This is a genomic window from Streptomyces sp. NPDC093094, from assembly GCF_044754345.1.
Lineage (GTDB): Bacteria > Actinomycetota > Actinomycetes > Streptomycetales > Streptomycetaceae > Streptomyces.
Map to the genome: position 1 here is coordinate 171,775 of NZ_JBIVOX010000008.1, position 56,451 is coordinate 228,225.

Below are 56,451 nucleotides of genomic sequence, written 5' to 3' on the forward strand. Positions count from 1 at the left end.
GCGCACCAGGCGGACCTTCGCTGACCGGCCACGTCCCTGTCGTTGTCCATCGCGATGCCCCTTCCGTCGCGAGGGATGCCTGCTAGCGCTGCCCGTCGGCTCGGGTGCGGGTGACCCCGGCGGTTTCCTCGTACGCGGTGTTCTCCTGATCGGCGCTCAGCAGCTCCTCCAGGATGTGGATCGCGCCGCTGACGCGCAGCAGTGATTCCCTGAGCACCGTCTCCTGCTGAACCAGCCCCTGCAGCTGGTGCTCGCCCTTCTCGAAGTCCTGCCTGAGACCGGCGAGCCGCTCCTGCATCTGTACCTGCATGGTCGTCTCCCTCTCCGGAGTCATCCGGCTGCCGTGACGACAGCGAAAACACTCTTGTCGGCCGGCTGTCCGTGGACCTCGGGGCACAGGTAACGGTCCCGCTCGGCTTCCGGCTTCTCCACCTCGGGGATGATCGGGTGCGCCTTGGCCCACGCGTCCTGCCGCACGCCGGTCACCTGCCAGCACACCCTGACTCCCGGCTTGTCCGTGCGGATGGTGAAGCTGTTGTCGCGGATCTCGCCGGTCACCGCGGCCAGTGCGGGCTCGCCCATCGGCGTCAGCTGGTAGCGGAAGTCGCGATTGAGCGCCTCGAAGTAGTCGGGGAGAACGACGGTCGCGTCGCCGTTCTCGTCGGTGACGACGGTCCCGTCGTACAAGTTGGTCATCCCGGGTGACTCGACGAAGGAGTGCGACAGATACTTGCCGGCCGGGTCCAGGGGGTGATCGATCTTGAAGCCGCCGCTGGGTTTGCTGAGGTGGCCGACGAACGTCGTCGCGCCGGTGTCCACGTGCATCTGCATGCCCCATTGCACGGCGCCGACTCCGAAGAAGCCCACGGTGTCGTCGCCGGACATCCCGACGAACGCCCGGTCGCCCTTGCCGTCCTGGTGGAACCAGATTCCCGCTGAGCCGTCGTTGCCCTTCCGGACGCGCATGCGGCGGGCCACGTCCAGACCGCCGCCCTCCCCGGAGTGGACCGACAGCCGGTCGGTGCCCGACCACAGCCGCGCGCTGCCCTCGAACGCGTACCACACCCAACGACTGCCCTGGTTACCGGGGTTCCCGACGAACTGGGTGGCCTTGCGGTCCGTGAACGAGAACCCTGCCAGAGGTCCCGCACTGGTTATCGAGCCCATGACGTGGAGATGTTCCCGCGGGGATGCGGTCCCGATGCCGATCATGCCGTTGGGGTCGATCACCATCCGGTCGGAGTCCGCGAGCACATCGGTGAAGTGCCATCTTCCGTCGGTCCCGGCGAACATCCCGAAGTGGCAGTCCTGGGATGCCGTGTTGCTCAGTTCCATCCTCGATCCCAGCGACGATTCGGAGGACGACAGCAGCAGGGCCACCTCGTCGAACGCGCCGCCGTCTATCTCCAGCACGGCCGACGGACTGTCGGTGCCGATCCCGACCGCACCGGTGAAGTGCGCCGCTGTCCGGGTGCCGGAGGCGACGATGCCGATGTCGCCTTCCGCGCGGAGCGCGACGCCTTCGGGGCTGGAGGCGACCACACCGGTGGCCCCTTCCGCACGGAGCGCGACGCCACCCGCGCTGGAGGCGACCACGCCCGTGTCACCCTCCGCACGAAGCCCGATGCCACCCGCGCTGGACGCGACCACGCCCGTGTCACCCTCCGCACGGAGGCCGACTCCCCCGGCACCGGACGCGAACACGCCGGTGGCGCCTTCCGCACGAAGCCCGACGCCTTCGGGGCTGGAGGCTTTGACGGCCGTACCGCTGGTGCTGGTGCCCGAGACGCCCGTACCACTGGTGCTGACGCCCGAGACGCCTGTACCACTGGCACTGGTGCCCGAGACGCCCGTACCCGTGGGTCCGATGCCCGCGACCCCGGCCGCTTTGTCGCCGTTGACCTGACCCAGCACCCCGAAGCCGCTGGTGGTGACGTTCACACCGAACACGCCTGCGCCGGTGTCGGGTTTGCCGCTGCTGCCGATGACGGCATGGCCTTTGGAAGTGTCTCCCCATACGCCGAACTTCAGCGCGGGGCTCTCCCCCGTCGGGTCGAAGCCGCTGACACCGTCCTGGGTGCCGGGGGGACCGATGGGCGCCATCGTGATCTCCTCCTTCAGTTCGTCCGGGTCCGGTACATGATCTGGAAACAGAACAACGTCACCACGTCGTTGGGCGCCTCGGCGATGTCGGCCGTGATGAAGTGCCGGTGCGTCCGGTTCCTGACGACATGCTCGTCCGTCGGCAGGAACTCCTGGCCGAAGGCGGGTGCGACAACGATCTCGTCAGCCGTGTTGCCGTCCAGTGCGCGTCGCTGCAGGCGGACCGTGGGCAGGGCCCCGGAGGTCGATCCCGCCTCGCCCAGGACCTTCAGCGACTTGATCTCCGCCCCGTCGGGCAGCACCACGTTCATGATGCCGTGGGCCTCCCGTGGGCCCGCCGGCTTCTGCGCACTGTCGCCGACGAGCTTCCAGCCGCCCTCCGTGTCCGCTGCCCCGAGGGGAAGGCGGCGAGGGGCGAGGACCGGCATCAGGGTGAGGAAGGACTCGGCGGGAGACAGCGCCTCGATCAGCGGGTTGATGACGTCCGCCAGCGAGGTGAACTCCGCTGTGAGGTCGTGGAACCGTGCGTTGAAGCCGCTCGGGCCGCCGGCCTGGACCCGGTCCTGGTTGTCGATCCAGTCGGTGTGGGAGAAGTTAGGGACGTATGGAGAAGTCATCGCCCTCGTCCTTGTCCGGGTGGGTGTGTCGGGAGGGGTGGCGGTCAGCCGTGCGGTAGGTGGGGAAGGTGTAGGCGGGCATGGAGTCGGCGTCCGCTCCGGACAGTTCCGGCACATGCCGGCGCAGATTCCGGGTCCGCATCTCCACCCCCACCGGGTGGAACCAGTTGAGGATGTTCAGCAGCAGGTCATAGCGGTCCTTGCTGATCCGTAGGTCGGGCAGCGCCTCCAGCCCGGGGTTGAGCCGCACCTCGCACTGATGGGGTCGCAGCCTGTTCACGTCGAAGTAGCCGGCCCGGACCGGGACGAGGCCCGGTGCCAGGCCCTCGACGCGGACGAGGGGGCGGTGAGTCGAGGGGAGTTCGACCAGTCCCGGGCCCTCCGACGCCGTCCACCAGGCCAGTTCCTGCTCGCCCCCGGGCCCCAGAGGCCGCCGGGAGACCAGGCGGGGCGGCCGTGCAGGGGTCTCGGTGACGGGCGCGGGGTCGGCGAGCAGCACGGCCGCCTCCTGCCGCGGTGCTGCCAGCAGGCTCGGCCGGTACCGTGCCGCGCCCGGACTGGGCGCGAGCGCCGGGCAGTCCCCGCCCGGGGCGAACACGGTGGGCAGCAGGGTGCCGGTCGCCGCGTCGATCAGGTGGACGCGCCCGGCCGCGAAGCCGGTGCCGGCGGTGGCCACGTACACGAAGGCGGCGTCCGGGACGGTCCGCAGCGCGACGGGCAGCGTGCCGCGCGGGAAGCGGTCGATGGTCGCCTCGGGGGCCCTGGCGTCGACCTCGTACCGTTGGACGGCGCCGGTACGTCCCGTCGCCGGGGCCTCGAGGACGCAGGCGACGTAGAGCCGCGTGCCGTCCGGCGAGAAGACCGCGGCGGGCGTGTCGACGGCACCGGTGTCGACCGGCTCGTTCCGCGGGGCGAGTCCCTGCGGGTCGAGCCACTGGATCCGGCCGCCTTCGAGCACGGCCACGAGGTGTTGGCCGTTCGGCGCGACCGCGAGCGCACGGGGGACCGCCGCCAGGGACACGTCGGCGGTCTGCGCGCCGGACTGCGGGTCGTACGCGCGCACGGTGCTGTCGTCGGCATAGGCGACGTACAGCCGTTCGCCGTCCGTGCCCAGTGCGACGGGGCGCGGCCCGGTGAGGGCGACGGCTGCCGGGGCGAGCGTCACCGGGTCGAGGGCCTGGACCGTGCCGGACCGCTCGTGGGCCACATAAAGCCGTCCGCCGGCGAAAGCGAGCGGGCCGGGAAACGGTATGACCGGTTCCGATCGTGTCAGGGAGAGAACCGGTACGTCTTCGTCGCGTTCGGCCTCGACGGCGAAGGACGTCACGCGGTGGCTGCCCCGGAGGGAGAGGTAGAGCCGAGCGCCCTCGTCGTCGAAGCAGGCGTCGACGGGCTCGGCGTGACCGAGGGCGGTGAGCGCCGTCGTCTCCTCGACACGGATCTCGGTGGGACCGCTCAGCTCCACCTGGTCGTCGCCCGCCACCGTGGCCTCTATGCGGTTCCCGGTGAGTTCCGGGGACGTGCCGGCGGCCGGTACGGCGACGTGGTCGAACCCGGCCGCGAAGGCGTGAGCCGCCAGGACCGGTCCGGTCACGGAGGAGCCGGCCAGTTCCAGGGTCCTGCCCTCACGGAAGGGACCGGGGCCCTCGGGGTCGAAAGCCCTGAGGACACGGACGGTGACGGGGGTGCCCTCGAACTGGTCGAGCAGCCGGTCCAGGGCTCGGGACGCCGCGGGCTGCATCCGCCGGTTGCCTGTCCCGGTGCCGTAGTCGACCGCCCGCGGTGGGGTCGACAGGTCGTCGGTGCGTGTGAGGAGGTGACTCGGGTCGAAGCCGTCCGCGGACCGTCCTTCGGCGGCCTCCGCACCGGCGCCGGCGAAACCCTCGCGGCTGATCGACTGCCCGGCGGCGAGGCCGGTGCCGGAGAGGCCGATGCGCACGACCCGGCCGGCCCCTGCGGTGTGGCCGGCGTGTGTCACCTCGGCCTGGACCGTCACCTCTCCCGCGGCGTGGGCGTCCAGCCGGGCCGGGACGCCCTGGCTCACTGTCGCGTCCCCCGCGCCGGAGCGGGTGACCGTCCAGGTGACCTGTGCGCCGGCCGACCGGGCAGGCCGCGGCTCCAGGGTGAGGGCCAGTCGGCCCCCGGCCGGTACGTCCGTGCCCGGCAGGGGATCGGGCGCGGCCTTGCCGGTGACGACACGGAAGGCCGGACCGGTCGGCTGGGCGACATGGACGAGGCCGTCCAGCGTGTGGTGCACCCAGCCGAAACCGGCGGCGTGGGCCTCCACGGCGAGTTCGCCGGGAGGGAGGATGTCGTGGCGCAGGAGCAGCGCCCGCCCGACTCTGTACAGGTCGGTGGCGGCCGGGTCATGGGCACGCAGGACGTGCAGTGTGCCGGGCCGCTCCGCCCGGAGCGGCTCGACCCGCCGCACAAGGGAATCCAGGGCCTCCTTGACGCCGATCTGCATCAGCCGGTCGCGGTCGCCGGGACCGAACGTCAGACGGGCCCGGTCCTCGCCTGTGTACCGGCACAGCCAGACGTCGTCGAAGTCGCCCTCCTCGTCCACGGTCCCGACCGCCTGTGCCTCGTCGCCGCCGAGGTCACCGTCCGCGGCGATGCCCTGGCCCCGCCGCAGGGGGGCCGGCAGGACGCGCAGCGTCAGCGAGCCGTCCGTCGGGCCGCCTTCCGCTTCGTGCACCTCGAACGGTGCCGGGTCGGCGGTCAGGCGCGGGTCGTCCGTGAGGGGTCCCGCATCCTTGACCGTCTCGTTGAGGGCCTGTTCGAGGCCGTCCCTGGTGGGTACGAGCCAGCGCTGGAACAGGCGCAGGCGCGCCCGGTAGTGCTCGTCGCCCTCCCCCGTCACCGGCGCGAACGAGGTGCGTGCGGTGCGCGAGACGCGCACTTCCTCCAGCAGGCCGGTGAACTGGGCGAGGGTGGTGGTCCCGTCGGGCGCCGCTTCCTGGCCCTGGCCGAAGGTGAGCGGTTGGGGGCTGGTGAGGTCGCCCAGCTGTGTCACGCGCCGTCTGACCACCTCGTCGCCGTCGAGGTGCAGTCTGATCAGGGCGGGCGGTGGCCCCGAGGACACTCCGCCGGGGGACGGCAGCCGCTCGACGACCGCGGCCACGTGGTGAAAGGCACCGTCGCCCAGGGCCCGGTCCACGTACAGCTCCACCGTCCGGCCCTCGCCGTCGGCCAGTGAGAAGCGCATGTTGCGGTCGATCTCCCTGAACAGGCCGATGGTCAGGGCCCAGCCGGGTGAGGCCGCCGCGTTCAGCACGGCACGTTTGGCGACGACCGCGCCGGTCCTGGTGGCTCCGGTCTCCGGGCGGACGACCGCCTCGACGGTGAGAGAGACGTCCGGCCCCGCGGCGAAGTCCGGGGAATCGGTGTCGAGGGTGACGCGGGCGGAGCCGGTGAAGGCGAAGGCCCGTGAGAAGCGGCCCGTACGCCCGCCGCGCGCACCCGTGTTGGTGCAACGGTGGGCGGGGGCGCCGAACCGCTCGCCGGCACTGACCACGGCGGCGTCCTGTCCGGCCTTCTCGTCCAGGTGGTAGAGGGCCACGGTGTCCTCGTCCCAGGTGTGCGGCCGGGGCGGGAAGCGGGGAGCCCCCAGGTCCAGACCCAGCAGGTCCAGGCTGGCGCCGTGTGCGGTGCGGGCACTGCGCTGCTCGGTGACCTCGGTGAGGCGTCCGGTCAGGTCCTCGTAGTCGTGCCCGATGACCCACAGGACCTTGACGAGGTTGCCGAGCAGCGCGGTGAGGTGCCAGGCGTCCGCCGACGGCGGGGCCGGGGCCAGCGGCTCCACGCGGGTGAGTGTCCACTGGTGGGTCCGCTCTCCTGCCCGGGCGGGGAGAGGCACGGCGATGGTCCGGTCCGCGGGCCAGCCGGCGGGGACCGCCACGTCGACGGACTCCTCGGGCGTCCCGGCCCGGGGCGTGCTCCGGGTGAAGAACACGCGGACCGCGAGCGGCTCGGCGGGCTCCTGCCGGGGGGCCAGGAGGTAACGGGGCGAGTCCGGGAGCCTCCCGTACCGGTTCAGGTACTCCTGGAAGCTGTACGCGGCGAGCAGTGTCCGCGTCCCGGGGACCGGTTCGAGCGCGATGTCGAGCCGTTCCAGTCCCCGGCCGTAGGCCGGGGTGAGGCCGCGTTGCATGATGTCGAGGAAGTCGGTGGTCATGGCTTCGAGACCTGGATGTCGATCAGTGGGCTGTCTATCGCGAAGCGGGCGACCTCGTCGGCCTCCAGCCGCAGGTTCTCTCCGACGGAGAGCTCCTGCGCGCTGCCGAACACCGCCCCGCGGTGGATGACGCCGCCGAACGCCGGGGCCTTGCGGCGCAGTCGGAGGTTCTGCACGTCGACCACTCCCGGAGTGGACCGGGCGGTCAGGACGACGTCCGAGTGCAGTACGGCACGGCCCAGCCGAAGCCGGTCCACACCTTCGTGCAGGGCGGCCAGGAGCTGGCCCCTGATGGCGTCCGCGTCGTGTCCGGCATCGGTCACCAGAGTGGCCCGGATGCCGACGTCGACCTGGTTGGCCGGCTTGACGCGGGGGAAGACCGACACCGGCCGCCACTGGCGCACGACGTCCGTCACGGCGTCGTGCACGGCCGGGATGGCGCCCTCCGCCCTGAACCACGGCCAGCCCGGCTCGACGGCCACCACGACGTCGAAATGGTACGGGGATCCGGTCTGGCGGCTGGGCGAGAAGACGCGCTGTCCGAAGCGGTAGCTGCTGAACCGGCCGTCCGAGGGATCCACGCCGCCGAGCGGGTCGAAGACCGCCGCGTCGCGGACGCCCGGAAGGTCCAGGATCCGGGCCACCAGAGCGTCCTGGGTCCACAGGGTGCGGGGGACGCCGAGCAGCCGCGCGCGGTAGACGTCGTCGGGTTCGAACAGTTCCCCGCCGGCGATGGCCTCGGGGTTGGTCACCTCGACACGGGCAGGTCCGAGGTTGAGGTGTGTACGGGCCCAGACGGGCTCGATCCGCAGTTTCCGGGCGGCCGGCAGATCGCCGTCGGGGCCGCGCTCGACAGCACGGACACCCGCGCGCACCGGCTGCGTGCCGGTCCTCAGCACGACTGGGGTGAGGAGCCGCACATGCTTCCTGGGTGGTTCCTCCGTCTCGATGACGGTGCCCGGGGGCAGCGTCATCGGCCGGTCGGGCGGGGCATCGGTGAGGGAGAGTTCCACCTCGCCGGTGGCTTGGAGCCGGCGGCGCGGCACTCCGAGGTCGGTACCGAGGAGATCGAGCGCCGCGCCCTGGGCGGTGGTGCCGAAGTTGGCGTAGAACTGGCTCTCCAGGCCCTGCCACAGTTCGTGCACGTGTACGGCGGCGGCGTCGAGAATCTTGCGCAGCGGGCTGCCCGACGTGAGGTCCACGTCGTCGCCGAACATGGCCCGGGCGCGGCTCTGCTGGTCGGCGACGATGCGGTCGATGCCCTTGAGCACGAAACCGTCCGCGGTCACGCCATAGGGGTCGTGGTCACTCAAGGCGTCCTCCTGACCGGAGTGTCAGCGTGTCACCGGCGACGGTTTCGATGATCACGTAGGCCGTGTGGGACCGGCTGGACCGGACATCGTCCACGGGGCGCGAGCCGGCCGTCCTGTCGGCCCGGGGCCGGAGTTCGAAGAAGCGCGGGTCGTCCTCGAAGAACACCTCGCGGATGTCGGTGACGCGCCGATCGGTGGCCAGGCAGCGCACGAGTTCCAGCCGGATGTACTCCTTGCGCGCGAGGCGGCTCATCGGGTATCGGCCCACCGCGAGACGGTCGAAACCGAACGTGGTGTGGAGCCGGTCGCTGCCCAGCTGGGTCTCCACGGTCAGCGTCAGGGCCTGTGTCAGGGCGTCCGGGCCCTCGACGGTCGCCGGACCGCCGGTGCCGGCGTCGATGACGAGATCCCCGTCGTCGACGGCGAGGCTGTGCCCCAGGCCGGGTGCGCCCGCCGGGTCGGGGAGGGCCGCTCCGGGCAGGGTGAACCCGAGGCCGCCGAGATCGAGACCGAAGTCCTGGCCGAGGCCGGGGACAGCACCCCGGACCGGGCCGGTGCCGGGGATGCTCATCAGATCGCCTCCAGGAGCTTCTGTCCCGGATCGGCGACGCTCCAGGTGCCCGGCGGGGCCCCCGGCGGGACGGTGATTCCTTGTGCGCCGGCCAGCAGCACCGGTCGGCCGCCGACCGACAGCTTGAGCGACAGGCCGGGCGGCAGGGTGGCCGTCGTGACGCACGGGGCCGGGCGGCCGCTGGGGTCGACGCAGGCGCAGGGAGCGATCATGCCGGGTACCGGTTGTGCGGCGGATCCGAAGACGGCTCCGGCCTCCGCTCCGGCGGTGAGCACGCCCTTGCCGCTCACCGTCAGGTGCGGGTCGGCGCCGGTCAGCCGGAGCCGGCCCTGGTGGGAGCACATGAGGACGGCGCCTTCCACGAGAACGAGTGCCATCAGCTGATCTCCACCTTTCCCTTCTTTCCCACGGTGAGGGTCGCGCCGCCTGCGCTGAGCGAGATCTCGCCGCCGCTCGCCGAGACTTCGACGTTCTTGCCGGGCCCCGCGGACAGGGTGATGTTGCCGTCCTTGTCGAACCGGACCTGGGCTCCCGAGCTGTGGCTCAGCAGAAGTTCCTCGGCGGGTCCGGGCGTGGGCCGCTCGCCGACCGCGGAGCACTTGCCGGCCCCGACGGAGATCTTCAGCCCGATCGCCTCCACCACCCGGTGCCCGTCGGCGGTGGTGAGGTCGTTCACGCCCTTGTTGACGGGCCGGGGATCCGGACCGGCCGACAGCTCGGTGGGAAGGCAGAGCCACCAGTCTCCGGATTCGGCCGCCGGGCGGTCCATCGCCGCGTCATTGGCCCACAGGAAACCGGTGATCACGGTGTCCTCGCGGTCGTCGTGCACCTGGTTGAGCAGCGTGCGCATGCCCTCGTAGACCGGAACGGACAGGCCCACCTTGTGCCAGGCGAACGGTGCGGCGAGCGGCTTGTCGTACAGCGCCGGGCCGCCCGGCTCGATCGGCAGGTCGACGCTCGGGGCGGGCACGGCCTTGCCCGGTTCCTGGCCGTAGAGCACGGTGGCCACCCGTCCCGCGGGCTCGGCGGCCCGGATCTGGCCGACGTCGACGGACGGGGTGACGGTGTGGGTGTCGCGGATCTTGGCGGAGATGGCGTCGGCGATGGCCAGGGGACTGCCCTTGCGCACGGTCTCGGTGGTACGCCGGTTGCCGCCGCTCTTGGTGAAGGGTGCGGCCCGGCCGGTGCACACGTAGCCGGTGCGGGGCGAGAAGGAGTGTGTGAGCTGGATGATGCGGTAGCCCTCGAGCGGGTTCTGGTAGCCCTCGACGCTCGCCGCGACGAGTTCCCCGGCCCTCAGCCCGGGAGCGCCCAGGGCCGTGAAGTCGAAGGCCGGCACGGCGCGCTCCGGCGGGTCGACGGTCACCCGCTGCCTTGCGGTGGCTCCGATGGACACCGGCTGGAACTCCGCGAGGCGGGTGCTGGTGCCGGGGGTGACCAGGCTGTCCTCCCGCATGATCAGGGACAGCAGGGCCGGCAGGTCGGGCAGCGTCGGCGGTCCGCTGGTCTTCGGATGGGTGACGGCCGTCCCGAACTGGACCTCGCCGTCCTGCACCAGGAGTTCCGCGCCGTACCGGTCGGCGATCCGTTCCAGCAGCCCGAAGGCGTGCGGCTCGTCGGCGCTGATGCTCGGTTCCAGGGGGCTGGTGGGGGTCACGTCCCCGACGAGCTTCACGTCGGCGTCCGCCGCGATGGCCTCGGCGGCTTGGGCGGGTGTGCACTGCGCCTTGGAGAAGTGGACCGGCTCGCGCTTGCCGCTCTTCTCGTCGACCCTGACGGTGATCAGGCGGAACGACGCCTCCTCGTACCCTGTGAGTCTCGTGCCCAGGGGCGGGAATCGCTTGGAAGCGGTGATGGCGTCCACCCGTCCGACGAGTACGGGCTTGCGCGACAACGGATTCTCCAGGTAGCCGAGAGTGATCTCGATGGGGATGCCGCCCGCGGTGCCGCGCTCGCCGGTGAGCGCTCCGGTCAGCTTCTCGTGGGCGGAACGCGGCAGGGCGGACAGATGGGCTTCGAAGTCGGCCGGCTGCCCGAGGCCGAAGTTCACCGTGATCTCCGCGTCGGACAGGATCATGCCGCCGGAGACGTCGTTGGACACTTTCAGCCCCAGGGTGGGGAAGTCGATCCGGTACCAGAGGATCACGCCCATCGTTGCGCCACCCCCACGACGATGCTGCTGCCGTAGTGTCCGCGGCCGTTCAGGTTGCCCCGGGCCAGCTTCGCCTCGAGAAGACGGATCGCCAGCCGGCCGGCGTGGTGCACGAGCTCCGGCTCGGGGACCAGTTTGCGCAGGAAGACCACGCGGGGGCCGTCGGGTCCGCGGTGTGCCACCCGGAGCACCAGGTACCCCGGAGGTGAGACCGGGACGGTGACGGCGGCCGGCGGCGCCAGGTCGTACAGGGTTCCCGGGGGGTCGTCGCCGGTGTCGTCCAGGACGGCGTACAGGGCGAAGTCGTACCCCTCCCCGCCGACGACACAGCTGAACGCCTGGGGCAGGCCCTCGTCGGGGGCGACGGGCAACCGGTGGAACACCAGGGCGTTCACAGCGTGCCTCCCAGCTGGCGCTCGACCGGCACCATCCCGCTGACGCTGGGGACGGCCGCCGTCCCGGCGGCCAGAGCGATGTCCAGGGCCTCTCCGATGACGGCTGTCAGGGTGGAACGCGGAACGTGTTCCAGGGTGATGCTGACGTCGAGGGCGTCGCGCTTCTGGTTGGACTGGGTGAACCGCAGACTGGTGATCTGCATGTCGAGGCAGACCGTCATGCCGCAGACCACGGGCAGTCCGGCGAGGTTCATCATGGGCGCGGTGGCCGGGGCCAGGGCCCGCGAGGTCAGCGCCATCGCCTCCAGCAGCTTCTTGAAGACGAGCCGGCTTCCTCCGACCAGCACCGCTTCGAGCGAGATCGTGCGGGTGGTGGGCGAGACCAGCTGCGCGAGTTTGCTGCCCGCGATCCGGGCCACCTGGTAGCCCTCGTTCAGGGTCAGACTGGTGACGGTGAGCAGCGGCATTGGGCCGATCAGGACAGGGACGTTCACTCCGGCGCTCATGGCGTGCTCCTGCGGTTACGGCGGTCGGCGGCCTCGACGATCTCGAGGAACTCCTCGTCCGTCAGCCAGTCGACGTCCGCCCGCTGTTCCATGAGCAGTTCGGCGAACCGCTGCCCCTGGGTGGCGTTGTCCTCGACGTGGAAGAACCGACCGTTGTGCAGTTCCTCCTCGAGCGCGGCGAGGGTCTGACGGACGGTGCCCTTGTGCTTGGCCTCGATCAGCCGGAGGGTCAGTTCCTTGTAGTACGCGTCGGTGTGCAGCGTGGGGTGCCGGGTGTACGCCTCCGGGACGGTACGGGGATCCGTGGACGTGCGGGGCAGGTGGATGCCGTTCTCGGGGGCGTTGCGCCAGTTGATCCCGGCGTCGTCGAGGATGCGGCGGGCGATCTCGGCGCGCGCGTCGCCCTCCGGCACGATGTGATGGGTCTCGTGGCCCGGCGGGCGCGGGTTGCCCACCCTGGCCATGTTCTCCGCGAGTTCCTCCGACGGCCGGTTCAGCACGGAGGTGCGCTGGTGCCGGAAGTCGCTCAGGCTCGGGGCCTCCGGTGGCACCTCGTCCGGCTCGTGGAGCAGCGCCCTCTCGTCGTGGCCCGCCCACTTCTCGGCGTCCTTCCAGGCCGCCGCGAGGTCCGCTTCGTCGGCGTACTTCCCGGCCCGGTCCAGGCGCCGGGCCTCGAACCGGTCGAGGATCTCCGTCACCATCCAGGGGTCCTTCCGGGACCGCCGGACCAGGTTGTCCAGGATGCGCTTGACGGCGTCCGATTCCGTCGCACCGTGCTGGTAGAGGTCGCGGAGGGTGGCGATCCGCTCCAGCACGGCCGCGCGCTGCACCCCGCCCGTCGGGTCCGTCGCCCGCAGCGCGGCCCCGCCGGCGATCCGGCTCCACGCCACCGGGTCGTCGTGGGACAGCCGGGACAGCAGGTCGGCGTACTCGGCCGTGCGGTTGCTCTCCCGGGACCGGTTCTGCAGACGGGCGAGGTCCAGCAGGAGGTCGTCCAGCAGTGCGGCGTCTCCCGCGGACCTGCCGACGGCCGCCCTGACCACCTCGAAGCCGACCTCCCGGACCGCGTCCATCCGCATCCTCTTCGACGCGAGCACGGTCAGCAGGCCGATGTCGGCCTCGCGGCCCGGCCCGATCCGTCCGAGTCCGATGTGCTCCATCGTGGCCAGCAGCAGGCTGCCCTCACCGTCCTCGAGCGCGGCGGCGAGCCTGGCGAGTTCCGCGTCGTCGAAGCCCTGCGGGCTCGCCAGGTGGCGGAACACGCGGCCCAGCTCCTCCGACACACCGCCCGACTTCGCGGCGAAGGTGTGCAGGATCTCGCTCCTGCGCAGCGCCGCCTCGAGGACGGGTCCGAGTTCCGGGTGCGCGGCCAGCTCGGCCAGCGTGCTGCCCTCGTTCACCTCGATCCGCTCCAGGACCGAGACCAGCCGCCGCTGGTCCTCCACCGGCAGATGGGACAGCAGCACCAGGACGTCCTTGTCCTCCTTGACGGCCCGCAGCACGTCGCTGCCGGCTCGCATCGCGGTGGCGAGCCGCACCAGTCGTGCCGCGACGGCTTCGCCCTCCGCCGTTGCGGCGGCCTTGCCGAGGGCCGCGAGGATGCGCAGCACCAGCGCCAGCTTCTCGGTGAGTCCGACCGCCGCGGCCGCGGCCTTGATCTCCCCGAAGCCGATGAACCAGGATCCGACCTCCACCACGATCGCCCATTTGATCTTGGCGGTCACCCTCTCGCCGATGTGCAGCACTGCCGCGCCCTGGAGTCCGTTGACCAGTTGGGGGCCTATGTGTTTGACGGCCAAGGCGCATTCCGCCTGCGCGGGCCGGTACCCGAGACCGGCGAGCTCGAACATCAGCAGCAGGCGGCCGAGCTGGCCGATTCCCTCGATCATCTGGGCCGGCTTGGTCACCATCAGCTTCAGCCCCTCGACCGTGCCGAGGAGCATGTCCACCAGCGCCACCGCCGCCGATTCGATCTGGAGCAGCACCGACAGGCCCAGCCGTAGCGTCTCGCCCTCCAGCAGACTGCGCCGGAGGGATTCGCGCACCTCCGGCGGGGTCCGGAACGCCTCGCCGAACAGCGTCGACAGCTCGGCCACGGTGAGCGGGCGGTGATTCCCGAAGCGCTCGCCGACCGTGGTGAGCAGGCTCCACAGAGTGTCCCCGACATCCCGGAAGAGCTGTTCGTCGATCTTGTGCTGGATCAGCACGGCCCGTACGGCGTCCAGTTCGGCGACGCTCTCCAGCGACCGCATGATCTCGACGACCGCGTGTTCGTGCTGCTCCCATGTCCAGGCCCGGACGAGGACCTCCAGGTAACGGGTCTTGGTCTGCCACTTCACGAGGGAGAAGGCGACCACGCCGAGGAGCGCCAGACGGTCCGCGGCCTCCTGGAGGCGGTCGTCGGCTCCGGCCAGTACTTGATCGACCAGTTCGTCCAGGTCGCCGAAGATCAGCTCGCGGGCTGCCTCGGGCGCCAGTTTCGGTCCTCCCGTGCGCAGTCGCTCCGACAGCCGTGTACCGGCGTCCGGGTCCGGGACCAGGAAGTTCCCCTCCTGGGAGACGACCGTGTGGACGACGTAGCGTCGGCCGGCTTCGTCGACCAGGCTCTTGAGGACCTCGCCGCCCCCGAGAGTGACCATCTGCAGGTCGTCGCCCTTGACCGGCCATGCCTCGGCGATCCGCTTGAGCTCGCGGTCCGAGACCGTGGGTGTGGTGGCGGCCGCCCAGAGCCGGCTGTCGGGGTCCCCCACCGGACCCTCCAGAATCACGAACGACCGGGTGCCGAAGATCCCCGCACCCAGCTGGACGGCCCTGATCATGCTGGTGGCCCTGACGTGGCGGTCGGCTCCTCCGACGGTGACCACCCGGCCGCCGAGCAGGTGCATCACGACGTGCCCCTCGAACACGCTGGGTCCCTCGGGCACTTCGTCGGCCGGCGGTCCGGGAGGCTCGGGCTTTGCCGCCGACGGCTTCCCCGGCTCTCCTGGCCGGTCCGCCCGGGCCGAGGTCGCGGCCGAGGTCGCGGGCTCGGGCTCGGGCCGAGGCTGAGGCTGAGGCTGAGGCTGAGGCTGAGGCTGAGGCTGGAGTGGGGACTCTGGTTCGGACGGCGTGCCGGCGGGCTGTTCCGGCCCGGCGGGCGCGGGTCCGGAGGGAGCGGCAGCCAGCGGGGCCGACGCGGTGGGCACCGCAGCCGGTGCCGGCCGGCGCGGCGGCACCGGCTCCTGCCCGGCCGGGACATCCGGCAGGCCCTCGGCGTCCACGAGTTCACCCGGCAGCGCCATGGAGAACAGCAGGCCGCCGTGGTGCCGGTCCGTGCCGACGGCCGCGTCGGCGTCCGACGCGGCCGCCGCGCCCACGGCGTGCACGGCATTCGAGGCCGCCGCCGTGCCGGCCATGCTCCCGGCGGGCGCGGTGTTCCCGGTGAACAGGGTCTCCCCGGCAGCGGTGCCGGCTGTCGGGACGGATCCCGGCGGAACCGGTGTTCCCCGCGACGGTGGCGCGGGGGCCCACCCTCCGGCGGGCTCCGCAGCGGCGACCGCACGGGCGACGGCCGCCAGCAGCACTCGCTCCAGCTCCGTCCGCCGGATTTCCCCGGGGTCGCCGTTGAAGACCACGGACTCAGGAAGGTGCGGCCGTTCGCAGACCGGTGTGTCCGTCCGGTTCGCGGCGACGGCGTCCAGCCGGCGTCGCGCCGAGTCCAGCCGAGCGGCGAGCGCCGTGTCGACGGCCCGCCCGAGTTCCTCGAACCGTGACTCCGTCAGATCTCCACCGATCCTCACCGTGATCGGGAAGTGGCACACGATGCGTGGCATCCCCGCTCCTCGGATTCCGGGTACCGCTCAGCCCAACGCGCGGTAGAGCGCGTTCCAGACGTCCTGGAGGATGTCCTCCTTCATCTCCGTCGCACCGCCTCCGACCACGACCACCTCGACCGGGAAGTAGTAGTCGACCTGAGACGCCGCAGCCTCCAGGGCGTCCTGTTCCTGGGGCGGTGTTACGTGTTCCTCGTCGGGGATCGACATGACGCCCTCCGCGCCGTCACCGCGTACTACGTGTTGCGACTGGCGGTGGTCTGCAGGCAGATGCAGTTGAACGTGGTGGTCGGGACCCCGTCGACGACCACCGTGCTGGCCGCCGACGTGATGTAGCAGTCGGTGAAGGCGATGGACTGGAACGACCAGTCGTCGCCGGACTGCTGCTGGACGCTGATGGCGAACTGGGTGTGCTTCAGAGCCATCTCGGTGAGGGTCGCCACCGGTGGCCCGATCGCCTTGACGGCCATCGTGAAGGTGAAGGACTTCGGCTGGACCACGTAGGCGACGTTGTCCGCTTCGAGCGAGTGCAGCGGCTGGACCGGGACGTTGAAGGTGGGGTTGAACGAGTCGATGGGCGTGACCGGCTCCCCGTCGCGCGTCACCGCCAGTCGGGTGTCCCACTTGGCTCCGGGCATGATCTGTCAGCTCCCTTGTTCACCCGGTGAAGACGAGACCTATGGTGAGCCGGTGGATGGCGCCGGCGTAGACGACGACCACGCTCATGGGCACGGCCCGGCTGCTGCGGGCGTCCTTGATCTGTTGCCGCTCCGCGGGAGTCAGCATCGACTCGTCCCTGTCGAAGAGGCTGAGCAGTGGAATGACCACGTTGAAGTCCTCGATGACCTCCTGGAGCACCAGGGGGGACAGGACCGATTCCACCAGCGTCTGGACGGAGCGCAGCCCGACCCGGCTGACCCTCAGGTTCCCGATGCCCTGGATCAGGGACGCCTTGATCCGGAAGTTGACATCGTCCAGCGTGCGGACCGTGTCGATGTATGCCTTGTTGCCGCTCCTGTCCGCGGTGAGCCCCTCCCCCAGGTACAGCGCGCCGCCCGGGATCAGCACCGGCCTGGTGATCCAGTTGATCTGGCCTTCCATGAACTTGTCGATGTCGGATTCGGAGAACGTGTCGGGCATCGAGATGCCGATCGGCTTGAGCAGCATCGAGATGTGCGGCCGTTGCCCGGCGATGACCCCGGCGGCGGCCGCCGCGACGTCGTCGTCGGACTTGTGGGCCACCAGGAACATCCGCTCGTTCTTCACGGGCGCTTGGTTCAGGCGAACCGCCGCTTCCGCGGTGAGTGTGCGGTCCAGCATCGCCACTCCGATTCGTTCCTTGCCGTCTCCCTGGGGCCCGGCGACGTGCTTCGCCAGGTCCTCGACCGCCGGTCTGTTGGCCTCGTTGAGAGGAGTGTTGGCGAGCGTCACGATCTGGACGTCGAGTTTCGCCACCTCGTCCCGCAGCGCCTCCGCCCATTGCGGAGTGTCGAAGTCCACCTGGACGCCCCACACTTTGGTCGGAGGCGGCGACTGCCGGAACGCGATACCGATGGCCTGTTCCAGGTCGGTGCCGCGCTGGCGTACCGGCGCGTCGGCTTCGTGCCCTCTCTTCAGCGCCTGGTTGAGGGTCAGTTCGGAGGTGTTGGGGGGTGCCGCCGCGGCGGCGGCCTTGGTGACCGTGCGTTCCTCCCCGTCCGCCTCCGTCCCGATGCGCAGCTCGGTGCCCGGAGGCACAGCCGACACGGCGAGGGGGACGACGATCGTGTTCTTGCCCGCTTCGGCCTTCACCGCCAGCTTGGTGGAACCGCCCGGGTACGCCTTGGCCGCCTCGTCGGGGGACGAGAAGTCCTTGGCGGGCGACTTGTCGGTGCCGATGCCACCCTTGCCCACGACGGCAATGTCACCGAAGGCCCTCGTGGCGGGCGCGAACAGATCGCTCCTCGGTTCAACGGTGATGTATTTGACTGGCATCGACCGCTCCTTACCTGAGATGTGGATTCCTGTCGGCGCTCTCCGGCCTCACGGGATGGCCAGGTCCTCGAACGCGGCCACGAAGCCCTCGGCTGCCAGCACGCCGGACATCTGCTCCTCGGTCGCCGAAGCCGGGTCCGAAGTCCCGGGCGCTGCGGGAAACACCGCGAGCCAGGCACTGGCGGCAAGCAGTTCGCCGCCGTCGTACGCGTCGGGCCGCACGCTGGCCTGCTCCAGCGCGTGTCTTGCGCCGACCAGGCGGCGCAGTGCGGCAGCCAGGTCGAAGTCCGCGAAGAAGAGCACCGAGACGCTCAGCCGAAAGCGCCGGGCAGGGGCGGCCGGATCGAACGGTGAAGGCTCGGCGTAGTGCAGGTGGTACAGGTTCGCCGAGTCGGCCTGGAGTTCCCGGAAGTCGGCAGCGCCGGTCAGGCGGAGCAGTTCGTCGAGGCCGGGCCGGCCGAACTCCGTGACGAACTCGTCCTCGGTGAGCCGCGTGACCATCTCGGAGCCGATCGCTTCGAGTGCGCCGGATGTCGGCGCCACCTGCGTGGGCACGAACAGGTCGAGAGCCAGGTCGATCCAGTGGACAGGCGCCGTCGAGGGGATCTCCAGATCGGTCCGGGTCCGTTCGGGTGCCGGCAGCACCTTCTCCCAACTGCCCCGGACGGTGAGCGGCACCGCGATGGGCACCTGGAAGTGACGTTCTGTCACCACAGGTTGTCCGGTCGACCGGATCTCCAGAACACCCGGTTCGTAGACTGCGGCCATCAGACGTCTGACCCGGGTCATGGCCGTGTCGCCGGGAGGCACGAGAAGCTCGTCGACTTTGACCGGATCCTGATACCGGATCATGAGCCTGTCGGCGAATCCATTCATGTCTTGCTTCCGACGTGTCGATCAGACCGCATGGCGAGCGGAGAACTCGTGAAGGGGGACGCTTCCCGGCCGGTCGTCCGACACGGCGTCGTCGCGCGCGGCGTCACCCGCACTCTCCTGATCGGAATGATCAGGGACGCTGGGGGCATATGACCGCCGTCCCTTGAAGCGTAGGTCACCAGGGGGGCGACCGCATCTCGGATCTGGTTGACGACGCCTCAGGGCGCGGTTGCCCAAAGGCCCTCGGTCGTACTTCCGGTCCCACGTTCAGCCGCAGAACACGAGCGTCATCACTCCGTGCACTCGATCGAACACGTTCGGCGGTCCGGCCCTGCTTCGCCCTGACGGACACCAGGAATCAGGGTTTCGGCCTCGGAAGGACGATGTCCGTCATGGAGAGCACGAGGAGGAAGAAGCCCCGCCCTTCCCGGACCGTCCGCCGGTCGGCGGACAGCCCGCTCGTGTGCAGCCGGGCCTTCAGGACGTCGGCCAACTCGCGGTCCTCCTGGAGGTGATGACCGGCTTCGTGTGCCACGGAGAGCACATCGGGGAGGTGCTCGCTCTGGTGCCACGGCACGCCGATGATCGCGAACGGCAGCCGGCCGACCTCGGCGGCCTCCTCCCAGCAGGTCGCCTCCCGGATCGGACTGCCCTTCAGACGGCCGGGTCGAGCCCGGCTGCGCTGCCGGTGGTCGGCGCCCGTCACGAGAGCACGCAGACGGCGTACGTGGCGGGAACGGTGAACAGCGTCGTGCCGCCGACGGCGAGCCGGCCGGAGCCGGTCGCCGAGAACCGGCGTCGCACGGGCAGGCCGTAGGTGTCCGCCGGTGGCAGCCCGTCCCGTACGGCGGCGGCGAGGAGGTCGACGGACGGGTAGGTGCGGGACTCGCCCGGCCCGATGCCGAGGACGGCGGCGGCAGGAAGCTCCGCAAGGAGCCGGGCCGCGCGGATGCCGCGTCGCAGCATCCGCTCCGGGACGTCCAGCGGGGTGGCTTCCTTCGTCGGGCGCGGGTCAGGGTTGTGTGTTCTGTATGAGCGTTTCCGCTTGTACGTGCTGGACGGCTGCGACCGTGCAGGCTGCGCGCACGAAGGCGGCGACGGCCGGGGAGCGGGCGTCCTGGGGCCAGGCGACGGACAGGGTGACGTCAGGCAGGTCGCCGACCGGGCGGTAGGCGATGCCGGGACGCGGGTGGCGCCGGGCCACGGACATGGGCGCGAAGAAGACGAGGCTGCCGGTCTCGACGAGGCTGAAGATCTCCGACAGGTTCGACGCCGGTCGTGCCGCGCCGGGTCGAGGCCGCTGCTCGACGGAGCGCCCGTGATGTGCCGGCGCGCCTCCTGGGACCGTGCGGCCGGTCAGGTCGTCAAGACAGAGCGCGGTCCGGGCGGCCAGCGGGTCGGCGGCGGCCACGGCGACCAGGAGCGGTTCGCTCAGCAGCAGCTCGCTGTCCAGGCCACGGTCGTCGAACGGTGACAGGACGAGTCCCACGTCGGCGCGGCCGTCACGCAGAGCCTGCGGCTGCTCGCCGAAGCCTCCGAGGACCAGTTCCGACGGCAGCGAGGCGTCGTCGGCGTTGTAGGCGTCCAGGATCTGCGGCAGCAGACCGCCGTCGATGTCGGCTTTGAGGGCGATTCGCAGTCGCGGCGACGAACGGCCTGCCTCCCGGACTCGGTGGGCGGCAGCGCTGACCGCCTCCAGCGCCCTGCGGGCATCGCGCAGCAGGACCTCGCCGGCCGCGGTGAGCTCCACCTGCCGTGTGGTGCGCCGGAACAGAGTGACATCGAGCTGCCGCTCCAGGTCCCGGATCGCGCGGGACAACGGAGGCTGCGCCATCCCCAGCCGCTCAGCGGCGCGCCCGAAGTGCAGTTCCTCCGCGACGGCGACGAAATACCGCAGCTGCCGAACCTCCGGATCACTCATACCTCCAAGGTATCAATGCTGATCGATCTGGTCTTTCACATCCACCGTCCTGCCGGGTTGTACTCGAGGCGGCAACATCCGCGGCTGTCGCCGCCGGATCGTCTTTCACGGAGGTACAGCATGATCGTCATCACCACACCCACCGGCGACATCGGCCGACAGGTCATGGACAGGCTCCTGGACGCCGGGGAGGCAGTCCGTGCGATCGTCCGCGATCCCTCCCGCCTGCCGGAGCACGTGCGTGCGAGCGCCGAGATCGTGCAGGGTTCTCACGGCGACGCCGGCACGATCGCCAAGGCGCTCGAGGGCGCCGACCAAATGTTCTGGCTCGTGCCGCCGGCCGATCTCCGCGATGCCGGAGACGCCAGGCACTACTACCTGGACTTCACCCGGCACGCCGTCCAAGAGGCCGCGAAGCGGGACGTGCGCATGGTGGGCGTCACCTCCCTGGGACGCGGATACCCGGACAGGGCCGGGCTCCTGTCGGCCGCGCTGGCCATGGACGAGATGATCGAAGCCGGCGGCGTTCCCTACAGGGCCCTGGCCCTGCCGTTCTTCATGGAGAACCTGCTCCGCCAGGCCCAGGGAATCAAGGAGCGCGGAACGATCACCATGGCGAACGCTGCCGACCGGCCCCTGCCGACCGTCGCCACCCAAGACGTCGCCGATGCCGCCGCAGCCCTCCTTCTCGACACCTCCTGGAGCGGCCGGACGCGCGTCCCCCTGGTCAGCCCCGACAATCTGACCCCCGACGCCATGGCCGACGTCATCTCCCAGACCCTGGGTCACACCGTGCGCTATCACCAGGTCCCGCTCGCCGGCTTCCGGGCCACGATGGTGCAGCGCGGCGCGAGCCCGGCGCTGGCACAGGACATGGCCGACATGGTCCAGGCGCAGAACGACGGGATCTACGACGCCGAAACCCGAGACGCAGGCTCCACCGCTGCCACCGGGTTCCGCCGGTGGTGCCAGGACATCCTCGGCCCGGCCGTGCGTGCCTGACGCCTCATCGGTCTTCGGCGCACTGCTCGAACTGCCGCGCCATGGCTCTTTCGGCCATCGTCCCCCGGTCGAACAGCCACGGGCCGGGCACCGCCCGAAGCGGTGAACAACTGCTGCCACGTCTCGTGAACAGAGCCAGGGTCGTTCACGCGCCGGGCCGGACAACCGTCTGCGACGGCGAGGGTTTCATGCGGTATTCCCGTGACGGGGCATCTCGGTATCGGCCTGCGGCCGTTCGGCAGGGGTCGCGGGGGCCGTGCTGCGCGTCGGGAGCCTGCCCTGGGTGACGGCGAGAGCCGCTCCGCAGAGCAGAACCACTGCGCCCGTCGCCTGCAGCCGGCCGAAGGACTCGCCCAGGAGGAGAGTGGAGCACGCGGTGTTGACCACGGGGACGGTGAACATCATCAGAGAGGCGTTGGCCGGGCCCACCGCACCGACCCCACGGTAGTAGAGCAGGTTGGCGAGGGCTGCCGCGCCGACGGCAAGGTACACGGTGTTCAGCCAGACGCCGGCCGGCAACGCGCTCCAATGGACTTTCGTCATGTCCGGAGCGGCGAGTACGGCCAGAAGCACCGCGCCCGTGCAGGTGGCGTAGGTCGTGGCACGCAGCGGGTCGGCACCGGCGAGGACACGAGATCCCAGAAGTGTGTAGCCGGCCCAGCAGACGGCACTGAGCAGGAACAGCCCGTCACCCCACAGCCTGGATGAGCCTGCCTCCGCGCCGCTGCCGGCTCCGGCGAAGAAGACGAGGGCGCCGACCAGACCGAGAGCGAGGCCGGTCGTCCGGGCGGCACCGGCCCGCTCCTTGCCGGTGAGCAGCAGGAAGGCGCTGGTCAATATGGGGCTCATGACAGGGATCAGGATGCCGGCGTCGAGGGAGGGAGCCTGTGACAGGCCCCAGAAGAAGAAGCCGTTGTAGGCGAAGACACCCAGCACGCCAGCCGCCGCGGCCCGCCGTCCGCCACGGGCCGACACGCGTGCGCCACGGTCGCCGAACAACCGGACGGCGACGAGCAGCGCCAGGGCCGCACCGCCGAAACGCAGGACCGCTGCCACTTCGGGCGGCACGTACCGGACGACTGATTTGGAACTGGAGAAGGCGCTGCCCCACAGCACCATGGTCACCAGAAGTTGCAGATAGGGGTTGCTCAACCCGGCCTTCGCTCGCATGCCCTTGATCCAACAGGACGGCCATCGGGCTGACTTGAACGCTGGTGCGCAGGCATCATGGGATTCGTGGAGTCGGAGAACGGCACGAAGGCCGGTGCAGCGAACGGTTGGGCCCGGTACTGGCGTGACGGCTCTCGTCCGGTGGAGGCCATGCACGCGCACTTCTACGCGCACGTCTACACCCCGCACAGTCACGACACCTATTCCTTCGGCATCACGGATGCGGGGGCCCAGTCGTTCCGCTGTCGCGGAGCGGACCACACCAGTGGGGCGGGAATGGTCATGGCCTTCAATCCCGACGAGGTGCATGACGGCCGTGCGGCAGCCGAGATGGGATACCGGTACCGCATCGTGCACATAGGGCCGTCGGTGGTGTGCGGGATACTCGCCGACGCAGCCGACCGACCCGCCGGTGCCATGCCCCTGTTCGTACAGCCCGTGCTGAGCGGTCCGGTCATGACCGGCGCGCTGTCGAGGCTGCACGGCGCCTTGGCCGACAGCGCGAGCCGGCTGGTCCGGGAGGAGCTTCTGACCGCGGCCGTCCTCGCCATGGCGGAACACGGTGCCACGCGGGCCCCGCGCCTGCGGACCCTGGCGGGCCGGGCACAGTTTCGGGCCGCTCACCGCGCTCGCACCCTGCTCGACGCGGCGTTCCTCGAGCCACTCGCGGCGAACGACCTGGCCGAGGCAGCGGGGTGCAGCCGGTTCGCACTGTACCGCGCTTTCCGGGACCAGTACGGCATGCCGCCCAGTGCCTATCAGCGTCTCCTGCGACTGCGGCACGCGCGCGGCCTGCTCACCGGCGGTATGCCCCCGGCAGACGCGGCGGCGGCCGCCGGTTTCTCCGATCAGGCTCACTTCAACCGCTGGTTCAAGCGCGCCTACGGCATCACGCCGGGAACCTTCAGCCGCGCTGTGCTGCGCTGATGACGACCGCGCCGAACGGCCCGCCTGCAGTGTGACCCGCACTGCACCCTGGGGCGGGTCACCGTGGCCTCCGCCCTGAACGGCGAAGGACGGCCGAGCGCCCGGACGGCGCGATGGCTCGGCCCGGGGGAACGACGCCACGCGACAGAGGCTGCGGCGCCTGCTGGTGTTCGTGGCGGTGGTGCTGTTCCAGGTTGCGGTGATCGTCTGGGAGGTGGCGACGAAGGTGATGTGAGGGTGGTCCTGCCGAATGCCGGTAGGCAGGACCACCCGGACACCAGGGACCGGAGTCCGGAGGGCGGGTCCGTGTCCGTGTCCGTGTCCGTGTCCGTGTCCGTCCAGGCTCGCCACCACCGGGTGAGGGCGATGCAGGACGGCGGAGATCCTGATTCCAGGCGGTCACAGAACTCGTGTGCGAGCCGATCGGGCTCCGGTACCCTCACAGGACGCCGTCGCCCCGCGGGAACCAGGTGATGAGATCCGGGATTTCCTGACCTCGCGCCCACACCGGCTCCGAGATGTGCGCAACCGTTTCCAGGAGATGCACGCCACCGGTTCCGGCACTCGGCACCTCCACCGAGGACGGCCGCGGCGCCGGCGACGGCTCCCGGAGGGCCGGCCCGATGTCCTGCGCGAGGTACGGGCTGGAGGTTCCGGTCGACGGCGGGACCCAGCACCGATGATCACCGAAGTCACCAGGAGGAGCCCGCAGCATGACCGGCACCATGGAGACCCTTGGCGGGTCGGCTGCAGTCGACGATGCGGCACGAAGCGTCACGCGCCCGTTCTACGTATACGCCGTGCTCGCCAACTCTCTTTTCCAGCGTGGCGTATTCGTCCTCTTCCTGCAGCAGCGAGGCTTCTCCGCCGGGCAAGTGGCTCTCCTTCAGACGCTGCTCTACCTGGTCAGCGGACTTGCGGAGTTACCTACGGGAGTCATCGCCGACCGAATCGGCAGGCGTGCGAGCATCGTGATCGGCCAGGTGCTGACAGCTGGATGCCTGCTCGGCCAGGTGACGTCCTCCCACTACTGGGTGTTCCTGACGCTGTTCATCGGCCAGGGCGTGGGCATGGCATGTGTGTCCGGTTCGGACACCGCCCTGCTGTACGACCTGCTCGTGCGCCGTGGTGCAACGGCCGGCTACGTCAAGATCAGGTCCCGGTTCACCATGCTCGGGACGGTCACCTCGGGAACCGCCATCGTCCTCGGCGGCCAACTGCAGCAGTTTTCCTGGGGGGTCGTCTACGCCGGTTCGGCGGCGTGCCTCGTCCTGGCCGTGGTGGTGCTGATGTCACGGGTGCCCGAGATCCGCGGCGCGGACGCGGTGGACGAGCAGGACGGAGCCGAGGAGGAGCACGGCGACGCCACAGCATGGCGGGCGGTGCTTCGGGTCGCCACACCAGCGCTCGTGACACTTGTCGTGGTGTCCGGGTTGATGCATGCGACTCTGACGCCGTACATCATTTTTACGCAGAAGACCCTCTCCGACCAGGGAGCGGGCACCGCATCGGTCAGCGTGGTCATATCGGCGGGATTCTTCGTCGGCGGACTCACTCCCCTGCTGTCGGACCGCGCGAACCGGCGCATCGGGTATCGGGGCGTCGTCCCGGTGTCTCTCCTGACGCTCGCCGTGGCGCTCGGCCTGAGCGGCCTCGGCCTTGTCTGGGTCACCATCGCCGCGTTCCTGGTCCTGGGCAGAATTCCTGAGATCACCGCCGTGATCGTGGACAACGTGTTCAACGAGGCAGTGCCGTCGCGCCACCGGGCGAGCCTGCTGTCGATGATCGCATTCGTGGAGTCGGCCCTCATCGGCATCGGCTATCTCGTCCTCGGCGCGCTCATGGACGGGTTGGGCGCCGGTGCGGGCATGGCCACCTACGCCGCGCTCCCCCTGCTGGCATGTCTCCTGTGGCTCCCGGTGCTCTTCCGAGGGGCACGGTGACCACCGGGATCGAGAAGCCCGTCGGCCAAGAGGCATGCGGAGACGATCAGAGGGCCCCGAAGGACTGCGCCTGCGGCGGCGCGTCGGAGCGTGCCGTGGTCTCGGCCTGAGCTGCCGTCTCAAGTCCCTGGTGAGAGCTGGTGTCAGCCCGTCGCGATCAGCGCGACGGCAGGCGTCTGCTGTCTAAATCCTCATCGTCAGGCCGGAGTTGACGTGCCGTCAGAATGCAGTCTGTGCGGCCACCGGTGTTCGGGCTTGACGGTCCTCTCTCCGAGGACCCGTCGGTCGGACTTGCTGAGGCCGAATGAGAAGGACCAGTCGGCATCAGCCACCTGCCTCGCCAAGTTTCGGGCACCTTCTTGGTCACCAGCCCACTCCCGCATCATGGCGAGGCTGTACAGCCCGCTGCCGCTGCCGTTGTCCGCGGCTTGTCGGGCGAGTGCCTCGGCGCCCGCCCGGTCTCCAGCCACCTCTCGTAGCCCTGGACCACGAGGTTGAGCCAGAACCGCAGTAGTGACGTCGTCTTCAGACGGGTTCGGGAGTCGCTTCGTTCCACGGACGGGTGGTGTCGATGGGTTGGCGCAAGCACGGTGTGACGTGGCGGACGGTCCGTAAGACACTCGGCTCAGCCTGGCCCGAGCGTGGCCCGGTTCAGCTGTGCTGCATCCAGACGTTGGGCTCCTGATACACGCCCTCGTCGGCCGAGCGGTTGATCCGCAGGAGGCTGAGTCCATCAGGGATCACGTAGTCACCCGACTCGGGGAAGGCCATTCCGGTCCAGCGTTGCCACTCGGTAACCGTGCCGGTCATGGTCTGCGAAGCCGGAGCGGCCGACAGTATCTTGGCACCAAGACGCTGGTGGGTTCGGATCCAAGGGTCGAGAGCCATGCCGTCCTCACGGCTCCACCGCATGAAGTTCTCGATCGGTGTCAACGGATACCGGGCCTTCGTCGTCGGGCGGACCGGGGCTATGACCTGGTCCCATCCGGCTTGTCCTGCCGTCTGACGGAGTGCTTCAAGGGTCTTTCCCGCCAGTCCTCGTCCCTTCAGCGACGGGGTGACGATCGCTCCGCAGATCACGAGAGTGTTGGGTTCGGTTCCTTGCTCACGGCCCTCGACGGCGTGAACAAGAGCCTGGGTGTATCCCGTGGGGAGGGACTCAGGCAGCCCGTCCCAGCGAATCGGCACACCCCAGCCCGAGGCGACCGGAACATCGTGCTCATCGACCAGCACAAGGTTCAGATCGGCGAACCACTCACCGACCTTGCCTATGTACTCCTTCACCAGCCGGTCAGCAGTGATGAACTCCGGGAAGCCTTCGCTGAAAAGCTCCTTGAGATGCGCATCCTGCCAAGTACGTGAGTCGGTCCGTTCGATCTTCAGAATCATTGCCCGTTCATAGCACACCGCCTGTGAGCAGCCGCCCTCCCGATCAGTCCCGGTCACCCACAGTGCCGTCGATTCCCGTGAACGTCTACGAACGTTCGGATCACTCGCCGCCTCCCGAGCCGGCGGAGGTGCGCTTCCGCCCCTGGATCCCGACGCGGTCGAACTCCTCAAGTCCCGCATGAACTTCGCCCTGGCCGCGAAGCACGTCGGCCTCCTGCGCACCCTGCACGCCGGGTCCCGCGCCTTCGGCCGTGATCGGTGGCGCGAGACCCGTTCCGTCCGCACCGCCCTGGCCGAGGCACTGGAACTCGACGGCGACGTCCGGGAGGCCCTCGGCCTTCCGGGCGTGGAGATCGGCGCCGAAGCGGGGACGCCGTACGGCGTCGACGAGAACCTCGGCGGGTACGGGATGAAACGCTTGCGGGAGTGGCGCGGGCACCTCGCCGCGAAGTCGGCCGCCGCATCAGCGCAGGCGTCAGTTGCTGCGATAGCGGGTGGCCAGGCCGGTGCTCTGGCCGGCGAAGGCGGCCAGGCCGGCGGCGAAGACGTTCCCCAGGAGCCGGTGGTCCTCGACGCCTGGGGCGATGACGCTCTCGCCGAGTTCCAGGCCGCGCAGGGTGCCGGTGACGACGTCGGCGGCGCTCATACGCGGCACGGAGCTCAGGTCCATGCCCTGGACGGAGTGGAACTCGGTGGCGACCACGCCGGGGCACACGACATGGACGCGGACGCCGGAGTCCTCGACCTCGGCGGCCAGGGTCTGGGTCATGGCGACCAGGTAGGCGAGGGCGCCGGTGTAGACGGCGCGGCGCGGCATCCGGGACTTGTCGGCGGGGCCGGAGAACGCGATCATCCCGGCGACGTTGATGACGGTGCCCCTGCCCCGGTGCTGCATGCCGCCGACGGCTGCCCGCATCAGCTGGGTCGGTGCCAGGACCTTGACGCCGACCAGTTCACGGGCCTTGTCCGCGGGCAGGTCGGCCAGCGGCATGTAGTGGGCGACGCCCGCGTTGTTGACGAGGATGTCGAGCGGTTCGTCGGCGCAGTGGCGGGCCACGGTGTCGATGCCGTCGTCGCCGGACAGGTCGGCGGCGACCGTGCGTACGGTGACTTCGGGGTGGTCCGCGGCGAACGCGGCGAGGCGGTCCTGGCGGCGGCCGACGATGATCAGGTCGTAGCCGTCGGCGGCGAACCGCTCGGCGAATGCCTTGCCGATACCGGACGTCGCACCGGTGACGAGTGCGAGCTTGCTCATGGGATTTCTTCCCTTCGGGTCTTCCGGCTCTGCGACCGGGCCAGGAGTGCGGCAGCCGGGCGGGCCCGCCGTTCGGGGGCGGCCGTCAGCTCTTGACGAGGTTCTTGGCGAGCATGCTGCGGGCACAGGCGAGGACGGCTTCGTCCGGTGAGTGGGGCTGCCAGCTCAGCACGCGGCGTGCTCTGTCGTCCGAGATCTTCTTGATGTGGTTGAGGTCTGCCGCGACGGGCCGGAACTGCGGCGAGAAGACGGCCGCCACCCGTACGACCAGGTCGGGAATGGTCCGGGTCGGCACGCGGTGGGCGGCCTGTCCGAGATGCGCGGTCAGGATCGCCCCGATCTCGTGCATGGACATGGCCGGCCCGCCGGTGAGCAGAACACGCAGGCCCGCGGCCGTGGGGCTCGTCATGGCGGTGACATGGGCCTGGGCCACATCACGGACATCGACGACGGGCACCCACATGTTCGGGTATCCCGGCATCTCGCCGTTCAGGCTGCGCTGCACGATGTGGTTCGCACCGGATATCTGCGTGCCCAGTACAGGGCCCATGACCGCGACCGGCAGCAGCGTGACGAGTTCCATGCCGTCGCCCTGCGCCGCCATGAAGTCCCAGGCGTCACGCTCGGCGAGGATCTTGCTCTTGCCGTAGGCGTCCACACCGGGGCCGTCGAGCACCGACCAGTCGTCCTCGGTGAACACGCGGTCGGCGTGTCCGTGCCCGAAGCCGACCGCGTGGAAGGCCGAGGTCATCACCACGCGCTTGACGCCGGCGCCCCGTGCCGCGCGCAGCACGCGCAGGGTGCCCTCCCGCGCGGGGCCGATCACATCGTTGTCGTTCTTGACCTTCCCTGTGTGCACAGGCGAAGCGACGTGCAGGACGTAGTCGCATCCGCTCACGGCGTCGGACCAGCCGGCATCGCCGGTCAGGTCGGCGACGACGAAGCCGAGACGGTCACCCTGTGTCATTCCGGCGTCGGTCAGCGCCGCGCGCACAGCCGGTTCACGCTGCAGGGAGCGCACGGTGGTGCGCACGTGGTAGCCCTCCTCGAGCAGCCGCAGGATGCAGTGTCCGGCGATGAAACCGGACCCTCCGGTGACAAGGACACGCTCTTCACGGATCGGCATGACGCCCGCTTTCACTCACGAGGACTCAATCGCCCGCCTGCAACAGGCGGACCGGGTACGCCTCCGACCTTCGCCCCCGCCGGTGGGCTCAGCCAGGTCCCCGCTGATCCTGGGGAGTGACAGGACCCCCCTTCGCGGCCGGAGGACGGCATAACGTGGAGGGATGAGCGAGGAGCAGAACCTGCTGGGCAACTTTCTGCGCGCGCGGCGTGAGCTCGTGACACCCGAGGAGGCCGGGATCCCGGTCGTGGGCGTGCGCAGGGTGCCGGGGCTGCGCCGCGAGGAGGTGGCCATGCTGGCCGGCATCAGCGCCGACTACTACCTGCGCCTGGAGCGCGGCCGGGACCGCCGTCCGTCCCTGCAGGTCCTGGAATCCCTCGCTCGCGTCCTGAAACTCGACGACGACACCAGGTCCTACCTCGTCGGCCTGGCCGCCGACCGCCCCCGCCGCACCCGGCGCCGACGCCGGGAGGCGGTTCCGCCCGGCACAGCCCGCTTCGTCTCGCTGCTGCCGGTCCCCGCCTTTGTCGAGGGGCGCCATCTCGACGTCCTGGCCGCCAATCCGCTCGCCACCGCGCTCTCCCCGCGGATCGTGGCCGGCAACAACCGATTGCGGGACGTGTTCCTCGACCCCGCGGAACAGGACCTCTTCCCCGACTGGAAAGGGGCCGCAGCAGCGCTCCTGGCCGGCTTCCGCGAGGCGGTCGGCACCGACACGGACGACCCGCGCTGCATCGAACTCGTCGGGGAGCTCTCCCTGGCCAGTCCCCTCTTCCGGAAACTCTGGGCCCGGCACGACGTGCGGCCTCGTGGCAGTGCCACCGTGTGTTTCCAGCACCCTCAGGTCGGGGACATCACCCTCAGCCGGGAAAAGCTTCACATCACCGGAACCGACGGCATGATGCTCGTCGCGTTCCACCCCGCTCCTGGTACCGAGGACGCGGACAAGCTGACCCTGCTCCGATCGCTGGCCGGGCAGCAGGCATGAACCCTCGAAGGGGGCCTGCGCGGCACCCCCGGCGGCCGGTGGCCGCAGCGGTGCTCCTGAAACGTACGGTGCGGGGAGACCGCAGCGACCGGGGAAGCGGGCAGCGCGCCGTTCGATGAACGACGACACGTCTTCGGCGCCTCTGCCGCCGACCACCGCACATCGGGCGCCCGCCGCGAGCAGCACGCCCGCGCCGCCGACGAGGACCGGCGCACGGCCCTCCCCGCCCGGTGGTACGCCGCACGCCGGCGCACCGCCCCGCCCGCACCCCGCGCTGCTGGGCGTGCCGACAGGCTCTCCCGGCTCCCCGCCACGCACCGGACCAGGCCCGCGCCGTCACCCTGGCCGCCGACTCGGGCCGGCTCTTCACCCTGGAGAAACAGCAGCGCTCCGTCGACCGGGCACACGGCCCACGGCCCCGTACGCGTCGGCCCGCGCCCCGCCGGCACACTCCCCCGGCGACGGCAGCGCCCCGCCGCGGCTGTCCCGCAGCCCCACCGGCCACCGGGACAGAGCCCCACCCGCCGCCCGTCCCGACACCGTCGCCGACCGCTCCCGGACCACCGCCCGCCCCGGAGTCCGAAGCCGGACACACACCGCCCGAGAAGACGGCCGCGGGTTCAGGGGGAGTCGGATGCGGCTTCCGACGCCGCCTGAACCTCAGCGGTGAGTGGGTGGCCGAGGCCGAGCACCCGGACGCAGTCCTCGGTCAGTTCAGCGAAACTCTGTCCACGAGCTCCCGCACTGCTGCGGGACACGTGCAACAGACGGACTCTGAGCGTGACTTCATGGTCAGGCCCCAGAAGTCGTCGGGCATCGGCATGCAGGCTCTCAGGAGTTGCGTCCACGACCGGAGAACTGCCACCGGCATCCGTGTCGCCGGTCTTCAACAGGGCGAGCCGTATACGCAGCATGCTGAGGCTGTCCCAGCCCATGCATGCGTTTGCTGTCGCCAGGAGTTCGTGCCCGATCTCCCGTGCCTCGCAGACAGCGCCCTCGTCGTGCAGCGCCTCGGCACAGGTGAGTTTGATCTTCACTGCCTCGGGGTGCAGGTACCCGAGGATGCGGTCCGCTTCCGCAGCGTTGACGCGAGCGACGTCGACCGTTTCGGACAGGCGCTTCGACCCTCGCAGCACGGAGATCAGCGCCGACCGGGCCCACAGCACCCGCTGGTGGTCCGTGCCGAACCGCCCTTCGGTGTCCTCCAGTAGATTGACCGCGCAGTCGGTGGCCTCCGCCGTCTCACCGCAGCGGATCAGGCCCTCGACGACGCTGGCTCGTACCCACAGCACTATCGGGTGGTTCGGGCCCAGCAGTTCGGACAGACCGGGGATCTCATGGCGGAGGTAGTGGACCGCGGAGTTCCAGCCCCTGACTTGAGCGTCCGCGTACAGTGCGTCGATCCGGGCCAGGCTGAGATCGAGCGCGTCTACGGCCGGATCGCCTTGCCAGCGGGTGAGCAGCCTGTTCGCATGGTGCCGGGCGCCGTTCCAGTCGCCGGCGGTACCCACCCAGTAGACGAGCCGTCGCTCAGCCAGACGTGTGTAGGGCGAGTGGGGGCCGAGCATCTGACGGGAGTCTTCACAAACAGCCTTGGTCAGCCGCGCCGCCTCCCTCATCCAACCCGCCTCCCCGGCCCAGTACGCCGCTGTCTGCCGAGCGACGAGCGTGCCGAGGTGGTCGCCTCCGAGACGCTGGGCACAGCGCTGGACGAGCTCGTTGGCGTGCGAGGCGGCCGCCTCCGGACGGCCGGAGCGTCCCAGGTGCCGGATCGCCGTTGCCAGTTCAGCGATCTCCGGGGTGCGGGCGGGCCAGAGCTGCTCCGCCGGGGCCAGCCGCGCCAGCCCGGGGGCGTCGCCCTCTCCCGAGCCGTCGTCGTCCTGTTCGTCACCCCAGCCTTTCGTGACCGGGCGGGCAGTCTTCGACAGGGACTCCGACACCAGCATCGACCACCTGCGCGCCCACCGGTCCGCGTCCCGCCAGTCGGCGGGCAGAACGATGCCCAGCTCCCCGGCAGTCTTCAGGCAGACCGCGACGAAGGTCATGACACGGGGACGGTCGGCGACAGACACGTCGCCGCGCTTGAGCATGCGGTGAATCGTGGAGCGGGCAAGCACCACCATGCCCGCCGCGCCGGGAGGACCGAGCCGCTTCCCCTCACGGACCTGTCGCTCCGACAACTGCTCGATGCGCCCGTAGGAGAGGCCCACCAGGCGCTTCATGGCGCAGAGGTCGTCCATGAACGACATCAGCGTTCTCGTGCGCTGCATATCCCCCATCGACCACAACCCCCTTTCCAGCGCTGCATCTTCTTCGCACTACGTCTTCCCCGGACAGGCATCGGGCTACGCGGTCAGCGCGTTCCAGAACATCCCAATCGGGCGACCCCGACCGCCGGGATTCCGGGCCGCCGCCCGCAGGAGTAAGGGGCACGGGAGCACGGGAGCACGGGAGCACGGGAGCACGGGAGCACGGGAGCACGGGAGCACGGGAGCACGGGAGCACGGCGGTGAGGATGCGGTGTTCCCGTTGCGCCTGCGCCCCCTCCCGCGGACCGGCCCGAGCAGCGGAATCCGTGAGCCGTCCTGAACATCCCGAGATGTTCAGGCGGCAGGACCGGGTGTCCCGGCTGTCCGAGTCTGTCCCAGGCCGTGTGCGAAGAGTGGGACGGCGGCAGATTGAGGTCGAAGGGAGGCAGTGAGAGGCTTGGAGGACAAGACCGTGGACGCAGAGAACCTGCTGCTGATCATTGCAGCCGTGATGTGTACGACCGTTCGTCTCGCAGCCCGTGGCAGCGCGTTCACCGCGCCGCCGATCGGGATCGTCTTGAACGCACTGTGCCGCTGTGGGACGTTGGGAGCCACGGACGGCCGCGGTGAAGAGGTGGATCTTGTCGAGTGCTGCAGAACCGTCGGCAAGCGTGCGCTTTAGAGGCTGCTCGTGCATCTCCCACGAGATGCACGAGGCCGCCGTGCGGATCACGGACGCCGTGCAATGCCTCACCGGCCGGCCGGAATTCGTCCTGGCCATCGACGGTTCGTCCGGGGCCGGCAAGACAACACTGGCCGCATGCGTCGCAGCCCGGTCCGGGGCCGGCTTGTTCCACATGGACGACATCTACCCGGGCTGGACGGGCCTGGAGCGAGGTGCCCAGTACCTCGTCGACTGGATACTGCGCCCACTGGCGGAGCACCGCCCGGCCGTCTGGCGCAGATACGACTGGCACGCGGGGGCATACGCCGAGACCCACACGATCAGGCCCGGCGGACCACTGATCGTGGAGGGGGTCGGTTCATACAGTCTGCAGTCCGCGCCGTACCTCCACTCCGCGGTCTGGGTCGAGGCAGACGCACAGCAGCGCCGCACGCGCGTGGAATCCAGAGACGGCCACTCGACGACCCGGACATGGTCACTCTGGGCGGCACAGGAGCAGATGTTCCACCGCGAGCACGGCACACGCGAAGCGGCAGACTTCCTGATCCGCAATTGAGCCGCCGACCCCGTGCCGCCCGCCACCGAGTCACCCGTCGCACCGTCCTCCTCGTCAATCACAAGCCGACTGCAGACACAGATCCGAGAAGGCCCTTGAACTCGTTCACCTTCCCGAAGCCACCGCCCGCGCCGACTGCTGGCGGGCCCGACGAATCCCAGACCGTCGCCCTGGCCGACGACCGGGTCCGCGTCTTCCCCCGTTCTGCCCGCGCGGCGGCACGCCCCTCGGCAGCGAACTGACCGCTCGGGCAGTCAAGGCCGAAACGCCCGCCGCGGCCTGGCAGAGGCGAACTCCCTGCGCCCAGCAGCGCTGACAGGGAGCATGTCACCACCCTGTCGCCCGGGACGCCGTCCAGTGGATGATCAACGGTGCGTTCGACGCCACTTCCTTGATGAATGGTGGTGGCCGGTGTCCGGCACGCGGCCCGGTCAGAGGGCTTCCTTCAGGCCGCCTGCTCCCCGGTGCGGGTGTGACGAGCAGGCAGGTCCGCCCGTTTCGATCACCATCGACTCGTCGCGCACCCGGTCCGGTTGCGGCATGATCAAGACCAGCCGATCCGTCCGAGGAGCCGACATGGCATGGTCCGAACACGTGGTGGTGCGAGACGGCGTCCGGCTCGCCTGCCGGGACTGGGGCGGGCCCGGACAGCCCGTCGTGCTGCTGCACGGCCTGGCCGGTCACGCAGGTGAATGGGACATGCTGGCACGGAGGTTGAGCTCCGAACACCGGGTCGTCGCGGTCGACCAGCGCGGACACGGCGCCAGCGAACGCCACCCGCACGACGTCTCCCGCGCCGCCTACGTCGCCGATGTCATCGCTGTTGTCGATCAGCTGGCGCTGCAGCGGCCCGTCCTGGCCGGCCAGTCGCTGGGCGGACACACGGCCATGCTCACCGCTGCCGCGCACCCCGGGCTCGCCCGCGCGCTCGTGCTCGTCGAGGCCGGCCCAGGCGGTCCGAACCCGAACGGCCCGGTGGACGTCGGCAGATGGCTCGACTCGTGGCCGACACCGTTTCCCTCACGCGAGGCGGCAGCAGCCTTCCTCGGCGGCGGAGTCGTCGGCGAAGGCTGGGCAGCAGGGCTGGAGCAACGCGACGGTGGATGGTGGCCCCGCTTCGACAAGGACGTGATGATCCGCTCACTGGCAGAGAACGCCCAGCGTTCCTTCCTGCAGGAATGGAGGCAGATAACCTGCCCCACCCTGGTCGTCCTCGCACAGACCAGTTTCATCCCGGCCCAGGAAACCGACCAGATGCTCAGGCAGCGGCCCGCCACCCTCGCCATGAGCATCCCCGGCACAAACCACGACCTGCACCTGGAACAGCCTCACATCCTGCACACCGCCCTCACGGGCTTCCTCGAAAGCCTCTCCTGAAACTCCCCCACGGCCACGGCCACGGCCACACCGACGCCCCGACCCGTACGGCGATGCGGGCCCCGGCCCGGTCCGCCAGGGCCAGACCGACCGCAGACCGGGCACACGGCGCCGTCCGCGATGCATTGCACATCAACGCGCACTCTCTCGATGATCACGTCCATCGACAGCACCGCACGTCCGCGATCGACGGGAACAACAACTCCTTCAGCCGGAGCAGGAACTCTTCCACGGCCCCGAACTGTCGGCCCGACTCCCTTGGCCACGGACCGTTTTCGGGCGACTTCGCGTACGGCTCGCAGGAACCCGGCTGTCACTCGGAGTGGCCGCGCCGCAGAACCGGCCTGCTGTCCCGGTCCGGGCAGCCGGCCGCCGACGGGATCACCGTCCTGGACGACTCCCGCCACCCCGACAGGCGAGATACCGATCGAAAACCGCCTGGCTGTCAGGGGTGAAGGTCCACTGCTGCAGAGCCCGCCGCAGCTCGGACTCGGTCAGCCACCCGTGCCAGGCCACCTCTTCAGGATCGGGGGCGACGATCTCCGGAAGCACGGCATCGCACACCCCGAGCCAGTGAGGGCTGAGCCCGACCCGGTTGAGGAACTTGAACCGAAGGCACACTGTCGCCCGCACTCCCAGCTCCTCACCGAGCTCGCGGGCAGCTGCCTGCTCATAGGACTCGCCGACGCCTGCAGCGCCCCCGACCCCGAGCTCGTGGTGCCCTGGGAAACGGTACAGCTGCCCGGCACGCCGATGGACGAGAAAGCGGCCTTGCCCATCACGGCACACCACCGAGGCAACCCGGTGCAGCCAGCCCTCCCGAACAGCGTCCCGCCGACCGACCACCCCCAGCACACGGTCCTGAGCGTCAACGCGTTCCACGAGTTCATCCACGACGCACACGATCGCAGAACCCACTGACAACCACCCGGAATGACCGGACCGGCCCACAGTCAGCGCCCTCAGACCGACCTCACCCCACCGGACGAAGGGTCACACCCCTGTCTCGATTCTCAATGACCTGCCGCTTCCCCGTCTTCATGGGCGCCCGGTGCACACGGCCATGCTGAAGCAGGGCGAAGACTTACAGCGTCTCGGTGACCTGGGAAAACGCACGCCTTCGGACTGCCGGACACATACGCTCCATGCCGTGGCTGATCGAATACAGAAGATCGCGACGAACTCGTCCTGCTGCTCGTCCCGGTCGAGTGAGAGGGCACGCCCGTGGTGCCGGCGTGTACGGAGGTAGTCGAGGACACGGCGCGGGGTTTCCCTGATCCCGGAGGAATGAACCGCTTCCGGCCGTCCTCGGCAAGGAAGGGTTCGTGCACCGGACCCCAACCCTCACTCCTCTCTTCATGTGAAATACAGGCCGGGAGGAGCTGCCGGGCGGGATGCAGGCGGCGGCGCTGCCGGGGTTCACGAGTCTCAACTCCTTCTCCTCCAGCCTCTCCCAGGGCAACCTCCCCCACCTCGCCGAGCCCGACGCGCTCAGCGGCAAGTGCGTTCTGAAGGGCGTCGGAAGCGGCGAGGAGTTCCCCGAAACTCCGGCCGGTGAAGATGCTCTCCCACTCGATCAGCGCCTCTTCGGCATCGAAGTTGCCGTACACCAGCGCCTCGAAGACTCCGTCAGGGCCGCGATCCACGACCGCAGCCGCAGCTTCGTGACCCGGTGCCACGAAGAACTTGATGATGACGCTCACCGCGGCATGGCGCCTGCCCCACCGAGCCCGGTCCATCCGCCGTCGATCCATGCGGCATCAAGGAAGCCAACGCAACCGTGCATCGTCGGCCATCTGACAAGTCAGCCGGATCCCTCCGGACGAGGTCACCTGAGCGCCGTCCAGGTTGCACTTCCGATTGGGTTCGTTGCAGCTGCCCTTCTTATGGCCAGGTACATCGGCGCAGTTCAGCGTGTCGTGCGCCTCTTGCCCTTCCGGTGAAAGGTTGTCGTAGTCGCTCCCGTCATGTCGACCCGGCGAGTCGGAGAACGTGCTTCGAGGAGCGGTCTCCGTCCGGACCGGCGATGGCTGCTCCGTCGGTTCCGACTGCTCTACCGGCTCAACGGGGTGTTCCTTCGCCTGCTCGGCAGGCGATGCGGTGACGGTTTCGGTCGCCGTGGCCGTGGCCATGGCCGTCATCGTGACGGTGACCGCCGGAGCCGGGTGGGTCGCAGTCTCGGCCGTGGTCTGGGTTGCGCTTCGTCCCAGGCCAATGGCGATGACACTTGCTGCGACCACAGCAGCCACAGTGATCAGGCGCCGGGCACGGAGACGGGAGTGAGGAACGTACGGCAATCGAGTACCCCAGGACGTGAAGAAAGCTCGACGGGACTCGCTGGACGCCTCTTCACGGACAGCGCGGACGAGCTCTGCCTCCCCCGGGTCAAGACGCTGCGCGGCGGTTGGGGCGCCGTGTTCGAGGGGCTTGACCTCAGCGGGCTCCTTCTCGGGCTGCAGCATCCTGGAGAGAACCGCGTCCATCTGCGCACGACGTGTTTCCTGAACTTCCCGCTGCGCTCGGTCAGGATCCGACTCGGGGAGCGGGAACCTGCGACTCCAGTCGCTCTTGTGGCAGTTCGCGCAATTCGAGACGCCTTCGTTCTTGACGCGCATCAGCTGGCCTACGCCGTGCCCACAATGCGGGCATATGTGCCGAACCTCGGCCATGCCTCCCCCTCGATGACCTGCACATGCTTGAAGTGGCTCAAATGTAGATCACGAGTGGAGCGACTCCACTCCGCACCCTCGTCGGCTGGATTCTCGACTGATCGTCTCAGGATGAGCCGAACCGGGGTCTCGTGTTCGGCGATCTTGTTCGGCGGGGTGTCCGGTGCGCCTGCCGATCATGTTCCTGACGGCCGCGGGGGCGGGTGGCTCCGGGGTGGTCGCGCGCTCCTGAGCGAACGGCCCTCGTCCCCACCGGCATCCGACGGCAAGCCCGGATCATGGCTCAGCGCGACGACGCGACCCGCATCCGGGACGGCGGGAGGGTGCCTGCGCCCGCCGGCCGCCGACGCACACCGGCATCCGCCCCGAGGTCGACTCCGTCACCGGCGCCTCCTCCGGCACGGTTCCGGCCGTCGCCTCCATCACCGCGACCGCGCGCCGGGACCCGGCCGCACGCGCTCGGCGCCCCTCGGCCTCAGCGCCCGGCACTCCTCGGCGTCAGCGAGTGCCGTGGTCGCCCCGGCGCCGACAGCCACCGGTCCGTTCCCGGACGGCACCTGCTTCTGATCCCCCGGCCGCCCCGGCGCCGGCCCGCCCCGTCCTGCCGCCGACCACGCTCACGGAGCCCCTGACCGCTTCCGCCATGCACTGCACACGGACTCGCCGCCCGCCCCGTCCGGGCCAACAGGGCTGGCCCTCACCTACGGGCCACGATGCCGAACACTGCGGCCAGCGCGGCTCCGACCCCGCTGACCGCCGCGATCGGAGCGGTCAGCGAGGGGTGAGCCAGACAGAGATAGCCGGTGGCGCCGAGGACCAGGGTGACGACCAGGACCATGAGCAGTGTCTGCACTGGGTCCGGGCCGGGCGGGGCGGGCTGCCGGGACTGGGACTGCCGGTTGCTGGCGGACATCGGGGGTTCCCCTTCCGTGATCCCCGCGGACGGTCCACGGGCAGCGCACGGAGCCGAACTCCCGCGCCGACTCCAGACTTGGACGCAAGGCGGTCTTGCGGGAGAGGGAACGATGATTGCCGATGAACCGGCAACATGCGATCACCTCGGCCAAGTCGTTCCCGGGATGTCATCACTTGGGCGACAATCGGGCGGACCGCGCTGTCAGCGGACGGGACTTGCCGGGGGCAGACATGGACGAATCTGAAGAGCCGGCTGCGTACGCGTATGCAGCCGCGCTGAGGAAGGCAGTGAACTCCTACCGCAACGCCACCGGCAAGTCCCAGAAAACCGTGGCCGCCGACCTGCACCTCTCTGCGTCGACCCTCTCCCGGTACCTGAGCGGGGAACGACTCGCCCCGCGCGAGATCCTCTCCGCCGTCCGGGCATACGTCGAAGCGCAGGGCATGCCCCTGCCGCGCAAAGAGGCCGAAGAGCTGGACGAACTGTGCGAACAGGCGCACCTCTCCAGCAGATCCCCGGCAGTCCGGCAACTTGCCCGGCTCAGAGAAGACCTGACACACCTTCGCAAGCAACACCAGCAGGCGCTGCATATCGCAGAGGCGCGTTCAGCCGAAGTCCAAGAACATGCAGACCGTCTCGCCTCGCAGCTGGAACGGTCCCTGGCCCGCGCACAGACCGCAGAAGACGCCAACCGGATCCTCCGTAACCGGGGCACCGAGCGGGACGAGAAACTGCGCCACGCCCAGCGCTGCACCCGCGGCATCGAAGCCGAAATCGCCCAGCAACGGGAACAGACCCGCCTGCTCCTCCAGGAAGTCGGCGTACTGCGTGAGCAGAACCGCCGGCTCCTCGAAGAGCAGCAGACGGTTCCCGCACCGTCAACGCAGGTCGACCGGGACCAATGGGCCCAAGAGACCGCCGAGCAGCTCCTCTCCCTGTGGGACGAGCGCCGGGAACGAGAGCAGCTGCGGGCCCTGTGCGCTGACGCGAACCGCAACGACGTCTACCTCCTCGCCCTGCTTCTGGCAGAAAAACGGCCCGCCCTGGCGCAGGCGCTGACGCAGCAGGCCGGCGTGCGCTACTACGACCCGTCGGCAGGAGAGCCCAGCGCACTCAGACAGTGGTGGGCCCACGTGATGAGATACCGGCTCGAACCCCGCCCCCGCCTGCCACGCACCACACCACCCTTCAGTGGCCCGGACCCCTGCAACCCGTACAGCTACGGACCCGGGATGTGATGCCCGCGACCCGCGCGCACGTCACGTACGGCAGCGTCGGATCAGCGCGACGTCGACCGGTCCGGCGCGCGGCCCGCAGGTCGGGCCGGTCGGATCGGTGTCGCGGACGCGGACATCGACACCGGAGGTCCGGTGGCAGGAGGCGGCCGGCCCGGCCGCTTCCGGGCCGGTGCTGTCGCCCAGAACGCCGACGGTGACGGCCGCGACGCCGGCCGCCGCGCTCACGCGTACCCGGGTCCGGACCCGGTCGGCATGGTCGAGCAGGGCCCGCGCCTCGTCGAGCGGCACTGTGCCCACCGCAGTGAGCGTGCCCCACGTAGGCGAGCGAGTGAACAGCAGTGTCCGACGTCGGCCTCCGACTGGTCGATCACCCGGCTCGGCGGCGGCTGACTCATGTGCAGCCGGGTGGCCGCCCGGCCGAAGTGGAGCTTCCCGGCGACCGCCACGGAACAGCCCAAGGCCCGCAGCCCCGCGCTGCAACGATACCCACGAGGTATCGGAGCTGCGGGATGGGTCTTGGACAGCCCCGGGGCATCGGCGGTGAACTCGTGACCATGACCGAAGAGGCGAAGACCGAAGAGGCGAAGACCGATGAGCCGCAGACCCACCCCGCCGTATCGGTGGTGGGTCCCGGCGACGGCGAGACGATCGTTCTGGGCACCACCCGCATGCGCGTCCTGGAGGACGGCAGCCACACCGGGCATCGCCTCGCGATCGCCGAGTCCGTCCTCGCCCCGCACACCCAGGGACCGCCCCAGCACCGCCACGCCCGGCACGACGAAGGCTTCTACGTCTTGTCCGGCACCGTGCGGTTCACCGTCGGGGACGAGGACCACGACGCCACCACGGGCACGCTCGTGATGGTTCCGCCCGGCACCCCGCACACCTTCGCCAACCCGACCGACCAGCCCGCCGTCATGCTCAGCACGTTCACCCCCGACCTGTACGTGCAGTACTTCCGGGACCTCCAGGAAGCACTCGGCGGCGGCCGGCAGCTGACGCCACAGGCCGACATCGATGCGATGAACCGCTACGCGACCGAGCCAGCCTCCGACCTCGCCTGAAGCGGCACGGCCAAGGACGGTGGGCTGACGCAAGGCCGGAACCCCGTTCCCGCGGCGGATGCATGGCGCGCGAGGGGATCTCGACACAGAGCCTGCCGAACTGAAGAGATCGTTCGTGCGGCTGTTCGCAGCCGCACACAGATCGCACCGAAGGAAAGACCTCGATGCGATCACCGTCATTCCCGTCCCGCACCGGGGCACGCTCCGGCCCATACGGATCGCGGCTGACCGCCGCCCTCACCTCCACGCCGGCAGCGAGCCGGCCGATCTGCACAGACGCGTCCCGGTCCATGCTCCCGGCCACCGCACCGCATCACTCGATCACCCCGAGGTCGGCACACTGCGGTTGAACGGCGACTCCAGGCGGTCATGACCGGAATCCGGATCCCGAGAAGCGGACTCGGCAGGCCAAGGGACGTCTGACCAGGAAGAAGGAGAAGCGTAGGTGGACTTGTACTGACAACAAGAGCGGCCGGGCCTTACGGAGCTCCGCTCCTGCTCCGTCACGACGGCGACGCAGGCCCTTTCAGGGGACAAGGCTCCGGGCGGCAGGGCAGCGTGGTGCTGTCCCCGCCGAGACAGCGTGTGGGTCCGAGCGAGCGGTCAGGCAGGGTGGAACTCGCTCCGGAAGCATGACAGTTCCGCCAACGGCTCTTGTCGGGCATCGCGATGCAGCAGACTCGTCCTCACGGCTTTCGCGCTGGACGTGCGCGTTCCTTGGCCAGGGCTGATGCGTTCTCGGCTGGTGAGATGAGTTGATCGCCCGTGCCGGCGCCGCTGTGCCTGGGTTCGCCCGGTTCAGCAACGAGAGACGCGACCCCCGATGATCAAGGTTGTCGAAAGTCGATCGGGTGAGGATCCGCTAGGGTCTGACGGGTCGGGACTCGGCAACTGTTCCGCAGCACACGGGGCAAGGGGAGATGTGACTGAAGACCGGGCAGGGGGAGATGTGACTGAAGACCCAGAGCGTCGGCAGAGGTCCGAACGGGCATCGGCCATCGGATGTGTGACGGGGTTCGCAATTCTGGTGGCAGCGGTCGCATGGACGATGATCTTTGGTCGCTAGCGTGTGTTCGGTGAACTCGCTTTGATCTAAACCTGATGCCGGAGGTGGCCCTTTCGCCCCACCCGTGGCATTCCCCAAGCCAGGGGCGATGCGTTCTGCGGCGCCGACGCAGGCGATCCACTCATCTCACCAGCCGAGAACGCATCAGCCCTGGTTCCTCGGCCGGAGCACATGTTCGGACGAAGGCCGCTTCCGCGTACGCCGGTTACCGAACCCAGTGAGCAAGTTCGACGTGCCATTCGACCTCTGAATGCGCATGACGGCGCTCGGCGAGGCCAGACGCCCAAGAGACCGCCCGCAGTGGATACCAGCCTCTTCCGGGGTGAGCTGCAGCTCCATGGCCGCCTGCCCATCGCTAATGGGCGGCAAGGTCGATCGCTGATACGGTGCCGTCGCCGCTGTTGGCGACGTAAACGCGATCACTGTGGGGCTCAAAGGCCGTTCCTGCAGCTTGAGAGCCGACCGGGATCCTGGCGACCACGGTGCCGGACCCGAAATCGATCAATCTCACCAAGCCGTCGGAATGGGTGACGTAGACGTCACCGCGGGAGTCAACCGCTAGACCATTGGGCCCTGCGCCGACGTCGATGTCGACGATGCCACCGGTGGAGATATCGATCGCGGACACCGTGTTGAAGCCGGAGTTGGCGACATAGGAACGGCGTTTCTGGGCATCGATCACAATACTGGTGGGCTGCTGTCGGACTTGGGCGGTCGAAACAACCGCCCTGGTCACAGGGTCGATCACCGAAACCCTGTTGAAGTCGGGTTGCGTGACGTAGACGTGGTGACTCACCGAATCAACTGCCACTCCAAGGGGACCAGGGATATTGATGAAGTCGGGGGCGACGGGCGGCAGGTCTCCGCCGATGCCGATTATCGACACCCTGTCACCACTGCGGTTGGTCACGTAGGCGCGACCCATAATATGATCGATCGCCACCCTCACCGCGTTGAGCGGCGGGCCGGGAGGGCCTCCGATGTTGATGGTGGCAATGACGGCGTTGAACCTGTCGATCACTGACACGGTATTGTTGCCGCCATTGGCGACGTAGACGCCGAATTGCGGATCGGTTGCCACGCTCTCCGGCCGGAATCCGACACCGATGGTGGCGCTTACCGTGTTGGTCGAAGAATCGATCAACGACACCGTGTTGGATCCGCTGTTGGTGACGAAGACATGGTTATGGACATCGACCGCCACACCGACCGGCCCAGCCCCGACCGGGATGGTGGCTACGACACATGACTGTTCGGTGTTGGACGTTCTCATCACCGTTCAACCTTTGCGACTGAGGCGAAATATTCCTCTTGGGTCCGCCCGCCGACCCGATGGCCGATCCGAATGCCGGTGAAATCAGCGACATGCGCATGGGCGAAGCGCCGGCCAACTGTCCACGTCTCGAAATATGAGATCGCGTCACCAAACCTCTCCTCTCGGCCGGATCTGATCCTTCCGCAGACGGTTGCGCCACCCATTGAATCGGGTGTTGCAGTCCGGATCGAAATTGAAAACCTTGAGTCGCGTGCGGACCGGCAAATCCTCTGGGCGACGCCGAACGGCCCCCATTCCACGGAAAACCATTGAAGAACGAGCTTCGGCATTGAATGTGAAATCGCCATTCACCTTTTCCGGGCATTGACGATCCAGTTGCACGCGAGGGGCTACCCATGGGTAGTTGATTGCGTCACTCATATGGGCGGCTACATCACGCCTGTATCCAGTGGACACCCGTACGGAGCTCATCGCAAGGTCATGTCCGCCGGGTGGTGACCGGCCTGGCAAGGATCCGCTTCACCGTCCGGAAGACATCAGCGCGATGTGTCAGTCGGCGGGCGGCTCAGGGATGAGACCGAGGGTGCGGGCCTTGTTGACTGCCGTGACTCGGTCGTGCACGCGGAGCTTCTTGCAGAGGTTCTCCTTGTGCTTGACGACGGTCTTCTCTGCAATCCGGAGCCTGCTGCCGATGGCGTAAGCGGTCAGACCTTCGCTCAAAAGGCCCAGGACCGCCATTTCCCGCGAGGTGATCCCGTACTCCGAAAGATCGCCGAGTCTCGGAATACGAAGCACCACGTCTTCGTGGGCGGACACCGTGTCGAGCAGTGAGCGTTTTCAGTGTGGTCACTGAACCTCTTTCACCCTCCCGCGCAGGATGAAAGAGGTTCACTGACGCGCACCCCCTGACAGGGCCTGTGCCGGCAACTCATGCACAAGGGAGCGGTCACTGTTCCCCGCCTCGAGGACAGCGACGGAACCTGCCTGTACCTGGTGGTCGACGGCCGCCTCCGGCTCGTCGCGCACGCCCCCGGCATCACGGCACCCGACGGACGCGAGCGGCTGGACCGCCCCCTGCCGTTCCCCTGATCCGACGCTCGAGCGAGCCGAGGCGCCGTCGCCACCGCCGCGCACCTGCGGTCAGGCCGTCCGTCGATCGCAGGCGCCGCACGCCTCGCCAACACCCGCGCGCGGACCGACACACCGGCACAAGTCGGCCAGGGAACCTGTGACAGACCCCTTCGAAGTGAACGAGGGCATCCGGTGAAGACGCCGTGACAGGATGTCGACGTTTCACCGGACGGCTGGATGTAGTCAACTCAAGGGGAATATAGGGAAGATGAAGATATTTCGGCGGCGCGGAGCCTCTCAGGACCGGGATCGTACCGAGCAGGCGATCCAGGAGTACCGGACGGCCTACGAACGGGGGCTCGCCGCCGAGCAGAGCCAGGGGCCGGCACAGGCGCTGGCCGAGTTCGCGCGGGCGCAGCACGCCCTGGACCGTTTGGACGCCGCCTCCCCGGACCTGCCTGAGGTTCCCCAGGCCAGAGCGGGACTGCTCTACGCCATGGGACGGGCCAGGACTGATGCCGGAGACGTGACCGGTGCAGTCGCAGCCCTGGACCAGGCCGAGGAGCTGTACCAGCGGATGGAGTCGGAGCAGCTCGCCACCCGGAAGGAGGGTGAGCAGCGGGGTGACCGGCAGGAGACGGGTCCGGTCCCCGCGGTCTTGCTGACGGCCGATGTCCGGCTACGAAGGGCCCGGGCCTATGCCGAGTGGGACCGTCCCTTCAGTGCCCTCAGCGATCTGGACATGTCGATCGGTGGGTACATGCGGGCGGGAGCCTTCACTCCCTTCTCGGACCGGTCCGGGGACGCGGCCCGGATCCTCGCGGTCGGGGCGGGGATCCAACTGCGGGTAGGGGACCATGAACTGGCTCTGGAATGCGGCCAGGAGTCCCTCGCCCGATACCAGGAGATGGGCGGGATCGGCCCTGAGGCGATCCCGTACGCGATCGGTTTCGCCGCCCCGGTCGTCTCCATGCTGGAGGCGGCGCGTGGGCAGTGGGACGCGGCGCTGGCCGTGGACGGCGTGATTCTGGAGGCCGCAGAACTCGGCCGGGGCGGGAGTTCCGGGGCTCATGCCCGGATCGGTGTCCACCTGAGAGAGGCCGGGCGGGATGCGGAGGCGGCCGGACATCTGGCCATGGCCGCCCGCGGGTCGCATGATCGGATCGCGGAGATGGAGCGGGAGTTCGGGTCGGTGCTTGCGCCGAGTCTGCGGGAGGCACTGCTGGAAGCGGAGCGGACGGAGTCCACGAGGCTCGCAGGCGGCGTGCGGGCCGGCGCCCTGGATCCGCTGGAGATCCGGACGCTGCGACTTTCCCTCTGCGGCGGGGACGGAGCCAGGTTCTCGGCTACCGGCCGGATGAACGTGGTCAACGCTGTGCCACGTCAGGTCACTTCGCTCGCCCGGATCGGCCACCAGCTGATCGCGTCCGACCGCCTTCCCGCGGCACTGCGCGTACTCTGGGAGGCACTGCTCCTCTGCGATGCCGCCCGCCGCTGGGCCACCTTGAACACCGGCGACTCCACCGCGACCGTGCCGCTGCGCGAGGCCGAGGAGAGCGCCTTGGCCGGAGCGGCCGTTCTCGTCGACATACTGGAACGAGCCGGGGATCCGATGAGCGACGCGCTCACCGCCGACCTGAGCAACGCCAGGGAACGCCTGGGCCTGTCGGCACACTGAGCATTTTCAGCGCTGCCGCTCCAGGTCGCGATCGGTGAAGCCGTGCCCACTGCGGCTCATGATGACGCCCCGGACCTGCCCGGGGCGAGAACTCAGCGGCAGCGCCAGCTGGCGGTCGATGCCGATGGCGGACTTGCCGGCGTGATACGCCTCGCGGGCCTGCGGGCCTGCGGGCCTGCGGGCCTGCGGGCCTGCGGGCCGTCGAGAGTCTGGCCACCAGCATCCCGACTTTCCTGCTGCTGTTCGCCGCCAGCTACGTCGCGCTCGCCGCGCTGTCGCCCGAGAGCTTCGACGAACGAACCGCTGTCCCACAGCGACGCGCTCTACTTCACCGTCACGGTGTTCTCCACCGTCGGATTCGGTGACATCACCGCCAAGACCGAGGCTGCACGGCTGGTGGTCACCGCCCAGATGCTCGCCGACCTGGTGATTCCCGGCCTCGCCGTCAAGGTCGTCGTGGGTGCGGTCCGCCGCGGCCGGCAGCGCAGAGACGACGCGAACCGTACTGAAGCCGGAGGCCACGGCCGATGACGGGCGGGCCCGGCAGGCAGAAGCCGCCGGCCTGCAGGCGGCACCGGAGCAACCGGCACTCCGACCCCGCAGTGGCGTTCGCCGGCCATGCCCGCCCGGACGGCGTCGTGGTCCGGTGGGAATCGCGGCGTCACCGCAAGCACCAGCGGCCCGCCGCCGGGTCGACGTGGTGGGCGCCCGCCGCCCGCGGCTGGCGGATCGCGATACCGGTCGCCATCAGGTAGCTGCCGTTCGCCGTCGGCTCGGTGCCCGGCTGCGCCGAAGTCGTCGGGGCCCGCTGGGACACGGTCACGTGCTTCGCACCGGATCGCTCTTCTTCACCGCGGCGTCGTACCTCTCCTGCCGCGAGGCGGTGGACGCCGCCCCGCCGGCGCTCGACCCCACACGCAGGCGGTTTCTCGTCCACCAGCCACGGCGGGTCGGCCGGCGGGCCACCGCGGTCCAGCTCGTCGGCACCCTGTACTTCAACGTCAGCACCGGCGTCGACGGGAGCAGTCTGTCCGCGACCACCGCCCGCCGGCACGTCTGGCGTCCCGACTCGATCGGTTCGGTGTGCTTCCTCATCGGCTCCGTACCACTGCTCCTGCCTGGGCACACTGGAGGAATACGCGATCAAGGGCATTCCGTCCCGGGTCCCTGGGGAGCGACGACGATGGCCTCGGCTCCGCAGACCGCGAGGGCCGCGCCCTGCCTGTGCTGGGTGCACAGCCCTCGGGCGCGGAGGACACAGGCGCGTCGGCGGGAAGCAGCTCGCTCGTCATACAGCCGCCTCACGGCGCACGCCGCGGTCACAGGCGTCCGGTGTGCCCGGCGGGAGCCGCGGCCCGGGGTGGTCGATCGCTCGTCGCTGTGCGCCTGGCCAGCAGTCCGGCCAGGTACGTCACCACGACGGCGATCCCGACCCCGGCGAAGGTGAAGCCGACCCGCCGCGCCTCCTCGGCCAGATCCGCCGGATGCGGCAGCCCCTCCGCGATCAGCACCGTCGCGGCCACCGCCGCGACGTACCACGTGTAGTTCACCGCGCGGATCGCCCCTGCCGAGCCGCCCAGGACCACGAGGATCACCCCCGTCACGATCTTGTTGTCGATGCCCAGCAGGACCGCCGCCGCCAGCACGGCACCGATCACCGTCCCGGTCAGTCGCTGCGCCGCCACCAGCGTCGACTGCCCCAGGCTCGGCTTCATCGCGACCAGCGCGGCGACCGGCATCCAGTCGGCGTTCGGAACCTCCAGCCCGAACGCGATCGCCACCGCAGCCGCCACGGCGACGGCACGGATCACCGCGTACATGATCACTTTCCGGCTCAGCGGCACCGGCGTGGTGTCGCCCGGGAGCAGTTCCGCGCCGGTCTGCTGCCGCCCGGACCGTCCGCCGGCCAGCCACATGAGCCCGATGTAGCCGATCATCAACGCCGACCCGATCAGCCAGGCCAGGGCCTGCGGCCAGGCACTGGTGTGCACGCCGTCCGCCTGGTACCCGTTCGGCAGCGCGAGCGCGATGAGGAACCAGATGTTCAGCAGCAGCGCGGCGACGAACCGGTGCGTACCGTACGTCACGGTCAGGCCGGCCAGCACGGTGACCACGAACGCGGCCAGCACCACCCACCCCCACGCCTGCGCACCGAGCCAGTAGCCCAGCGCGGTCAGCAACGCCCCGGAAACCGCGATGACGGCCAGTCGTGGCGCGCGGTACGTGTACCTGCCCCCCGGATCGCACAACCCCGTGAACAGCGCCCCCAGCGCCACGCTGACGAAATACTTCTCCTCGCCCAGAGCACCCAGGACGACCAGGGGAAGCAACATCACCAGCAGAATGGAGACGCCCCGCCGCAGATCGAACCCCTGCCGGTCGGCCTTGAAGACTGCCGAGGCATCGAACCCGGCCATCACTGACACCTCCGACCCGGGACCGGTGATCGGCCCGGACCGCCGGCGCCGGCCCGCTGGGGCCGGTCTGCGGTGGAACGAGCCCTCACTACGAGAATCCCCGCCGACGCCCTTGACCGCGACCTCGGCAGGGCGCGGAGGCCGGGGCCGGCCACATCACCTGCGCCGGACCCGTCGTCCTGGTGCCGTGCCCGAGACGGCACACGTCCGCATGCCGAGCCCCCGAGCGGTGGACACACTGATACCGGATCTGCTCGATCCGGAGGAGGCGAGAAGACCGCCGAGGGCGGTGAAGGACTGCTCGGACGAGTTCAGGGCCGAAGCATCGCGGCGCCCACGGCAAAGGGACCGGGCGGCACGGCGGCCCTGTCCTGTGCTGTGGATCGTGCCGGATGAACGGTGGTCACCGATCGAACCGCTGTTGCCCGAGCCGGCGCCGAAGCCGGTGAAGGACCGGCCGCGGGTCCCGGACCGGCAGGCGTCGAGCACGGCTCCGGCCCGGGCGTCTTCCGCCGGGCGGTCGAGCGCGCCATCGCCTGGCTGTACGGCTTCCGGCGCCCGTGCATCCGACGGGGACGGCAGGACGGCACGACGGCATCCACGAGGCGTTCCTCGGCCTCGCCGCCTGCCTCATCACCCGCCGGCACGCCCCACGCCTTTGTCAGGACCTCTCACAACCACCGGTCCAGACCGAAGAGATCGCACCCGGAAGCCTCGGGCAAGGGGGAAACGGCCGGTGTGAAGTAGGGTTTCGCCGGATCGGCCGGGTCCCGGCGGTTCCATGCAGGTCGGCCCGGGTCGTGTACACGTCGTGGGAACGTCCTCCTCGTCACGCTGGACCACACCACATCGAGGATCAGCCTTTGACCCCGTACTCCCTGGCGTTCTACATGGACGTCGTCACCACCGGCACCGTGCTCGGCATGGGCCCCGCGAACTCTCCCGACGACGTCACCGAGGTCCTTGGACCGGACTTCGGTGAGAACGTCTTCAACAACCGCAGCATGTGCCGTGATTACGGCCTCGCGGAGTTCTACTGGGACCGCGCTTCCGCCGACCTTCCCTGGTCGGGCCACCACTTCAGCCTGCAGGTGCACCGGCTCGCGTACCCGAACCGCATCCCCGTCGAGGATGTGCTTCGCGCCCGGTACGGCAGGTTCACTCCCAGGCTTCGGTTCGAAAAGCTGCAACGCCTTCTGGCGCGGCGCGGTGTTCCCCTGCCGGAGATCCCGGAGATCCCGGCGAACGCCCCGTACTTCCGTACTTTCTGGCAGCCCGATTCCCGTGTCGCCGTCTCCGTCATAGGCATGCACGGCAAGTACAGCACGCCGGAAAACCTGCGAGTGGGCGACGTGTACAAAATCCACGCCCCGGTGACCGCCGAGGAAGTGGAGTGGCGAAGGACGCAGGCCGGCGGGGCTCGCATCGGTCATTGACGCGGCGCGGCATCACGTGGCGGCCCGGCTGTCGCACCGGGCCGCGGACGGGAGAGACCGTCCACGGCCCGGTGATGTCAGGCGCGCAACCGCTCCATGGCGTGCCTGACCGTGTCACCGGGCTCGTGGGACCCGGCGCGCACCTCCCCCAGGGCCAGGACCGACCGCACGGTGTGGACCAGATCGACCAGCAGCTCTGCCGTGGACGCCCACAGGTACACGCTCCAGCCGCCCGTCCCGCCCCAGGGGGACAGCAGGAGCAGACGCTGCTCGTCGTGGGGACCGGCGAATCGCCGCTGCTCCTCGCGGTCGGACCTCGTCACCGGACGTACTTCCAGCACCCGTTCCAGGGCCTCGAGCTCGGCTGCGGTGACCCGCTCGGCGGTGGCTTCGAGCATGGAGGCGCCGCGGTGCAGCGCAAAGTCCCACACCCGGGTGTAGACCCACTGGGAGAAGGTGTCCGCGTGCGCCGTCCAGGCATCCGGCTGCACGCCGTCCCAGGAGAGCAGCACGGGCGGGTCCTCCGAGCCGTCCAACTGCACCGCGAGGCAATAGACACCCTGGTTCTCCTGCAGGAAGGGCAGCAGGCCGTGTGCCAGGGGGTCGAACTCGCGCTCTTCCTGTTCCTCCAGGCCCTCCGGCCAGTCCTCGTCGTCGGTCGGCCAGTGGTACACCTCCGGACGGCCCAGGTCATCGACCGGGTACACGTGATCGGCGCGGCGTTCCGGCTCCAGGACCACGGCGGCGTCGGCGAGGGAGTACCAGTGGCGCACTGACCGCGGGAGCGCCTGCCCGTGCTGTGCGGCAAGCGCGTCCAAGCGGGCGACAGCCGCCTCCGAACGATCGGCCCGTGCCCCCGCCAGGGCCAGGGCGGTCGCCATGTAGTCCATGTCCTCAACCGTTCTCGTGCACATGGTGCGCCGTTCGCACCAGCAGATCTGTATCAGGTCCCACTGACAGCCGACTCCCCGGCCCGGCGTCGTGCCATCGACTGCCGGCTCCGCAGCGGCACCGCCGTGGGCGCGGGGCACGAGCAGCCGCCGAGAGGAACGATGCGGCTCAGCACGTGCGGACCCTGATTCGGTCCGGGCTCGCGCGGTGGTGTACGAAGTCCTGTGTGAACGAACAGTCCGATGCCTCCACCGTCCGCGTGTTCATAGCGCTGGCTCCGCCCGACGACGCCAAGGAGGAGCTGGAGCGAGAGCTGCGGCCCGCCTACGAGGCGTACCCGCGGATGCGGTGGAACCGGGTCGAGGACTGGCACATCACCCTGGCGTTCCTCGGCGAACTCCCGGTGGGGGTCGTGCCGCTCCTGCGGCAGCCGCTCGCGGACCTCGCGGCGCGGCACGCCCCCGTGGCACTGGCGCTGCGCGGCGGCGGCCACTTCGACGAGCGGGTGCTGTGGACCGGGATCGACGGGGACCTGACCGGGCTCCACACGCTCGCCGCCGAGATCCGCGGCCTGGTCGAGGAGTGCGGGGTGGCCTTGGAGGAACGCCCTCTGCGGCCGCATCTGACGCTCGCCCGCGCCCGCCGCGACGATCCCTTCAGCGTGCCGCAGGTCGCCACCGGGCTCGCCGCCTTCACCGGCCGCCGCTGGCACGCCGAACGCCTGCACCTGGTGGGCAGCAACTACGGTCGCGGCCCGGGACCGATCCGTTACCGCGACATCGAGGCGTGGCCCTTCACGGGCACACAGTGATCACGTCGGCCGCCGGCCGGTCGTGGTCCGCCCGTGCGCGTCCGGCGCGGGCCGAACCGGTGCGCAGACGGCCGGCCCCGCCCGGGTGCGGAAGCCGCCGTGGGCGGCGTGCCCGCCGGTGACGGCGATGTCGTCCGGGTCGGCGTCCTCCCGGACGGGCGGCAGATCGGAACGACCTCCGAGATCTCGGCCTAGGCGGGACGGACGGCGCCGCGTCGTCGTAACGCCGGGCAGCCGTCAGCTGTCACACGTCACCGGGGCAGCCGTCACCCGTCACACGTCGCCGGGTACGGCCGGAGACCGCGGCCCGGCCTCGCACCCCGGATTCCGTGCAACCGGATGTCCGGGGGCGGCGTCCCCTCCTGTGATCGATTCTGATGCGGACCGCCGGCGTGTCCCCGACGCCGGGCGGCACCGTGGGTGGTACTTGGAGAGGGACTGCGCATGAACCCAGGCCAGCAGGTGGAGTTCCACGCTTCGTGCGGGCACTTGATCTCGGCTCCGGCCGACCGTGCCGGGCAGGCCGTCCGCTGCCCCTATTGCCACCAGGTGGCCACGGTCCCGCCTCCCGATGTTCCGTACGCCTCGCCCGTCCCTGTACCGGCCGGCGCCGCCGAGCCGATCGTGCTGACCGCCCTCTACCTCACCGCGCTGATCGGCGGGATCGTCGGGGCCGGGCTCATCTACCTCGTCATGTTCGACGAGTTCTCGGAGTCCGAGCTGATCACGGTGACACCGCTGTGGTTCTTCCCGGTCGTCTTCGGCCTGTACGGATTCGTCTCCCAGCGGCTGCTTCGCCGTATCGCCACCGGACGCGCTCGATCCCTGAGCGAGGCAGCCCGCTTGACGATCGACCTCGCCGGACACTGGGCGGCCCTGGTGCTCTTCCCGTTCCTGGTACTGAAGTGGCGCAGTTCCCTGCTCGTGTCGCTGGCGGCGGCGGGCTTCTGGGCGGTACTGCTGTGGCTCTTCTTCAACCTGCTCTTCCCCACCCTGTGAGCACCGCCTTCCGGGCGGCTCGAAGGCGTCGCCGCAGCCCGGCAGGAGATCTTCCGGGTTGAACAGCGTCCGCTTGACGTGGCGAAGGGTGTCGTCCGACGGCCCGGAGCGCTGCGTCGATCGAGCATGGCCGCCCCGCAAGCCCTCTGCCGGCATGCGGGGCGGCGGGGTGTGTACCGAGGGGCTTGCCGCGTCGAGGGGAAAGCATGCAGCGAACGCCGGGTCCGGGAGCACCCGAGCCGGCGCACGAGGAGGAGCCCTGGCTGGACAGCCGGGAGGTCGCCGGGCTGCGGCCGGTGCGTGAGGAGCGGCTGCCGGGCGCCGCCGGTCGTGCGGATGTCCGAGTTCGCCGGTACGGCGGGGAGAGCCGGGGCTCACGAGGCGGACACCGCGAACCGCACCCGGGCGAACGACACAGCTGACGCCGGCATGCCTGCCGGTCGGTCCGAGGCGACCCGACCGGTACGCGCACCACGATCGAGGCCGGTGACAAGTCGTGCGCAGGCAGCGGAGCGTCACCGCGAGGTCGGGGCTGCCGGGGAAGGGCCGACGGTTGCCGGTCCTTGCGTCTCCGCACGCTCGGACGCCCGGTCCGGGCCGGCGGACGGTACCTGGGCCCATGTCGCCAAGGGGGCCTGTCTCCACCCCCGATCCGGGTGTCAGCCACAACGACCGTCGGGCGGGGCACGGGCAGGATCTACAGGCGTAGCCGATCGACCGGTCCACCAACGGTGGGCCCACGACCTGGGGGAACGATCCATGGACCGCAAGCGCCTCATCACCTCGACCGTGCTCGCCGCGACCCTCGTCGGAGCGGCCGCTCCCCTGGCAGTGGCCCGGCCAAAGGATCCGGTGCAGCGGCAACTCGACCTGCTCGTGGAGCAGGACGGCGTACCGGGCGCGCTCGCCCACTTCGACGGACGGACGCGTACCGCCGGGGTGGCGGACACCGGCACGGGGCGCGGGATGGTCGGTGCGGAGGGCCGGTTCCGGCTGGCCAGCGACACCAAGGCGTTCACCGCGGTGGCGGTCATGCGTCTGGTGACGGAGGGCCGGATAGGGCTCGACGACCGAGCCGGCCGCTATGTGCCGCAGCTCGCGCACCGAGCCGTCACCGTCCGGCAGTTGCTCAAGCAGACCAGCGGACTGCCCGAGTACGTGACACTCGTCGACTGGACCCGGGCGGGCACGCCGGAGGAGTACCTGGCGCTGTCGCTCGGCCGCACGCCGGACTTCGAGCCGGGCACCGACTGGGGCTACTCCAACACCAACTACCTGGTTCTCGGCATGGTGATCGACAAGGTGACCGGAGTCGGTTTCCGCACCTACGTCGACCGCGTCGTGCTGCGCCCGCTGGGGCTGCGCGACACCTACTGGCCCGCGCGGGGCGAGACGACCCTGCGCGGGCCGCACGCCCGCAACTACGGTGTGAGCCCGGCCGACCCCCAGGCGGGCCGGGTGGACATCACCGAGCTGCCCGGTCACGAGTTCGGCGCGTCCGGCGGGCTCGTCTCCACACCGAAGGACCTCAACGCGTTCTGGGAGGGGCTGTTCGGCGGCCGTCTCCTGCCCGGCTGGGCGGTACGCCTGATGACCCGGGACACCAGCGACGTCGGCGGCCGGGACACCTACCCCGCGGGCAGCCGCTACGGCTACGGCGTCGCCTCCTTCCCGCTCAGCTGCGGCGGCGTGTACTGGGGCCACGGGGGCGACCTGCCCGGCGACTCCGTGGCCGGAGGGCGGGCCGGCGCGGGCCGCGGCACCGTGACCGTCTACACCACGACACGCGCCGCCGAGGGGAGCAGCCTGCGTCACCTCCAGGGCGCCGTCGACGCCGCCCTGTGCGACGCGGCCGCCTGACCGGATCGCGGCGGTCGCCCAGGGGTGAGGGGGCGCCGCCGCCCTGTCCGTCCCGGCCGGGCGGCTATTGTGCCCGCATGGAGCGGGACGACGAGGGCGTGCTGGCGCCGCGGCTGCGGCTGAGCGGCGTGCTGATACGCGGGGCGGCGGCCGGGGCCGTGGGAGCGGTGGTGGCCGCGGTGGCCGCGCTGACGGTGGGCGACCACCAGGACCGCATGGAGTTCCTGGCGGTCGTCGGCGGCCTCTGTCTCATCGGCGGCGGTTTCTTCCTGGCCGTCGGGCTGTACTTCTGGACGGCGTGCGCCGGCGACATCAGGCGGCTGCGGGACTGGCACACGGTCTCCGGGCAGCACGACGCGGCCACCGTCGTCACCCCGGTCTGGATCCGGCTCGGCGCCCTGGGCCTGGTCGTCGCGCCCGCCGCGATCGGCCTGTACCACCTCGTGGACGGCGCCGCGTACGGCAGTTGGCTGTACAGCCGCTGAGCCCGGAACGGGCCGGGAAAGGAACGGTCCTGAAGGGGTCGCCCCGTGGTCCGAGCCGGAGCCCGTTCCTCCCCCGCAAGCGGGAGATGCCCCCGCCCCGGCCTGATGGCCGGGCGATGAGCAGAGCGGCATCCGGGTCAGGCTTCTTGCCGGAGTGCGGTGCTGCTCAGCCGATGTGGGCGGCGGTGGTGAGGTGGGCGGCTGTGCGGTGGCTGGTCGGGGCGGTGAGCAGGGCCCGGGCCCGCGGGGGTCCCCCGTCGGCCCGGGCCCTTCGAGCGGGGCCTGTGGTTACGGCCTGACCAGCACGTGCTCGGCGTGCAGGCCCGCGAGGTCGACGTCGGGGTGCAGGGACACCTTGCCGTACGACCAGATCACCAGCAGGTCGTCGGCCGGGCCGGAGCCGGAGTAGGAGCCGGCGGTGACGAGCTTGGCCTCCTTCCAGTTGCCGTTGGGCGGCAGCACCTGGGTCTCGGCGCCGAGACCCTGGCCGGCGATGTCGCGGTAGATCGTCGTCTCGCCGTCCGACCAGCGCACCAGCATGTCGTCGGAGCCGCCGTTGCCGTCGAAGTCGCCACCGGTCACGGCCTGGGCGTGGGTCCAGGTCGAGTTGGCGCCGGTGAGTTCCTTCTCGTCGTGCAGGCCCTTCTCGTCGACGTCGGTGAACTGGGTGACCCGGCCGTCGTTCCACACGACCACCAGGTCGTCGGGCCAGCCGTTGCCGCCGTACTTGCCGGTGGCTATCTGATATGCCTGCTTCCAGCGGTCGTTGGGGGCGGCCAGCTGGATCTCGGAGCCGAGCTTCTGGTTCTCGTCGACGTCCTTGTAGATGGTCAGTTCACCGTCGGTCCAGCGCACCAGCAGGTCGTAGGCGTTGCTGCCGGTGTAGTCGCCCGCCGTGATCTCGACGGCGTGGTCCCGCCACAGCGCGTTGGGCGGCATCAGCTGGATCTCGCGCGAGAAGCCCTTGCTGCCGTTGCCCTTGTAGAGGGTGACCTCGCCGTCCGACCACTTCACCACGAGGTCCGAGGTGTCCTGCAGTCCGAACCGTCCGGAGGTCACGTCCGTGGCGTGCTTCCAGGTGGCGGCGTCGCCGATGCCGGCGTCCGTGGGGGTGCCGCCGCCGCGCAGAGCGGTGTCGTAGAGCATCTTGACGTCTTCGTCGAACCACGAGCTGTACGACTCGTTCGGGTCGTGCCCACCGGTCTGGTAGCCGCCGATGACCCCGATGACGTCGCCGTTCCTGCCGTCGAAGTTGGCCAGGAACGGGCTGCCGCTGGTGCCGCCCGTGTAACCGTCGCACTTGATCTTCAGGAAGCGGGCGTTGAACTTGGACGTCGTCGTGACGCAGTCCAGGGGGGTGTTGCCGGCGCCGGGATAGCCGACGAGGTGCACGTTCGGCTGGATGAAGTCGTTGGCGCCGAGCAGCTTGAGCCGGTTGCCGCCGCCGACGGCGTCCTGCAGCAGCTGCCCGCTGCTGTTGGTGCCGACCT

Annotated in this window: 51 protein-coding genes and 1 pseudogene (2 of these 52 cut by a window edge); 17 read left to right on the forward strand and 35 right to left on the reverse strand. The window is 69.9% G+C overall.

Annotated elements, in window-relative coordinates; translation table 11 throughout:
• From ACIQGV_RS18910 to ACIQGV_RS19000, 19 genes are all read right to left on the reverse strand, one after another.
• Positions 1-50 carry the start of a hypothetical protein gene (locus ACIQGV_RS18910; protein ID WP_402496160.1) on the reverse strand. The gene continues 928 nt to the left of window position 1, outside the view, so the window shows 50 of its 978 coding nt (coding positions 1-50); the start codon lies at positions 48-50; its stop codon lies beyond the left edge, outside the window.
• A gap of 32 nt (positions 51-82) precedes the next feature.
• Positions 83-310 (reverse strand): hypothetical protein, encoded by a 228-nt coding sequence (locus tag ACIQGV_RS18915; protein ID WP_402496161.1) that lies wholly within the window; start codon positions 308-310, stop codon positions 83-85.
• 20 nt (positions 311-330) lie between these two features.
• The gene (locus ACIQGV_RS18920) at positions 331-2,103 is read right to left on the reverse strand and encodes a hypothetical protein (protein WP_402496162.1); all 1,773 of its coding nucleotides are present in this window, start codon (positions 2,101-2,103) and stop codon (positions 331-333) included.
• A 14-nt stretch (positions 2,104-2,117) separates the two neighbouring features.
• Complete coding sequence (locus ACIQGV_RS18925) at positions 2,118-2,720, reverse strand: hypothetical protein (RefSeq protein ID WP_402496163.1); 603 nt, start codon at positions 2,718-2,720, stop codon at positions 2,118-2,120.
• Positions 2,698-6,897: a LamG-like jellyroll fold domain-containing protein gene (locus ACIQGV_RS18930; protein ID WP_402496164.1), complete on the reverse strand. Its 4,200-nt coding sequence runs from the start codon at positions 6,895-6,897 to the stop codon at positions 2,698-2,700. The genes ACIQGV_RS18925 and ACIQGV_RS18930 overlap by 23 nt, the downstream gene beginning before the upstream one ends.
• Positions 6,894-8,210 (reverse strand): baseplate J/gp47 family protein, encoded by a 1,317-nt coding sequence (locus ACIQGV_RS18935; protein WP_402496165.1) that lies wholly within the window; start codon positions 8,208-8,210, stop codon positions 6,894-6,896. Before ACIQGV_RS18935 ends, ACIQGV_RS18930 begins: the two co-directional genes overlap by 4 nt.
• Entirely contained in the window at positions 8,203-8,781 is a 579-nt protein-coding gene (locus ACIQGV_RS18940) for a hypothetical protein (RefSeq protein WP_402496166.1), read from the reverse strand. The genes ACIQGV_RS18935 and ACIQGV_RS18940 overlap by 8 nt, the downstream gene beginning before the upstream one ends.
• Positions 8,781-9,158, reverse strand: a complete 378-nt coding sequence (locus tag ACIQGV_RS18945; RefSeq protein ID WP_402496167.1) for a hypothetical protein — start codon at positions 9,156-9,158, stop codon at positions 8,781-8,783. The genes ACIQGV_RS18940 and ACIQGV_RS18945 overlap by 1 nt, the downstream gene beginning before the upstream one ends.
• Positions 9,158-10,933 carry a hypothetical protein gene (locus ACIQGV_RS18950; protein ID WP_402496168.1) on the reverse strand — a complete coding sequence of 592 codons (1,776 nt, stop codon included), beginning with the start codon at positions 10,931-10,933 and terminating at the stop codon, positions 9,158-9,160. Before ACIQGV_RS18950 ends, ACIQGV_RS18945 begins: the two co-directional genes overlap by 1 nt.
• A complete protein-coding gene (locus ACIQGV_RS18955) occupies positions 10,924-11,328 on the reverse strand; it encodes a hypothetical protein (RefSeq protein ID WP_402496169.1) in 405 nt (134 codons plus the stop codon). Before ACIQGV_RS18955 ends, ACIQGV_RS18950 begins: the two co-directional genes overlap by 10 nt.
• On the reverse strand, positions 11,325-11,834 hold the full coding sequence (locus ACIQGV_RS18960) for a hypothetical protein (RefSeq protein ID WP_402496170.1): 510 nt from the start codon (positions 11,832-11,834) through the stop codon (positions 11,325-11,327). The genes ACIQGV_RS18955 and ACIQGV_RS18960 overlap by 4 nt, the downstream gene beginning before the upstream one ends.
• Positions 11,831-15,646, reverse strand: coding sequence for an AHH domain-containing protein (locus tag ACIQGV_RS18965; protein ID WP_402496171.1), 3,816 nt, complete (start codon positions 15,644-15,646; stop codon positions 11,831-11,833). Before ACIQGV_RS18965 ends, ACIQGV_RS18960 begins: the two co-directional genes overlap by 4 nt.
• A 27-nt stretch (positions 15,647-15,673) precedes the next feature.
• The gene (locus ACIQGV_RS18970; protein ID WP_402496172.1) at positions 15,674-15,856 is read right to left on the reverse strand and encodes a hypothetical protein; all 183 of its coding nucleotides are present in this window, start codon (positions 15,854-15,856) and stop codon (positions 15,674-15,676) included.
• A gap of 26 nt (positions 15,857-15,882) precedes the next feature.
• Positions 15,883-16,284 carry a hypothetical protein gene (locus ACIQGV_RS18975; RefSeq protein WP_402496173.1) on the reverse strand — a complete coding sequence of 134 codons (402 nt, stop codon included), beginning with the start codon at positions 16,282-16,284 and terminating at the stop codon, positions 15,883-15,885.
• A gap of 19 nt (positions 16,285-16,303) precedes the next feature.
• Positions 16,304-17,620, reverse strand: coding sequence for a hypothetical protein (locus tag ACIQGV_RS18980; protein WP_402496174.1), 1,317 nt, complete (start codon positions 17,618-17,620; stop codon positions 16,304-16,306).
• Between the two features lie 48 nt (positions 17,621-17,668).
• Positions 17,669-18,496 carry a hypothetical protein gene (locus ACIQGV_RS18985; protein ID WP_402496175.1) on the reverse strand — a complete coding sequence of 276 codons (828 nt, stop codon included), beginning with the start codon at positions 18,494-18,496 and terminating at the stop codon, positions 17,669-17,671.
• A 358-nt stretch (positions 18,497-18,854) separates the two neighbouring features.
• On the reverse strand, positions 18,855-19,202 hold the full coding sequence (locus ACIQGV_RS18990; protein WP_402496176.1) for a hypothetical protein: 348 nt from the start codon (positions 19,200-19,202) through the stop codon (positions 18,855-18,857).
• The gene (locus ACIQGV_RS18995; protein ID WP_402496177.1) at positions 19,199-19,462 is read right to left on the reverse strand and encodes a hypothetical protein; all 264 of its coding nucleotides are present in this window, start codon (positions 19,460-19,462) and stop codon (positions 19,199-19,201) included. Before ACIQGV_RS18995 ends, ACIQGV_RS18990 begins: the two co-directional genes overlap by 4 nt.
• Before the next feature lie 46 nt (positions 19,463-19,508).
• The gene (locus ACIQGV_RS19000) at positions 19,509-20,417 is read right to left on the reverse strand and encodes a LysR family transcriptional regulator (protein WP_402496178.1); all 909 of its coding nucleotides are present in this window, start codon (positions 20,415-20,417) and stop codon (positions 19,509-19,511) included.
• Between the two features lie 120 nt (positions 20,418-20,537).
• Between ACIQGV_RS19000 and ACIQGV_RS19005 the strand changes: the two genes are divergently transcribed.
• A complete protein-coding gene (locus ACIQGV_RS19005) occupies positions 20,538-21,419 on the forward strand; it encodes an NmrA family NAD(P)-binding protein (RefSeq protein ID WP_402496388.1) in 882 nt (293 codons plus the stop codon).
• A gap of 186 nt (positions 21,420-21,605) precedes the next feature.
• On the opposite strand, the gene ACIQGV_RS19010 is transcribed toward ACIQGV_RS19005, so the two are convergent.
• Complete coding sequence (locus ACIQGV_RS19010) at positions 21,606-22,589, reverse strand: DMT family transporter (protein WP_402496179.1); 984 nt, start codon at positions 22,587-22,589, stop codon at positions 21,606-21,608.
• 57 nt (positions 22,590-22,646) lie between these two features.
• On the opposite strand from ACIQGV_RS19010, the gene ACIQGV_RS19015 reads away from it, so the two are divergent.
• Positions 22,647-23,516 carry an AraC family transcriptional regulator gene (locus ACIQGV_RS19015; RefSeq protein ID WP_402496180.1) on the forward strand — a complete coding sequence of 290 codons (870 nt, stop codon included), beginning with the start codon at positions 22,647-22,649 and terminating at the stop codon, positions 23,514-23,516.
• Between the two features lie 713 nt (positions 23,517-24,229).
• Entirely contained in the window at positions 24,230-25,459 is a 1,230-nt protein-coding gene (locus tag ACIQGV_RS19020) for an MFS transporter (RefSeq protein ID WP_402496181.1), read from the forward strand.
• A 651-nt stretch (positions 25,460-26,110) separates the two neighbouring features.
• Here ACIQGV_RS19020 and ACIQGV_RS19025 read toward each other — a convergent pair.
• From ACIQGV_RS19025 to ACIQGV_RS19040, 4 genes are all read right to left on the reverse strand, one after another.
• Positions 26,111-26,848: a hypothetical protein gene (locus tag ACIQGV_RS19025; RefSeq protein ID WP_402496182.1), complete on the reverse strand. Its 738-nt coding sequence runs from the start codon at positions 26,846-26,848 to the stop codon at positions 26,111-26,113.
• 100 nt (positions 26,849-26,948) lie between these two features.
• Positions 26,949-27,287 (reverse strand): hypothetical protein, encoded by a 339-nt coding sequence (locus tag ACIQGV_RS19030; protein WP_402496183.1) that lies wholly within the window; start codon positions 27,285-27,287, stop codon positions 26,949-26,951.
• 36 nt (positions 27,288-27,323) lie between these two features.
• Positions 27,324-28,103, reverse strand: coding sequence for an SDR family NAD(P)-dependent oxidoreductase (locus ACIQGV_RS19035; protein ID WP_402496184.1), 780 nt, complete (start codon positions 28,101-28,103; stop codon positions 27,324-27,326).
• Positions 28,104-28,188: 85 nt separating this feature from the next.
• Positions 28,189-29,229 (reverse strand): SDR family oxidoreductase, encoded by a 1,041-nt coding sequence (locus ACIQGV_RS19040; RefSeq protein WP_402496185.1) that lies wholly within the window; start codon positions 29,227-29,229, stop codon positions 28,189-28,191.
• Positions 29,230-29,392: 163 nt separating this feature from the next.
• On the opposite strand from ACIQGV_RS19040, the gene ACIQGV_RS19045 reads away from it, so the two are divergent.
• Positions 29,393-30,217 (forward strand): helix-turn-helix domain-containing protein, encoded by an 825-nt coding sequence (locus tag ACIQGV_RS19045; protein ID WP_402496186.1) that lies wholly within the window; start codon positions 29,393-29,395, stop codon positions 30,215-30,217.
• Positions 30,218-30,837: 620 nt separating this feature from the next.
• Here ACIQGV_RS19045 and ACIQGV_RS19050 read toward each other — a convergent pair.
• The gene (locus tag ACIQGV_RS19050; RefSeq protein ID WP_402496187.1) at positions 30,838-32,487 is read right to left on the reverse strand and encodes a hypothetical protein; all 1,650 of its coding nucleotides are present in this window, start codon (positions 32,485-32,487) and stop codon (positions 30,838-30,840) included.
• A gap of 436 nt (positions 32,488-32,923) precedes the next feature.
• Between ACIQGV_RS19050 and ACIQGV_RS19055 the strand changes: the two genes are divergently transcribed.
• The 3 genes from ACIQGV_RS19055 (at position 32,924) to ACIQGV_RS19065 (ending at position 35,084) form a co-directional block, all read left to right on the forward strand.
• On the forward strand, positions 32,924-33,148 hold the full coding sequence (locus ACIQGV_RS19055; protein ID WP_402496188.1) for a hypothetical protein: 225 nt from the start codon (positions 32,924-32,926) through the stop codon (positions 33,146-33,148).
• 25 nt (positions 33,149-33,173) lie between these two features.
• Positions 33,174-33,707, forward strand: coding sequence for a hypothetical protein (locus ACIQGV_RS19060; protein WP_402496189.1), 534 nt, complete (start codon positions 33,174-33,176; stop codon positions 33,705-33,707).
• Positions 33,708-34,283: 576 nt separating this feature from the next.
• On the forward strand, positions 34,284-35,084 hold the full coding sequence (locus tag ACIQGV_RS19065; RefSeq protein WP_402496190.1) for an alpha/beta fold hydrolase: 801 nt from the start codon (positions 34,284-34,286) through the stop codon (positions 35,082-35,084).
• Between the two features lie 381 nt (positions 35,085-35,465).
• Here the strand turns inward: ACIQGV_RS19065 and ACIQGV_RS19070 are convergent, their stop codons facing one another.
• From ACIQGV_RS19070 to ACIQGV_RS19080, 3 genes are all read right to left on the reverse strand, one after another.
• Complete coding sequence (locus ACIQGV_RS19070) at positions 35,466-35,978, reverse strand: NUDIX domain-containing protein (protein ID WP_402496191.1); 513 nt, start codon at positions 35,976-35,978, stop codon at positions 35,466-35,468.
• Positions 35,979-36,844: 866 nt separating this feature from the next.
• On the reverse strand, positions 36,845-37,699 hold the full coding sequence (locus tag ACIQGV_RS19075) for a hypothetical protein (RefSeq protein WP_402496192.1): 855 nt from the start codon (positions 37,697-37,699) through the stop codon (positions 36,845-36,847).
• Positions 37,700-38,450: 751 nt separating this feature from the next.
• Positions 38,451-38,666 (reverse strand): hypothetical protein, encoded by a 216-nt coding sequence (locus ACIQGV_RS19080; protein WP_402496193.1) that lies wholly within the window; start codon positions 38,664-38,666, stop codon positions 38,451-38,453.
• Between the two features lie 233 nt (positions 38,667-38,899).
• Here ACIQGV_RS19080 and ACIQGV_RS19085 point away from each other — a divergent pair, with 233 nt between their 5' ends.
• Positions 38,900-39,907, forward strand: a complete 1,008-nt coding sequence (locus ACIQGV_RS19085; RefSeq protein ID WP_402496194.1) for a helix-turn-helix domain-containing protein — start codon at positions 38,900-38,902, stop codon at positions 39,905-39,907.
• A 36-nt stretch (positions 39,908-39,943) separates the two neighbouring features.
• Here ACIQGV_RS19085 and ACIQGV_RS19090 read toward each other — a convergent pair.
• Positions 39,944-40,353 (reverse strand): annotated as a pseudogene (locus ACIQGV_RS19090) (LysR family transcriptional regulator); the annotation flags it as partial.
• Between the two features lie 108 nt (positions 40,354-40,461).
• On the opposite strand from ACIQGV_RS19090, the gene ACIQGV_RS19095 reads away from it, so the two are divergent.
• Positions 40,462-40,971 (forward strand): cupin domain-containing protein, encoded by a 510-nt coding sequence (locus ACIQGV_RS19095; RefSeq protein ID WP_402496389.1) that lies wholly within the window; start codon positions 40,462-40,464, stop codon positions 40,969-40,971.
• 1,421 nt (positions 40,972-42,392) lie between these two features.
• Here the strand turns inward: ACIQGV_RS19095 and ACIQGV_RS19100 are convergent.
• The gene (locus tag ACIQGV_RS19100) at positions 42,393-43,310 is read right to left on the reverse strand and encodes an NHL repeat-containing protein (protein ID WP_402496195.1); all 918 of its coding nucleotides are present in this window, start codon (positions 43,308-43,310) and stop codon (positions 42,393-42,395) included.
• 552 nt (positions 43,311-43,862) lie between these two features.
• Positions 43,863-44,129, reverse strand: a complete 267-nt coding sequence (locus tag ACIQGV_RS19105; RefSeq protein WP_402496196.1) for a response regulator transcription factor — start codon at positions 44,127-44,129, stop codon at positions 43,863-43,865.
• A 114-nt stretch (positions 44,130-44,243) separates the two neighbouring features.
• Here ACIQGV_RS19105 and ACIQGV_RS19110 point away from each other — a divergent pair, with 114 nt between their 5' ends.
• The 3 genes from ACIQGV_RS19110 (at position 44,244) to ACIQGV_RS19120 (ending at position 46,593) form a co-directional block, all read left to right on the forward strand.
• Complete coding sequence (locus ACIQGV_RS19110; RefSeq protein ID WP_402496197.1) at positions 44,244-44,402, forward strand: hypothetical protein; 159 nt, start codon at positions 44,244-44,246, stop codon at positions 44,400-44,402.
• Positions 44,403-44,652: 250 nt separating this feature from the next.
• Positions 44,653-46,062 carry a hypothetical protein gene (locus tag ACIQGV_RS19115; RefSeq protein ID WP_402496198.1) on the forward strand — a complete coding sequence of 470 codons (1,410 nt, stop codon included), beginning with the start codon at positions 44,653-44,655 and terminating at the stop codon, positions 46,060-46,062.
• A gap of 141 nt (positions 46,063-46,203) precedes the next feature.
• Positions 46,204-46,593: a potassium channel family protein gene (locus ACIQGV_RS19120; RefSeq protein ID WP_402496390.1), complete on the forward strand. Its 390-nt coding sequence runs from the start codon at positions 46,204-46,206 to the stop codon at positions 46,591-46,593.
• Between the two features lie 130 nt (positions 46,594-46,723).
• Here ACIQGV_RS19120 and ACIQGV_RS19125 read toward each other — a convergent pair whose 3' ends face one another.
• Positions 46,724-46,885: a hypothetical protein gene (locus ACIQGV_RS19125; RefSeq protein ID WP_402496199.1), complete on the reverse strand. Its 162-nt coding sequence runs from the start codon at positions 46,883-46,885 to the stop codon at positions 46,724-46,726.
• A gap of 496 nt (positions 46,886-47,381) precedes the next feature.
• On the reverse strand, positions 47,382-48,479 hold the full coding sequence (locus ACIQGV_RS19130) for an FUSC family protein (RefSeq protein ID WP_402496200.1): 1,098 nt from the start codon (positions 48,477-48,479) through the stop codon (positions 47,382-47,384).
• Between the two features lie 863 nt (positions 48,480-49,342).
• On the opposite strand from ACIQGV_RS19130, the gene ACIQGV_RS19135 reads away from it, so the two are divergent.
• Entirely contained in the window at positions 49,343-49,915 is a 573-nt protein-coding gene (locus ACIQGV_RS19135) for a hypothetical protein (protein ID WP_402496201.1), read from the forward strand.
• Between the two features lie 77 nt (positions 49,916-49,992).
• Here the strand turns inward: ACIQGV_RS19135 and ACIQGV_RS19140 are convergent, their stop codons facing one another.
• Complete coding sequence (locus ACIQGV_RS19140) at positions 49,993-50,805, reverse strand: SMI1/KNR4 family protein (RefSeq protein WP_402496202.1); 813 nt, start codon at positions 50,803-50,805, stop codon at positions 49,993-49,995.
• A 227-nt stretch (positions 50,806-51,032) separates the two neighbouring features.
• Here ACIQGV_RS19140 and thpR point away from each other — a divergent pair, with 227 nt between their 5' ends.
• From thpR to ACIQGV_RS19160, 4 genes are all read left to right on the forward strand, one after another.
• A complete protein-coding gene (gene thpR, locus ACIQGV_RS19145) occupies positions 51,033-51,617 on the forward strand; it encodes an RNA 2',3'-cyclic phosphodiesterase (RefSeq protein ID WP_402496203.1) in 585 nt (194 codons plus the stop codon).
• 444 nt (positions 51,618-52,061) lie between these two features.
• Complete coding sequence (locus ACIQGV_RS19150) at positions 52,062-52,616, forward strand: hypothetical protein (protein WP_402496204.1); 555 nt, start codon at positions 52,062-52,064, stop codon at positions 52,614-52,616.
• A gap of 759 nt (positions 52,617-53,375) precedes the next feature.
• Complete coding sequence (locus tag ACIQGV_RS19155; protein WP_402496205.1) at positions 53,376-54,476, forward strand: serine hydrolase domain-containing protein; 1,101 nt, start codon at positions 53,376-53,378, stop codon at positions 54,474-54,476.
• 77 nt (positions 54,477-54,553) lie between these two features.
• Positions 54,554-54,961 carry a DUF6336 family protein gene (locus tag ACIQGV_RS19160; RefSeq protein ID WP_402496206.1) on the forward strand — a complete coding sequence of 136 codons (408 nt, stop codon included), beginning with the start codon at positions 54,554-54,556 and terminating at the stop codon, positions 54,959-54,961.
• A gap of 288 nt (positions 54,962-55,249) precedes the next feature.
• On the opposite strand, the gene ACIQGV_RS19165 is transcribed toward ACIQGV_RS19160, so the two are convergent.
• On the reverse strand, positions 55,250-56,451 hold the 3' portion of the coding sequence (locus tag ACIQGV_RS19165; RefSeq protein ID WP_402496207.1) for a trypsin-like serine peptidase. 598 nt of this gene lie beyond the right edge of the window; the window shows 1,202 of its 1,800 coding nt (coding positions 599-1,800); the start codon falls outside the window, past its right edge; it ends in the stop codon at positions 55,250-55,252.

Bases quoted from the DNA above. Each gene is read 5' to 3' on its own strand.
- ACIQGV_RS19040 (WP_402496185.1), bottom strand. From the start codon at position 29,229: ATGCCGATCCGTGAAGAGCGTGTCCTTGTCACCGGAGGGTCCGGTTTC.
- ACIQGV_RS19065 (WP_402496190.1), top strand. From the start codon at position 34,284: ATGGCATGGTCCGAACACGTGGTGGTGCGAGACGGCGTCCGGCTCGCC.
- ACIQGV_RS19155 (WP_402496205.1), top strand. From the start codon at position 53,376: ATGGACCGCAAGCGCCTCATCACCTCGACCGTGCTCGCCGCGACCCTC.
- ACIQGV_RS19005 (WP_402496388.1), top strand. From the start codon at position 20,538: ATGATCGTCATCACCACACCCACCGGCGACATCGGCCGACAGGTCATG.
- ACIQGV_RS18980 (WP_402496174.1), bottom strand. From the start codon at position 17,620: ATGCCAGTCAAATACATCACCGTTGAACCGAGGAGCGATCTGTTCGCG.
- ACIQGV_RS19015 (WP_402496180.1), top strand. From the start codon at position 22,647: ATGGGATTCGTGGAGTCGGAGAACGGCACGAAGGCCGGTGCAGCGAAC.
- ACIQGV_RS18965 (WP_402496171.1), bottom strand. From the start codon at position 15,646: ATGCCACGCATCGTGTGCCACTTCCCGATCACGGTGAGGATCGGTGGA.
- ACIQGV_RS18945 (WP_402496167.1), bottom strand. From the start codon at position 9,158: ATGGCACTCGTTCTCGTGGAAGGCGCCGTCCTCATGTGCTCCCACCAG.
- ACIQGV_RS18920 (WP_402496162.1), bottom strand. From the start codon at position 2,103: ATGGCGCCCATCGGTCCCCCCGGCACCCAGGACGGTGTCAGCGGCTTC.
- ACIQGV_RS19010 (WP_402496179.1), bottom strand. From the start codon at position 22,589: ATGCGAGCGAAGGCCGGGTTGAGCAACCCCTATCTGCAACTTCTGGTG.
- ACIQGV_RS18915 (WP_402496161.1), bottom strand. From the start codon at position 310: ATGCAGGTACAGATGCAGGAGCGGCTCGCCGGTCTCAGGCAGGACTTC.
- ACIQGV_RS19025 (WP_402496182.1), bottom strand. From the start codon at position 26,848: ATGATTCTGAAGATCGAACGGACCGACTCACGTACTTGGCAGGATGCG.
- ACIQGV_RS19020 (WP_402496181.1), top strand. From the start codon at position 24,230: ATGACCGGCACCATGGAGACCCTTGGCGGGTCGGCTGCAGTCGACGAT.
- ACIQGV_RS19085 (WP_402496194.1), top strand. From the start codon at position 38,900: ATGGACGAATCTGAAGAGCCGGCTGCGTACGCGTATGCAGCCGCGCTG.
- ACIQGV_RS19060 (WP_402496189.1), top strand. From the start codon at position 33,174: ATGCACGAGGCCGCCGTGCGGATCACGGACGCCGTGCAATGCCTCACC.
- ACIQGV_RS19075 (WP_402496192.1), bottom strand. From the start codon at position 37,699: ATGCGCGTCAAGAACGAAGGCGTCTCGAATTGCGCGAACTGCCACAAG.
- ACIQGV_RS19140 (WP_402496202.1), bottom strand. From the start codon at position 50,805: ATGGACTACATGGCGACCGCCCTGGCCCTGGCGGGGGCACGGGCCGAT.
- ACIQGV_RS18975 (WP_402496173.1), bottom strand. From the start codon at position 16,284: ATGCCCGGAGCCAAGTGGGACACCCGACTGGCGGTGACGCGCGACGGG.
- ACIQGV_RS19045 (WP_402496186.1), top strand. From the start codon at position 29,393: ATGAGCGAGGAGCAGAACCTGCTGGGCAACTTTCTGCGCGCGCGGCGT.
- ACIQGV_RS18925 (WP_402496163.1), bottom strand. From the start codon at position 2,720: ATGACTTCTCCATACGTCCCTAACTTCTCCCACACCGACTGGATCGAC.
- ACIQGV_RS18960 (WP_402496170.1), bottom strand. From the start codon at position 11,834: ATGAGCGCCGGAGTGAACGTCCCTGTCCTGATCGGCCCAATGCCGCTG.
- ACIQGV_RS18950 (WP_402496168.1), bottom strand. From the start codon at position 10,933: ATGGGCGTGATCCTCTGGTACCGGATCGACTTCCCCACCCTGGGGCTG.
- ACIQGV_RS18970 (WP_402496172.1), bottom strand. From the start codon at position 15,856: ATGTCGATCCCCGACGAGGAACACGTAACACCGCCCCAGGAACAGGAC.
- ACIQGV_RS19100 (WP_402496195.1), bottom strand. From the start codon at position 43,310: ATGAGAACGTCCAACACCGAACAGTCATGTGTCGTAGCCACCATCCCG.
- ACIQGV_RS18985 (WP_402496175.1), bottom strand. From the start codon at position 18,496: ATGAATGGATTCGCCGACAGGCTCATGATCCGGTATCAGGATCCGGTC.
- ACIQGV_RS19095 (WP_402496389.1), top strand. From the start codon at position 40,462: ATGACCGAAGAGGCGAAGACCGAAGAGGCGAAGACCGATGAGCCGCAG.
- ACIQGV_RS19035 (WP_402496184.1), bottom strand. From the start codon at position 28,103: ATGAGCAAGCTCGCACTCGTCACCGGTGCGACGTCCGGTATCGGCAAG.
- ACIQGV_RS19080 (WP_402496193.1), bottom strand. From the start codon at position 38,666: ATGTCCGCCAGCAACCGGCAGTCCCAGTCCCGGCAGCCCGCCCCGCCC.
- ACIQGV_RS19150 (WP_402496204.1), top strand. From the start codon at position 52,062: ATGAACCCAGGCCAGCAGGTGGAGTTCCACGCTTCGTGCGGGCACTTG.
- ACIQGV_RS19000 (WP_402496178.1), bottom strand. From the start codon at position 20,417: ATGAGTGATCCGGAGGTTCGGCAGCTGCGGTATTTCGTCGCCGTCGCG.
- ACIQGV_RS18940 (WP_402496166.1), bottom strand. From the start codon at position 8,781: ATGAGCATCCCCGGCACCGGCCCGGTCCGGGGTGCTGTCCCCGGCCTC.
- ACIQGV_RS19160 (WP_402496206.1), top strand. From the start codon at position 54,554: ATGGAGCGGGACGACGAGGGCGTGCTGGCGCCGCGGCTGCGGCTGAGC.
- ACIQGV_RS19050 (WP_402496187.1), bottom strand. From the start codon at position 32,487: ATGCAGCGCACGAGAACGCTGATGTCGTTCATGGACGACCTCTGCGCC.
- ACIQGV_RS19110 (WP_402496197.1), top strand. From the start codon at position 44,244: ATGCACAAGGGAGCGGTCACTGTTCCCCGCCTCGAGGACAGCGACGGA.
- ACIQGV_RS18930 (WP_402496164.1), bottom strand. From the start codon at position 6,897: ATGACCACCGACTTCCTCGACATCATGCAACGCGGCCTCACCCCGGCC.
- ACIQGV_RS18995 (WP_402496177.1), bottom strand. From the start codon at position 19,462: ATGCTGCGACGCGGCATCCGCGCGGCCCGGCTCCTTGCGGAGCTTCCT.
- ACIQGV_RS19115 (WP_402496198.1), top strand. From the start codon at position 44,653: ATGAAGATATTTCGGCGGCGCGGAGCCTCTCAGGACCGGGATCGTACC.
- ACIQGV_RS19130 (WP_402496200.1), bottom strand. From the start codon at position 48,479: ATGGCCGGGTTCGATGCCTCGGCAGTCTTCAAGGCCGACCGGCAGGGG.